Genomic DNA, 47,740 nt, shown 5'->3' with positions numbered 1-47,740 from the left:
GATAATTTCAGTTATTTACTACTTGCTTATCTCGGAAAGTGACAGAAGAGGGATAAGTAGGGGTTACTTCAGCTAATGGGGTGTTACGTTTAGTTACGTTTAGCAAAAAGATCAGGTTTGATCGATACTGAAGGATGGGCTGCTACTAAAGTGATATTTTTAGTGTCAGTTTTTACAGATGTGGTTAAAATCGTTCCTGCACTTAGGTCTTTCCTTAAGGATTTACCAACCCAAAGCGGCAGCAAGTCTAAATCCTCCCATGATTTACAAGTATTTGGAGTTTCCAGCACATACATAATAGGTAGATTGACTTCTCAAAGTAGAACTTGAATAATAAGCATTAATTCTATTTGGGTTTGCGGTTTTTCTATGCTTTGACAAGGTGATAAAAATGATTGCGCTACCTGACGTTGTGGTTGATGCTCAGATATATTCCAGCAATAATTCTGTGGTATATCGTGGCATCAAGTTGTCAGATCGCACGCCTGTTATTCTCAAAGTTCTCAAACAGGACTATCCTACGGCATCGGAACTCACCCGCTACAGGCAGGAATATGAAATTACGCGATCGCTTAACTTAGAAGGTGCAATCAAGGCATATAGTCAGCAGGAATATCAGCGCACACTCATAATTATTTTAGAAGATTTCGGTGGAGAGTCTCTGGAGAGATGGATACAGCAGCGTCCAGATTTCTGCCCTATGCCCTTATCAGCTTTTCTATCTCTAGCCATTAAAATCACAGGTATTCTGGGCAGAATTCATGCTAATGGTGTCATTCATAAAGATATCAACCCTAGCAATATTGTTTTCAATTTAGATACTGGGGTCGTTAAATTTATTGATTTCGGAATTGCTACTCGATTTAACCGCACCAATCCAACCTTCAAAAACCCTCATGTTCTAGAAGGCACTCTTGCATATTTATCTCCAGAGCAAACCGGACGTATGAACCGTTTGCTTGATTATCGTACTGATTTTTACTCCCTTGGCGTAACCTTCTACGAACTGCTGACTGGAAAGTTACCGTTTACCACAACAGACATTCTTGAACTTGTCCATTGTCATCTTGCCAAATCACCTGTTCCGCCTCATGAACTGAAGACAACGATTCCCAAAGCAGTTTCAGATATCGTTTTGAAACTAATGGCAAAGAATGCGGAGGATCGCTATCAGAGTGCTTGGGGTATTAAGGCAGATTTAGAATGGTGCGCTCAACAACTTACAGACATAAAACAAATTGATGAGATTCAATTAGGTACTCAAGACGTTCGAGATCAATTTCAAATTCCGCAAAAACTGTATGGACGCGAAGCGGAGATTGCCACATTATTGGCGGCATTTGAGAGAGTAGCCGGAATGGGCAATGTTAGCGAAGCCTACTGCCAAAGAGAGAAAAACAGAGAAAGTTCTCAATTTAATGTCCAAATGATGTTGATATGTGGCTATGCTGGAGTGGGGAAATCTGCGTTAGTGCAGGAACTCTACAAGCCCATCACAGCAAAGCGTGGCTACTTCGTTTCGGGCAAATTTGATCAATTTGGGAGCAACATTCCCTACAGCGCGATCGCCCATGCCTTGCAAAAATTGGTACAACAACTGCTGGGTGAACCTGATGAGCAGTTGAAACAGTGGCGATCGCGTCTTCTGGCAGCATTAGGTAGCAACGGACAACTCATCATTGATGCGATCCCAGAAATAGAATTGATTATTGGCAAGCAGCCACCCGTAACGGAAGTTGGAGTCACAGAAGCTCAAAATCGCTTTAATCGAGTCTTCGGGAAGTTTATACGGGTGTTTTGTTCAGAGTCACATCCGCTGGTAATATTCCTCGATGATTTGCAGTGGATAGATTCTGCGACTCTCAAGCTGATTGAATTAATGGTACTTGACGAGCAAACCCAACATCTATTTTTAATCGGAGCCTACCGGGATAACGAAGTAAATTCAACGCACCCACTCGCATTAATGCTGGAGCGATTGCGAAAAGGGGAGGTCATGCTTGGGGAGATTGTTTTGGCACCCTTAACGCTCTTGCCGTTGAGTCAGTTGATTGCTGAAACGCTGCATCAAAATATAGACACCGTTCGTGCCTTAGCCGAGTTAATGCTGCGTAAAACTGAGGGCAATCCCTTCTTTGTTGGCGAATTTTTGCGAATGCTGTGTAGCGAAAATCTGCTGACCTTTGATGCTAAACACTTATGCTGGCAGTGGAACATTGTTCAGATTCAAGCCCAGGATATTACCGATAATGTGGTGGAGTTACTACTAAGCAAGTTAAAAAAACTACCAACAAAAACACAGCAAATTCTTCAATTAGCAGCTTGTATCGGTGCTGAATTTAATTTGGATACGTTAGCGATTGTTTGTGAGCAATCCCCTAAAGCAGTTTTTCTAGATTTATTAGCAGCCATCCAAGCTGAATTAATTCAACCTTTATCTGAATTAGACGAAAACCTGTTAGTTAAAGAATATCAGTTTTTACACGATCGCGTGCAGCAAGCCGCCTACGCCTTGATTGATGAGTCGCAAAAACAAATTGTTCATCTCCAAATTGGTCGTAACCTCTTGGAAAACACTTTGAGCGAGCGACTATCAAAGCGACTGTTTGAAGTTGTCGATCATCTTAATCATGGTATTGATTTGGTTACAGATCAAGCCGAACGAACTGAAATTGCCAAATTAAATTTGATGGCAGGTCAGAAAGCAAAAGGTGCGATCGCTTATAGTATGGCTCGAACCTATTTAGCCACAGGTAGAGCATGGCTAGATCCTTCTAGCTGGCAAACCAACTATGACCTGACATTAGAGTTGTATTCAGAAAGTACAGAAGTTGCGTATTTGTGTGGCGATTTTGAGCAGGTAGAATACTGGGCAACGATCGTTCTACAAGAAGTCAAAACGTTTCTCGATACTATAAAAGTTTACGAAATCAAAATTCAAACTTATGTAGCGCAGAGCCAGCTATTAAAAGCAATTAATACTGCGCTACAAGTTTTACATCAACTAGGCATCAGCTTTCCTGAAACACCTAATCAATCTGATAGTTATTTTGAATTAAACACAATCACATCCCTCTTAGGTGAGAGAGCTATCGAGGACTTAATACATTTGCCGCAAATGACCCAGCCAGATAAGTTAGCGGCAATGCAACTTTTATCAAGCATAACAATTGCTGCCTATATTGCTGCTCCCGCTTTGATTCCTCTACTTGCATCTAAACAGGTTAATTTGTCAATCCAATATGGCAATGCTTTTGTATCTCCCTTTGCGTATGCCAATTTTGGGTTAATTCTGGGAGGGATGGTTGGAAACATTGAAACAGGCTATAAATTCGGACAACTTGCTTTAAAACTGTTGTCTCAGTCAAATAGTCATTCACTCAAAGCACGGACATTTCACCTCGTCCATTACTTCATCATTCACTGGAAGCAACACATTAGAGAGTCACTAGAACCATTGTTAGAAGGCTATCAAAGTGGTCTGGAAACTGGGGACTTAGAGTTTGCTGCCTATTGCGCTTACGATTACTGCTACAAATCCTTTGCCGTCGGTAAGGAACTTGTGGAGATCGAACGTGAGATGAAGGCATACATTGAAGGAATCCGTCAAATCAAACAGGGAGTAGTACCCAATTGGACTCAAATATTTCAGCAGTCTGTCTCAAATTTGATGAGATACTCAGCCAACAATCCAACCCTTTTAGTTGGTGAGTTTTACAATGAGATTTATGGATTGCCACAGCACGTAGCAGCAAATGATGGAACCGCAATATTCTTACTAAATTTCAACAAACTTTTCCTATGTTATTTATTTTCTGAATACGCTCAGGCAGTTAAACACTCGGCTTCTGCAAAAAGTTATTTAATCCAAGGAAGAACGACTCCGCTTGAACCTTTGTATTACCTCTATGATTCTTTAGCAAAACTGGTAACATACCCCGAAAGCAGTACCCAAGTGCAAGCAGAAATCCTCAAAAATGTTGCCTTTAACCAAAAGAAAATGAAGCAATGGGCGTACTATGCGCCAATGAATTATTTGCATAAATATCATTTGGTTGAAGCAGAGAAAGCGCGAGTTTTGGGCCAGTTGCTTGAGGCAGAAGAGTTTTACGAACAAGCAATTGCTGGAGCTAGAGAAAATGGATATATCCAAGATGAGGCATTAGCTTATGAATTGGCTGCTAAACATTATTTAGCACGAGGTCGGGAGAAAATCGCCCAAACTTACATCAAAGAAGCTCACTACTGCTATGAGCGTTGGGGAGCCACTGCGAAGGTAATAGATTTAGAAACTCGATATCCACAACTATTTTCTCAGGCGTCAGCTAGGGACGGTACGTCCATCGGCACTACTTCTGGAACCACCTCTAATCGCTCCGATGTCGCTCTAGATTTAGCGACGGTGATGAAAGCTTCCCTTGCGATTTCTCGTGAAATTGAACTCGATCTGTTGCTCACTTCCTTGATGAAAATTTTAATCGAGAACGCTGGCGCACAAACAGGGTTCTTGATTTTGGAAAACTTAGGAGAATACCTGATTGAGGCTTCTTGTGAATTAGCTGATGGTGAGAGTGTTTGTACTACGCGAGTGTTGCAATCGATCCCAACTAAAAATCACCTGCCTGAATCAATTATCCACTATGTGATTCGGACTCATGAATCTATCATTTTAAATGATGCAACTCGTGAAGGTAATTTCACCAACGACCCATATATTCAGGATCATCAAACGAAATCACTATTGTGTTTGCCACTGCTGAATCAAGGTAAGCTTGTTGGCGTGTTGTATCTAGAAAATCAATTAGCAACCGGAGCATTTACGCCGGAGCGATCGCAAGTTTTGCATCTATTATCAACCCAAGCAGCCATTGCCATCGAAAATGCCAGACTCTACTCAAAGCTGCGTGAGAGCGAAAGTCGAATGGCTCAATTTCTAGAAGCAGTTCCCGTAGGAATTGGAGTTTTGGATGCGGCGGGTCGCCTTTACTACATCAACAAAAAAGGAATTGAGCTATTAGGCAAAGAACAAGATCCTTCGGCAGCACCGGAACAGTTTGGAGAGTTTTATCAAGTTTACTTAGCAGGAACGGATTGCATTTATCCCACGGAAAAAATGCCAATAGTCAGGGCGTTGAGCGGCGATCGCACCACAGTTGATGATATAGAAATTCACCTCAACAACGCCACAATTCCCGTTGAGGTGTGGGGAACTCCGGTCTTTGACGAACAGGGCAATGTAACTTATGCGATCGCCACCTTTCAAGATATTACTGAGCGAAAACAAGCCGAGCAACTGTTAGCTGATTACAATCGCACCCTAGAGCAACAGGTCGCCCAACGAACAGCAGCTTTACAGAAAAGCGAAGCCGAATTGCGCGATGTCTACGATGAGCTTCGCTTACGAGAACAGGAATTACGAGTGATTACGGACGCTATACCTGTTTGTATCACATATATAGATGCCAACCAACGTTATCGGTTTGCCAACCGCACATACGAGGAATGGTTTGGTCGTAGTCGAGCTGAGATTCTGGGCAAGGATATTTGCGAAAACTTGGGTGAGGCGGCTTATCAAGTTGTACAACCGTACATTAATCAAGCACTGGCAGGGCAAGTCACAACCTATGAGTCAGAAATTTCCTGTGTGTTTGGCAAGAAATATATCAGTAATTTCCTCATCCCTGATTTCGATGGCAATGGCCAAGTGAAAGGATACTATGGGCTAATCACAGACATCAGCGATCGCAAACGTGCCGAAGAAGCCTCAATTTTAGAAGAACGCAACCGCATGGCACGGGAAATTCATGATACGTTAGCTCAAGCATTTACAGGCATTTTGGTTCAAGTTAGTGCAGCCATCCAAGTGCTAGAGGATGATTTAGAAGCAACACAGGCACATCTCGACATGATCGATGAATTGGCACGAATCGGGCTGAATGAAGCTCGTCGCTCAGTCACAGCACTCCGTCCTCAGTTGTTAGAGCAAGGTGATTTATCTAGCGCCCTCAATCGTCTTGTAACGCAAATGAGGTCTGCTACCGATGATACTGCTTTGATTTACGAAATTCAGGGTACAGCCTATCCTTTACCCGCCGAAGTGGAGAATAACTTACTACGAATTGGGCAGGAAGCATTGACAAATGCAATTAAATATGCAATAGCTCAGGAAATTCGCCTTGAGTTAGTGTATGGGGATGCACAATGTAGTTTGTGTATAAAAGACAATGGACAAGGCTTTGGAGTAGGTAGCGTTCCCTCTGTTGGCGGATTTGGATTATTAGGAATGAGCGAACGGGCAGAGCGAATTGGAGCGCAATTGAGAATTGAAAGCCAGCCTGGGCAGGGAACAGAAATTACTGTCATAGTCAATCAAGGATGAGAACTATGATCAACCAATCCAGTACAATTCGCGTTTTAATTGTTGACGATCACTCCATTTTCAGACAAGGATTGGCAACCATCATTAACCGCGATCCTGAAATGACGGTAATTGCTCAAGCAGAAGATGGACAACAGGCGATCGCCCTGTTTGGCGAACATCAACCGGATGTGACTTTGATGGATTTGCGAATGCCGCAGATGGGAGGAGTGGAAGCCATTAGTGCGATTTGTACCCAATTTAAACCTGCCCGAATTATTGTGCTAACCACTTATGATGGCGATGAAGATATCTATCGCGGATTGCAGGCAGGGGCCAAAGGCTATCTGCTCAAGGATGCAAAAGCCAACGAACTTCTTAATGCCATTCGCATGGTTAATCGCGGTCAGCAGTACATTCCGCCGGAGGTGGGGGCAAAGCTGGTGCAGCGAATGAGTAACCCAGAACTGAGCGAACGAGAGCTAGATGTACTGGGTTTAATGGCGCAAGGAATGAGTAATTCAGATATTGCGACTGCTCTAACTATTGGCGAAAGTACTGTCAAATCTCATGTCAATCGCATTCTTAGTAAATTGGGAGTCAGCGATCGCACTCAAGCTGTGATTATTGCGGTCAAACGCGGGATTGTTAGTTTGTAGGCTGTGCTTTCGGTTAACTTTCGATTCCAACTTTAGTTGGACTTAGTTTTCCATTGTGAGATGGGTTAAGCGATCGTCCATTCGACTCAATAAAAGTGCCAACTATGAGTGGACGACAACTCAGAGTCAATTTCCTATATTAAATTTATGCAAACACACATAGCAATCGGGTTGCAAGATTTAAGTTTGCTGAATACAGATGGCACACAGAGGAATGTAGGTGTAGTCTAACCCAGGTATCACTTGCGGTAAACATACTTCTCCTCTAGAAACACTGTTAATTATTTGTCTCACCTTCAACCCAGGATCGCCAGCAGAGTTGATGGCAGCAATTATCGCTGCAAATAATGAGGTGCTTTGATCCTCAATCCCACAATTATTAAGACGTAAAATGACGAACACCGAATTGAGTAAAAATAAAGTTGCAATTGTCAGCCGGGGCAAAGACCTCAATTGGTTCGATACAATGCCTGGTGAGCAAATGGCTATCCGCGTACCCAGCACAGATGTCGGCGGGGCTTTCACAATCCTCGAAGTGCGTGTCCCAGCGTTCTCAGGCCCGCCACTTCACTATCACAAAGATAGAGAGGAGATATTTGAAATACTTGAAGGCAGATTTCGCTTTCACTGCGCGGGTGAAGAGTTCGAGGTCGGGCCTGGAACAACGGTTGTTGTACCCCGTAAAAGCGTGCATGGATTCGTGAACCTGGGGCCGGGAGCGGCTCGGATGCTTTTCATCTTCGTACCCGGCGATATTGACGAATTCTTCCCCCAAATAGGTCAAACGCCACCTGAAGGTTGGGTTGATCTTTCATCTCAGCATGACACTTGGATCGTCGGAGCGCCCCTGTCCGCCAGCTAAAGAGGCTGCAAACGATTAAAGCTCAAAAAGCTTGAGTGTTCGCCATTGAGTGATCGCTCAATGGCGAAATAAAGCCATAAGAGCTAAAGCCAGCACACCAGATAACACCTAAAACCAACACAGGAGATGAAAACTCGTTCGGAAGGATGCGATCGCTTCTTACTAGAACAATGCCGCAAAAATGGCAAAGCAAATTGAAGTATGGCTGCCAGTATCCACTACTACCGACTACGATTTGGCGTTGTCCAGCTATTCTGCCTAAAAATCCCCCAGCTGATTGAAGATAAAATTGAGGCATTTTGTTAAATTCCAACTTTAGTTGGAGTTAGTCTTCCATTGTGAGATGGGTTAAAAGATCGTCCACTCGACTAAATAAAAGTGCCAACTATGAGTGGACGACAAATCCCAGCCGATTGCATATATTAAATTCATGCAAACACAGATAGCACAGAAAGGGATGTAGGCATAGCCCACCGCAGGTATCACTTGTGGTAAACATACTTCCCCTTGGAGGTACCAGTGAACAATGATTGTAAACACCGTTTATTATTTGTCCCACCTTCAACCCAGGATCGTAAACAGGGGATGTTAAGTGCCACTGTGGTACTGGTGATGTATGGAGATTATCAATGTCAAGAGAGTGCGGATGTTTATCGGTTGTTGAAAGTCATTGGGCGACAACTGAGTATTTCGTTGGGAGAGGATTATTTGTGCTTTATTTTCCGCCATTTTCCGCAGATACAAATTCATTCTCAAGCTTTACGTGCGGCAGAGGCGGCAGAAGCGGCTGCTGTTCAAGGTCAGTTTTGGCAAATACATGACATTTTGTTTATCCATCAACAACAGTTAGCAGATGGTTGTTTAGTAGAGTATGCCAACGATCTAGGACTTGATATCTCCCAATTTCTGCAAGATATGTGTAAGCATGTGCATCTTGAGCGCATCAATCAAGATATCGAAAGTGGCACTCACAGTGGAGTAACGGCTACCCCAGCTTTGTTTATTAATGGGATTCGATATAGCGTAGGCGTAGCCCGCCGCAGGCATCGCTGGAACCTTAAAGAGTTGATCGCAGCTATTGTCACTGCCAGCCATTAATGTTCCTGGGTTTGAAACCCAACTAATATCATGTCCGCTTGATTGCTTATTAAACCCGAAGAACCCCACCCCGCCAAAGCTATGCTTTGTCTCCCCTCCCGAAGAGCGGGGAGGGGCTGGGGGTGGGGTGCAATGACTGTGGAAATCATAACTAATTATACGGACATGATATAACAATCAGAAAGTAAGGAGTTATGCAAAGAAGAACCAGTTTTGAAAGTAAAGGTTTAAAGTGTTCCGTCACCTTTTACACTCCAGATAAAGCAGTATCGGGCGATCGCTATCCGGCGATTGTCATGGCTCATGGAATTGGCTTGACGAAAGAAATGGGACTATCGCAGTTTGCCGAGAAATTCACTCAAGCTGGGTTTGTCGTTTCGCTGTTTGATTATCGCTACCTTGGGGCCAGTGAGGGAGAGCCTCGTGGGCAAATCATTCCTACCGAGCAGCATGAAGACTACCGCAATGCCATCACTTGGACTCAACTACAAAGTGAAGTTGACCCTGAGCGCATAGGTCTGTGGGGCTTCTCCTATAGCGGTGGTCATGTACTGCATCTGGCCGCATTTGATCGGCGCGTGAAAGCGGTTGTGGCACAGATGCCTACAGTGAGTGGGTTTCTCAACTCCCGCCGCCTAACTTCTCCACTTGAACTCGAAGAACTCACGAAGCTGCTTTCACAGGAGCGGATAAAACGGTATGAAACCAAAGAGGTGAGCTACTTCCCGTTAGTTGCTCCACCCGGCCAACCCAGCGTGCTACCGACACCCGACGCTTTCAATTGGGTTGAATCGGCTAAGAGTGCCAGCGAAGGGAGATGGGAGAATCGACTCACCTTTGAATCGATTGAACACTGTCTATATTACGAACCGATTCCTCACATTGAGGCAATCTTTCCCACCCCGCTATGCCTGATTGTGGGCGAGAAGGATTTTCTTGCACCTGCCGACTTGGCCGCCGCTGTCTATACACGTGCGATGGAGCCAAAGTCTCTCACAATCTTGAAAGGCGGACACTTTGATGCCTTCGAGGGAGAGGGCTTCGAGATTGCAAGTACAACTGCCTTGAGATGGTTCGAGAAATATTTGAAATAAACCTGAAGCACCTGTTTTGTAACTAAGTTCTACCTTCGGTTGAATTTAGATTCCAACTTAAGTTGGAATCACCTACCATCTTTAGATTGACTAATTCATCAATCATACTATTGTGTAAAACTGTCAACCCTGGGTGGACTACAAGTTTGAGTCAATTTCCTATATTGAATTCATGCAAACAGCAGTAGCAAATCAGTTACAAAATTCAAGTTTGCTGGATACGAGATATTGCATACCCAAGCTTTGCTACTAACGCTAATAATTTTAAGGAGATAAATCATGACTCAGAGAACATGGCTGATTACTGGTGCTTCGCGGGGCTTGGGTGCTGAGATTGCGAAAGCAGTTCTGGCAGCAGGTGACAGATTAATTGCCACCGCCCGCAATCACAACGATTTGCAACAATTCGCAACCAGTAAAGATGCATTAGTACTGAGCATGGATGTCACCGATGAGGCTCAGGTAAAAGCCGCGATCGCTACAAGTTTAGAAAAATTTGGACAAATCGATGTGTTGGTCAACAATGCGGGATTCGGCTTGCTAGGAGCTGTCGAAGAGTGCAGTGCTGAAGAGGTTGAGAGTGTTTATCGCACCAATGTCTTCGGGCTACTAAATGTCACCCGTGCTGTGCTGCCCAGTATGCGTCAGCACCGCTCTGGACACATCATTAATTTATCGTCGATCGGTGGCTATCGCTCCTCCCCAGGATGGGGCATTTATGGCTCAACCAAGTTTGCCGTCGAAGGCATTACCGAAGCCCTGCATGGGGAGTTAGCCCCGTTGGGGATTCACGTGACGGTGGTTGAGCCAGGATACTTCCGCACTGGTTTTCTCGATAACAGTTCGCTACGTCCGAGTGCAGTGCAAATCCCTGATTATGCCCAGACGGTCGGGAAAATCCGTGACGTAGCGACTGAACTTAACTACCAACAGCCAGGAGATCCCACTAAACTCGCCCCAGCCATTTTTGAGATTGTCAACACAGACGAACCACCTCTGCGGTTACCTCTAGGCACAGATACACTTCAGACAATAGCCGAGAAGAACGCTTACGTCGAGCAAGAGACGGCAAAATGGCGAACTCTAGCTGAGTCTACCGATTTCAGATAAGGAGTGGAAAACTCAGCCATGAAAAGACAGCCTCATCTCTAGTGTTTTTGATTGCATGGGAAATACTGATAGATCAGGCAGCCTGACGTTTCAATTCGATAACAAAGACAAAATAGCGTTTTCTACACAGACTTAATCCAGAAACAGGTTTTATGAAAAAATACACCACCGCCCCCCACCGTAAATTACTAATTAGCTTTGGATTAATTGGCTTTGGTTTGATGATAGCCACCGCAGCACCTGTGGCCAGTGCGAAAGCCGAGCCAAAGCAAGCAGAGATTCGCAAGATTGTGCAATCTAATCAAAGCCAGAATAAAGAAATAGTACGCGAAGGCTTTGCTAAATGGGCAAATAACACTGGTAGTTTCTTCGATCTGCTGGCTGATGATGTGGAATGGACGATTACAGGCAGAAGTCCAATTTCCAAAACCTACACCAGCCGCAAGCAGTTTTTGGAGGAAGCCATAGTACCAATTAACGAGCGATTGAGCGCCAGAATAGTACCCAGTGTCCGAAATATTTATGCCGAGGGCGACACGGTAATTGCCTTATGGGATGGAACAGGAACAGCCAAAGACGGCAAACCCTATACCAACACCTATTCCTGGTATATGACCATGAAAAACGGGCGTATTGTCAAGGTAGTAGCATTCTTCGATACCATTGAGCTTACCGATCTGTGGCAACGCATTTCTGTAAGTAAAAAGAATTGACAAACTATTGAAATTCAAGGCGATCGCTAACATTTTCAAAACAAAGCAATGATGAGGTTGAAATCGCACCGATCGCGACACCTTTTGGACGGCATTCCACCGTTGCTGAGGTAGTAAAAGGAATCGATCTCTCTAGAAAGCGAGCGACCATTACTGGAGCAGCATCAGGTATTGGCGTAGAGACGGCGCGGGCACTGGCTTTGACTGGGGCTGAAAGTTATTCTGGCTGTGAGCGATCGCACCTTCAAATCCGCACCACTGTGAATGCCAAGCGAGTGCATTTTAGCCCCAGTCACCTCTTCAATCCCGTGAAACTTCTCAATCGGCAGTTGCTCTACAAATGCAATTGCTTCCTCTGGTAAAATCACCGTTAGTCCATTGGGTTTATTCTGGCCTAATGCCATTTTTGCTAGGAACTTGTTAATCGACACACCCGCAGTTGCCGTTAACTTCGTTTCTTCAAAAATTGCAGTTTTAATATATCTTGCAATCGTAGAAGCGTAGGTAATGTTTTGCCTATTCTCAGTAACATCCAGGTATGCTTCATCTAGCCATTGGTGTCAACTTAAGCTAAAATGCTTATTCCACAGGCGTTTTACCCCCCTTAATCCCCCCTTATAAAGCAGCAGGGCTGATTCATTCCATTTCAAACAGGATTTGTCAAGATGGTTAGCAAGAAAATTGTAAGTAAGCGTGACGAAGAGATGAATATTTAAGCACTGAAATATCAGTAAAATAGTTGGTTTCATCGGCACGCTAGTAACAAAATAACTAATTTTTAATTGCTAGAACCCTTGATTTTTAAAGCTCTTTGGGGAATGAAACAGCCCTGCCCTTATAAAGGGGGGAAACAAGAAACTCCAGTTCCCTCCCCTTTGCAAGGGGAGGGTTAGGGTGGGGTAACGCAGATCGTGATGGGAAGCCAGAGAACTGAATATCACGTTTTGACAAGGGTTTCACGTTAAGTTGACACCAATGTTCATCTAGCGCAACCCCTTCCACTAAATGAGTGTACCGTTTGAATTTGGCGTGAATTGAAGTGGAAATCTCTCGGTAAACGTCGAATCTGGTATGACAAAGATAAGCCTGCTTAATATTTTTTTACGAATCAGCTCTTAGAGATAACTTGTATACAAGACTCATATTTTAAAAACCAAATTGGCTTTTAAAATATGAAAAGCTCTGTATTTGAAGTTGTTGACTAAGATATGGTAGCAATCCAGTATCGGGATCTAATAGAATTTGGCGAACTATTGGTATTTGTATCATAAATACTCTACAAGTTTTAAATTAAACGTTTCCTTTCCTAACAATTTCACCAGATTCAGCACTTTGAGACATCCATCAAACTGACGAAACTTACCTCAATCACTCTAGCGATTTACTTAAAACATCTTTGGTGCCGCTTTCTTGCCAGATACTTGCTAAGTCCCCAACTAAGGGAGCAAAGGCTGTGGGGGCAATACGGTTCGGTTAAGACATCTCTTTGCCCTTGACAGCAGAGGAGTTCATGGGCATAGCTATGCACCCCTACAAATGCGTTCAAGACTGAATCTTGGGTTGAAAGGTTCTTTCAACTCACAGATCCCAATGGTGTTGTGATTCAACTCGCCCAATGGCTCACCGAAAACAGTTGTTAATAAATTAAGAATTGTTAAGTGGTGAAGGCTTCAAAGCAGGGAGAGCTAAACCCATATTAGCAGTTTACCTACTTGATATTAACTATCTGTTGGTGGATATTAGCATAAGTATATTTATTAATATATCTACCTTAATAATACACATAATGATAGTACCAAATTTACTTTTTAGCAGTGTAAATAAAGATAAGTACTTCAAGAGATAACTAAGTATGGCAACTTTATGTAATCCCACACTATCAATTGATCTTTTTACTAATTCAGAGCTGAACGTAAGTGTAACGGTCGATGTCAGACTCACTTCATTTGAGACTTTTCTTATTGAGAATGAGGTTGGTTTCCAACTCAGAGCTAAACTAGTTGGAGAGGATGGCGGTTTCAACGGAGGAGATAATGATTTGTTCTTGTTTCCAAGTCAAAACATCACTAGTGCAGGGACTTATACTTTTCAATCGACAGTTAGCTATAGCACCCTGAATGAAGATAGTGGCTTATTTAACAAAGGTGATGAGATATTCGCCAATTTTAGCCTCACAAGCACAGAACAAATTTTTCCATTGAATGTATCGATTAGCAGCCCTACCATTGAGGTCAGGGCCGTTTCATTCCCTAAAAAGCCTGAAAAAGCAAGGGTTCTAGCGATTAAGAATTGATTATTTTGTTGCCGGCCTGCCGATAAAATGAACAATCTTACTATTATTTAAGTGCTTAAAAGTTCATTTATTCGTCACCATACTTACAATTTTTTTCGCTGACCATCTTGATAAATCCTGTTTGAGGTGGAATGAAACACTCCTGCCATTGAGGGGTAATTTGGTTAACCGATAAAACTCAAGTAATGTAGTAGTATAATTTGATTATCATCTGTGTTTCGGACTGCTATATTACTTGAGTCTGTTTTAGTGAAACAATAATTAATGCAGCCTCAGTATTTTTTCACTACTCGTTCTAGATTGCTATAGCTTATTAAATATTAAAAAATTACTGATAGAGTTGCTAGCAAGACTTTATCATCAAGGTTGGGAAGTAAAAAATACTATTAAGGAATTTAAAATACATCTTTTAGCGCTTCTATCCAAAGTCTGATAAATGTTATTAGTAATAAATGCATCGGGTTTTGAGGCAGGATAGCGTAGCGGTAGCAAGTCCGCCAGCGTCGGCAGGAGGATGCAGAAAGTAAAACCTCTATCTGATGCGTGAGTCATGTATTTGTACCTCACTGACCTGCAAAGTACCTTATTTCTTTCCAATCTTGTAATTACGCTTTTTTTTTGAGTAATGCTTCAATTAGCAAGCTGACAAAAATTAAAAATAGTACAAGCGGAACTAATAACTAAGGATTTTCATCACAAGTGATGAAGTTGCTGACTTAAAAGACACAATAACATGAGAACATTCCAGCTTACTTTCTTAAAAAAATCAGCTAGAATATTTATTTTAAGTGTTTCTATTTTGCTTCTACTGTGGTTGAGTTCGCCGCTTCTGCCAATATTCGCAAAATCAGAAACTCAAGTTTTTGAGCAAGTTTGGCAAACAATAAATGATAATTTTTACGATCCCAACTTTAATGGAGTAGATTGGAAATCCATTAAAAAACAATATCAACCTCAGCTAATAAAAGCTAACTCAACTAAAGACGTTGCTGTTGTCATTAATCAAATGCTTTCTCAACTCAAATCTTCTCATACTCGGTTTTACACTCAAGATGAACCTGCTTACTATCAGCTTTTAGGGATTTTCTTAACTCCAAATTCTGATTTAAATAAGCAATTAAAAAAGTTTTTTCCTAAAGGTAAGGTTGAATACACTGATATTGGCTTGTTCACCAAAGATATCGATGGCAAAACATTTATTAGCTCTATTCTTGATGAAAGCCCTGCTGCGAAAGCTGGCTTAAAGGTAGGGGATCAAATTTTAAGTGTTGATGGTTATTCATATCATCCAATACACTCTTTTGCTGGAAAAGCAGGCCAAACCGTCAAAATGTTGATACAGCGATCGCTCGAACCGAGCAGCCAGCAAAAAATTGCTGTCGTCCCAAAAGTTTTTGATCCTAGCACGATGTTCTTGCAAGCTCAGACAGCCAGTATTAAGCTAATTGAGCAAGATGGCAAGAAAGTTGGTTATATTCATATATGGTCAAATGCAGCAGACCCCTACCAGCAACAACTTCAAGATGAACTGATTTATGGTCGCTTAAAAAATGCAGACGGTTTAGTTTTAGATTTAAGAGATGGATGGGGTGGAGGAGATGTTAGTTATCTCAACATCTTTACTGCCAAACATAATCTCAGCATCACTAACATTCCACGAAACCAACGCCGTTATACCTATAACTATCAATGGAAAAAACCTGTAGTGATGTTAGTGAACTCAGGAAGTCGTAGTAGTAAAGAAATTCTGGCGTTTGGGTTTCAACAAAGTAAGATTGGCTCAGTGATTGGAACTCAAACGGCAGGAGCTGTACTTGCAGGTCGTCCTTATTTAATGCGAGATGGTAGCTTACTTTATGTTGCAGTTACGAATGTATTTGTTAACGGCAATCAAAGGCTGGAAGGTAAAGGTGTAATACCAGACATTAATATTCCATTTCCTCTAGAATATGCCCAAGGAGTAGATCCTCAAATACAAACAGCTATAAAAACTGTGTTACAAGCAAAATTCTCACCAATAGATAAATAGCTTAAAATGCTTTTAGAGAGCTAAAACTAATTTCTTCTCTTTACCGATGAGTTTGCTTGCTAGGCTACTAATGTCAGGCACTTACTCAGAAGAAAAGTACTTTCGCCTCGATCTTGGGCATTTGATTTTTTAGCTATCCCCAGCTTCAGATCCCTCAAATAAGCGATCGCCATAATGTATTAAGAGCAGCTAGCAGGTAAAGCTACCTTCGCGTGTTTGTTAACGTAGTCCACAAATAATTGCTTCAATCGGGGACTAACGCCAGCGTGTTCAAAGAATCCAAAGCCGAGATTTCTTGCTTTTGCTAAGGTTTCCTCTGGTGTTAATCCTTCCTGGATAGCGATACTCAACAGCGCAATTCCAGTCGAGCGCATCCCGGCGGCACAATGCACAACTGCTGGTTTTGGGATTTGTTCGAGTGTCGTGAGGATTTTGGTAATCACCTCTTCATTCAAATTTTTTAGATCCACCTTGAGTGGAACATTTTGATAATACAGCCCCAATGCTTCTGCTACTTTTTGCTCATCCTTAGAAAATCCTAGTTCATCAGGCGATCGCAGATTGAGAACGGACTTAAAACCTTCCTGAATAGCTTGCTCAAGCTGTTTTGGTATGACTTGTCCTGTTGTTGTCAAGTTTTCGTTAATTTGTATGGCGTTGATCACATTCACTCCTTTTGACTTTCTAATGTCTGCCAGCTTGCTAAATACTCTAAGGGCACAAGCTTTGAAAAGATATTCAAAATAAACACACCAAAATTAGCCAATATCACAAGATATTGCTTGATTACTTCAAAATTTGTCTTTTGAAGTTGGTTATTTTATTGCTTTATCCATAATATACGGTTTATCGATAGAATTAGTGTTGATTAGAGCTTATTATACTTTTCGCCGATAGAATTACCGTAGATTATATTTCAGGAGTTATACTATTGGGCAAGTTGGGAGAGCAATTGGATCAAGATTTCTGTGAACAAGTGTATAAATAGAACAATTCTTTTTTTGAAACTGGGCAAATGACCCAGAACTAAAGTTTTCATTCATACTGCTTTCCTTGTACCCCCTGCCTCCTGCCTTCTCTTGTAATCTGAATGCCAGCCCTGAACCTATGAGCGCTAACGAAATATCTCTTCGACCTGCCCAAGAAACAGATGCGTGGGTGCTGAGTGCAATTCATATTGCTGCTATCAAAGCTCTACCTGCAACTTTCTACACCCAAAAAGAACTTTTAGCTTGGCGCAATTACCGCGACAAACCTGATGGTTCAAATATCTTGAAGAGTATGAAAGCAGAATCTTTCTGGGTTGCGGTCGAGGGAGATATTGTTATAGGTTTTGCTAGTTTCATTGTTGATGAACTCATCGGGTTGTATGTCCACCCTAAATATCAAGGTAAAGGGATTGGCCGTGCTTTAGTTCAACATTTTTGTGACAAAGCAATTGAGCAAGGCATAGATAAGGTAATTACAACTGCTAGCCTTTATGCCGAAGGGTTTTATTTACGACTAGGATTTACTGCCATCCAAAAAGCACCTCATTATTTAAGAAGTGGGATAGTTGTTCCAGTTACTAAAATGAGTAAAACATTAGCTATCGCACCCAAATCAATTTGAGAAGGTAAATATTTTCAATAACTTTAAAAATATTGGTATAAACACTATTGTTCCCAAATTATGACCACTTTTTCTACATAATCTATGATGAAAGTAAGTACTTGCCATCATAAATGCATAAAACCATACGTTCATCAACTCTCACCCGTACACGTTTGATAGAAGCCGCCTTGCAGGTATTTGCCAGTTTAGGTGTTCAAGGAGCAACTACCCGTGAAATAGCTCGTGTTGCTGGTGTAAATGAGGTGACATTATTTCGCCACTTTGCTAGCAAAGAACAACTTTTGGGAGCAGTAATGGAAAATGCTTTGGCACTCCAGACAGAAGCCCTTGCACACTCCGAAGCGTGGACACAGGATCTAAATATTGATTTAAAACAGTATGCCCATCTTTACAATACTATGCTAGAGACACAGGAGGACTTAATTCGTACCTTCATTGGAGAAGCTAAACGTCATCCAGAGGCAGCCAAACAAGTGATTCAAGAAGCTGCCAAGCCCTTAGCGGAAAAACTGGTAGCTTACCTGCAATCGAGTCAGAAACTAGGCACTGTCAGAGCAGACCTCGATCCATTTCCGGCTGTCGATATGTTTACAGGAATGCTGTTAGCTGGAATGCTATGCCGCAGTGCAAAATTCAATCAAGGCAGCTATAGCTGTGAGGACTATATCGAAACCTGTGTAGATATTTTTGTGCGCGGTATCAGTACCACTCCCCTTTAATACAATTTCCCGCATTTCTCACAAGCTTGAAGTCAGAGGTGCAGAGGTGCAGAGGTGCAGAGAGGCAGAGGTGCAGAGAGGCAGAGGTGCAGAGGTGCAGAGGGGAAAGTTTTTGAATACATCCTTTACCCTTTAACCCTTTCCCTTTCCCCTGACCATAAGGAAAGTGAAAAATGCTTATCCAAACCGTATTGAGGCAGGGGTTTTTGGGCTTTCTGCATAGATTCGGGAATTATAACTAATTAGCTGGACATGATATAGCTAATCCCTGAATTAATCTCTGCTGAAAAATTTTTCTGCAATTGCAACTATTTCCCCTAGTTCTCCCCTATTTCTTTCTAAATTCAAATCAGAAAAGCAGAGAATACCGCCCCAAACAAGCGCGCAATCTCTGCCGTATAAATAAGTCAATAAAAATGGAGAACAAACCTATGCTACACCAAATTAAAGAATTGCTGCAAAACGCACAATTACAACAGCAAGTAAAAGCAGCAGCTAACCAAGCAGAAGCTATCAAAGTGATAGCGATCGCTAGTGCAGAGAAAGGTTATAACTTCACAGTTGAAGCCATTTCTCAAATGCTGGCAGAACTAACCTTTGTGGACTCCAATGAACTGAGTGAAGAAGAATTACTTAGTGTTAGTGGTGGGATCATAGCTGATAGTGCGCCTAAACTATGTCATACAGAAGGCTGTGGTGGCGGACACTGCTAAAAAAGGTATATAGCTTCTCTTTCTCTTTGACATTGTAGCCTCCAAGGTCAGGTTGTTTTTCTAAAAGAGCTTTTTAGATCCAACTGTTCCAATATTTTAATTTGGATAATTTCCATACTTGGTACTGAGGTTAAACGCAAAAAGAGATACTGCATAACAGATTTCCTCTTTACTTTTTTAATCAAGAAAAAGAGGAAATTTCATGAACAATTACTATCACCAACTCGGAGCAAATACAATTATGTTGTCACAAATTCAAAGCCTACTCCAAAATAGCCAACTACGCGAGAATATACAAGCAGCAGCTACCCAAACAGAAGCCATTAAACTGTTGCTAATTGCCAGTGCAGAGAAAGGTTATACTTTCACAGCCGAAAGCGTAGCTCAAATGCTGGCAGAACTGACCTTTGTGGACTCAAACGAACTGAGCGAAGAAGAATTACTCAGTGTTAGCGGCGGTGCAATGGCTGATAGTGCGCCCAAACTATGTCACACAGCCGGCTGTGGTGGCGGACACTGCTATCTCTCGTAATTCGTAATTTTTGGTGAAATATAGGACTCCGACTTGATTTTTGAAACCATACTGAGACTGAAAAGATTATAAGGATTTTATCTTAAATCTTGTTCAAAAATCATAATATCTGAGTCCTGTAAGACACCAAGTAGTTAAGTTTTTGGTCTTTATCTGTTGGGGACTGGTACCCCAACTAATTTAATTAATAATTACAAGTTATTTTAATTATGCCTATCTAATTAGTACTTAATTTAAAACTTATTTCAGAAGAACGCTATTGTTCTTAATGCTAACTATTAAAACGTAAACCAGAATTGATACTTACCTTTTAACTTCATCATGAGAAATCCAGCTATGGTTCAACAAGTTGTTCGCTTATCCCAAGAGAAAACATCAAACGATTTAAGAGCGATCGCAGCCAACGCTAGCTTTCTCTGGGAACGCCTTGATGAAAGCAGATTTGCAATTAATGGCGATCAACTAAACGAACAAGAAATTAACCGTCGTAGACATCGCTGGTGCGAAGTTGCAGCAGAAGGTAAATGGGATACGTTGCACAAACGCTTACAGTGGGAAGGGCTAGACCTCGATATTGTTAGTTCCAGATTGGGAACCATCGAGTTACTTGCTGATCAACCTTTGCCTGAGTGGGCAGAAACCTTGCAGCAAATCATCCAAACCGCTACAGGATTTAATTCTGCAACCGAAGAATTTCTACCAATCGATTCACAAAATCCTATTACCTTTGAAGATATCCTTTTGCCTGCTATTTTAGTAGCCAGACAGCAATTACTGACTCGCTGCGGTAGTCAATTTACTCAAGATTGTCTTCCCTTATCGATTCTTTCCCAAACTGCTTACAGTTCTCTAGAACGTGGTCTACTGAAACGATTAGCAGGAATTTGCACAAAGACATTAGATTTTGAATTTTCTCAGGTGCGTCCCTTTGGTCAAAACTTACTCGGCTTACTAGGACTGGAGACAGAAAACAATAATACTCACTACACCAAGTTTGTCAATCAACTCCTAGAAGATGGAATGCTGACGTTCTTCCAGAAGTATCCAGTTCTCGGTCGGTTAGTCGCAACAGCAGTCAATTTTTGGGTTGAGTTTACTGCTGAATTTCTCGAACGTTTAGTTGCAGATAGGACAGATATTCAACGAACTTTTGATGAAGCGATCGCTCCATTTTCTCAAAACAAAGTTGCCGAAATTCAAACATCCATTTCCGATGCACACAAACGCGGACGAACGGTGATTTCGCTCACCTTTGAGTCTGGACTTAAACTTGTTTATAAACCCAAAGATTTAGGATTAGAAGTTGTCTTTAACCAATTTTTGAGTTGGTGCAATCAACACAACGATCTTTTAGATTTTAAAGTCATTCAGGTGTTAGAGCGCAACGGTTATGGTTGGGTAGAACATGTTGAACAGTTGCCTTGTGTGGATGAAGCAGCTGCGAAACGATTCTATCAGCGTTCTGGGATGTTGTTATGTGTGCTTTACGCTTTGCGGGGAACAGATTGCCATTACGAAAACTTAATTGCCAATGGCGAACATTTGGTGCTGATTGACATGGAAACGCTGCTGCACCATGAACCGAATCTTATTGAAGATTCACCGCTTACCCAAGATTTAGAAACAACCGCCACACGACAATTTTGGGATTCCGTACTCCGCACCGGACTTTTACCGCGTTGGGACTTTAGTGGCGATCGCAGTGTCGCTTATGATATTAGCGGACTAGGCAGCACAGATCCTCGACTATCTCCCCGCAAAGTGCCACGTTGGCAGAACATTAATACAGATAATATGCATCTGTTGTCTGAGCCTGTAACCTTGCCGATTGGGAAAAATGTGCCGTTCTTGGGTGAAACTGCTCTGTCTCCAAACGATTATCAACTCCAAATCACCACTGGGTTTGAGCAGATGTATCGCTTTTTGATGGCGCACAAAGATTTTTTACTTTCAAGCCATTTGCTATCTGCTATGCAAAATCAGCAAGTGCGCTTTATTTTCCGCAACACCCGCATCTATGGCATCATCCTCCAAAAAGCTTTAGCACCCGATTACCTCAAACACGGCGTAGATTACAGTATTCAACTTGATGTTCTCAGTCGTGCTTTTCTAGTTGCTCAAAATAGACCGAACGCCTTTCCTGTTTTGAGCGCAGAACTCCGAGCGATGGAACAATTGGATATTCCCTTCTTCACGGCTAGCGCGGTGGTTGATGAACTGAGTTTAAACGGTTCTTCTTCCATTCCCAACTACTTCAAGCAATCCAGTTACCAAGACCTGCTCAACCAGTTACAATCTCTGGATGAAACCGACCTAGCTCGACAAGTAGCGATTATTCAAGGCTCCTTCGATGCCAAGATTGCAACCACCTCCAGCCGCCAAGGTGGGCAATGGCAAGGCGAATCGTTGCCGTTGCTGAATTCGGAAGAATTGATTGCTGAAGCCAAAGAAATCGCCACTCAACTGGAAACTAGAGCCATTTCTGACCCTGATGGCAGCGTTAACTGGATTGGCTTAGACTTTGTGCCTCGCGCCGAACGATATCAACTGCAAGTATTAAACAATTCTCTTTGTGACGGACGCTCTGGAGTTGCCTTGTTTTTAGCTGCACTGAGTCAAGTAACTGGTGATTCCCGTTACCGTGATTTAGCATTGAGGACAGTGCAATCTCTGCGTCGCCAAATCCACACCATCGATCCCGAAACTTGGGAACGCATGGCTCGTTTCATGGGCGTTGGGGGTGCAACAGGTTTAGGATCGATGATCTATAGCCTGGTGAAAATTAGTCAATTCCTCAACGATGCAACGCTGTTGGCAGACGCTCAAGGATTAGCCGATTTGATGACACCAGAACTAATTGCTGCCGACGAACACTTGGATATTATGAGCGGAGCAGCTGGGGCAATTTTAGGGTTATTGTCTCTGCATCAAGCCACAGGAAAAGCAACCGTTTTAGAAAAAGCGATCGCCTGTGGACAACATTTAGTCAACCGTCAAGTTAGCCACAATGGTGCGCCCAAAGCTTGGCATACTTATTGGGACAAGCCCTTAACTGGCTTCTCTCATGGAGCCGCAGGTATCTCCTACGCCTTGCTCAGACTTTATGCCGCCACCTCAGAGGGCAAGTACTTAGAAGCAGGTTTAGCAGGAATCGAGTATGAGCGTAGCGTCTTTTGCCAGTCCACCGCCAACTGGCCCGACTTCCGCAGAATGGGACAACCAGAACAACCTGACTTTGCAAATAAGTGGTGTCATGGTGCAGCCGGGATTGGTTTGGGACGCTTAGGCAGTTTGAGAATCGTGGAAACGTTGGAAATTCAACAAGAAATTGAAATTGCTCTCCAAACTACTCAGAATTTTGGCTTACAAGCGATCGATCACTTGTGCTGTGGCAATTTCGGTCGCGCGGAAGTGCTGTTAGTCGGTGCAAAAATCTGTTCCCGTCCTGATTGGCATCAAATTGCTCACCAGAATGCAACAAATATTGTAGCTAGAGCCAAGCGAACTGGAGCTTATCAACTGTTCCCCAACTTACCCAATTCTGTATTTAATCCTGGCTTTTTACCCGGTATATCTGGAATTGGTTATCAATTGCTGCGTCTGGCTAACAATGACTTGCCTTCAATATTATTGTGGGATTGAGCTTGTTATTCGCTCACAGACGTTAATAGTGTATCTTTACAGGTAAGACTAATTCCAATACGCTTGGGTTAAGGATAATTGTAGGTTAGGTTGAACGAAGTGAAACCCAACAAATGTTCGATAATTTTGGGTTTCGTTCCTCAACCCAACCTACACAAATTTATTTTTCTGGCTTAACCCAAGCGCATTGAGACTAATTCGTAATTAAGCTTTAAGCGAAAAACGTTTTTTGTATAATCCCAGTAATCCAACTACGCCAAGACCAAGTAATGCCGATGGATCGGGTACAGAAGTTTTTTGTGCTGTAAAGCCAGTTTCGTAAGAAATACGAGGGCTGGTAGCTGAAGCAACTGTGTAACTAGCCTCTATTTGTTGTAATCCTTCATCACCAATAGGAACCAAATAAGTACCATTTTGGTCGCCAGTTAACTTTTTGCCCAAATACTCTACTGTCACATCTGGAATTTGTTTTCCTTGATAAAGAACTTGAACTTTCAAGTTTTCTCCTGGTTTGACTTCAAGAGGATTCTGTAATGCGATGATTTCTAAAGGCAAGTTGAATGGTTGAGCCAGAGTGTCAGACCAATCGAAAAGAGCTTTGGTATACTTCAAATAATGACCTACATCTTGATATTGTCCAATTTCTTGTTCGGAAATACTGCGAGATTCATCGCCTATCCTAGCATAATAGCCATTATCAAAAAAGCCAGTTAATGCTGCGATTTCGCTATTAGAAGTTAGAGATAGCCCGTCTTTTTTCTGATTGATATCAAACGGAAGTATTTGTCTATTAGAATCATAAGCTGTAGCTTGCTTAAACTTAGATGTATCGTAAGGTTCTGGCCCATCTTCTGGATGACCAAATAAGAGGTTGTATTCTCCATTATCATAGTCAAACCAGATAATATGTGCTGAAACTGGTTGCATAAACAAAGGTAATATTGCCACTGCTAATAGCAACTCTTTCCATCTTTTAATTAGCATATAAATGTTCCTAAATCAGGTGTTAAATAATTAAAACCATAATATTTAATAACTTACAATCCCCCCGCCAGGGATATTTATGATTAAGGATAGGAGCTTTTTTATTTATTAATAAAAAATAATTTTTTTTGTTAGCTGAAATACAAAATATAGTTCTAGATAAATACTTCATTTAGGGTATTGGCTTTTTAACATAAATAGGGTAAGTGAAAAAGCTATGACAGGATATAGTAATCCTATTTAAAGACTTTGATTAATATAGGCATTTGTTGGATTGAAGAACAAAACCTAACCCCAAAATCGTTTCGTACCTTTCTCTACGAGAGGGTGCGCCAACGAGAACGCCAGGGGCGAACGCAATGACATGCAAAAAAGTGGAATACTCTCTCTCTAATTGAGGCAGTAAAAGCGATCGCCTCCCCTATTTCTCCCCTAGTTCTCCCCGATCGCACTTTAATCTTAAAAGTCTAGAAGTCTTAAGGTTCTGGGTGCTGTCAGCAAGAAGGAGAACAATGCAACTAAAACACAGCCACATCTTTCGCCAAGAAGCCCTAGATCGCTTATCTTCACCAGAACAACTGGATCAAGCGATAAATGTGGTCAAACCTCAAGCTTGGTTGACTCTATCTACTTTGAGTTTTGTGGTTGCTGTAGCTGGCGTTTGGAGTGTGTTTGGTAGAATTCCTCTCACCGTCACAGGTCAAGGTATATTGATTAAACCGCACCATGTTGTGGAATTTCAAGCACCTAGTTCTGGCCCATTACTAACTCTCAAGGTCAAGGCGGGGGATATTATTAAACAAGGTGATGTGCTGGGTATTATCGACCAATCAGCGCTAAAGCAGCAATTACAGCAAGAGCAAGTAAAGTTGCAACAACTGCAAACCCAAAATCAAGAGACTGACAGGTTACAAAAGCTGCTGATTGACCAACAAATCATTACTCTTGGACAGCAGAGAATGGATTTGGAAAATAATCTGCGCCGAGAGCAAGATGCACCAAAGTTACGCGATCAAACATTGAGAGCGATCGCTCAAAAACGCCAAAGCATTAATTCCCGTAAACAACAAATTAATTACTTACTCAAAACTCTCAAAGGACGGGTTGATAACCGTCGTCACCTTTTTGAGCAGCATGTAATCAGCCAAGATATGTTGGTGCAAGCTGAACAAGAATATTTTAATACTCAAAGCGAATTATCAGATATTGACGTGCAACTCAAGGATCTCGAAATCCAAGAAACTACCACCCAACGAGAATATCTAGAAAATCTCAACAGAATTGACGAAATTAAAACCAAAATTAAAGATATTAATACTCAAAATACTAAACTACGCGAACAAGACCTGAAGCAATCAATTGATAAAACCAATCAAATTCGGGAAGTAAAGCGGCGAATTGCCCAGTTAGAACTGCAATTATCTCAAGAAAGTAGAATTATTAGCAAATATAATGGTCACATTCTCGAACTGAGTGCTGTCCCTGGACAAATGATGAATCCGGGTAGTCGCTTGGGGTCAATTGAGGCTGAACAGCCAAATTCAAAACTTATGAGTCTTGTTTACTTTGCTAATAAAGATGGTAAGCAAATCAAGCCTGGGATGCCTGTACAGGTAACTCCCAGCTTTGCCAAACGCGAGCGCGAAGGCGGTATCCTTGGAACCGTTGCAGATATTTCTTCATTTCCGGTAACTACACAAGATATTACAGCGATTGTTGGTAACAAAGAAATTGCCGCCAGTCTTGCAGGTAAAGGTGAAGGCAAGGTGCAAGCTTTTGTCGAACTTCAAGAAAACCCTACATCAATCAGTGGCTACAAATGGTCATCCTCTGATGGCCCAGCCTTAAAAATATCTTCTGGTACAACTACCTTTGTTCAAGTGAAGGTTGGAGAAAAAGCACCGATTTCTTATATTATTCCTATGCTGCGCTCTTGGACGGGGATTTATTAAAATAATTTGTAATTCGTAATTCGTAATTCGTAATTTGTAATTAAATTGGGCATGGGCATGGTTACAACTTGAAGGTTCACCATCATCAGAAGCTGAACTTTCACCCTTAGATGCTCAACCAACGTTCAAGTTCTAATACCAATGCCCAATCCCCAATCCCCAATTCCAAAATTTAAACCAAATCGTGTCCGCACTTCTACACTTTTGCAAATGGAAGCGGTCGAATGTGGTGCGGCTGCTTTGGGAATAATTCTGAGCTATTACGGGCGGATTGTGCCACTGGCTAAACTGCGTGAAGAATGCGGTGTTTCGCGGGATGGCAGCAAAGCTTTTAATATCCTCAAAGCTGCTAAAAACTATGGACTCAATGCTAAAGGTTTAAAACTGTCTCTGGAAAACGTAAAAACTACCCGTCTTCCCTACATTGCCTTTTGGAATTTTAACCATTTTCTCGTAGTAGAAGGATATAGCAAAAAACGCGTCTACCTTAACGATCCTGCCAATGGTCGGAGAACAGTAAGTTGGGAAGAGTTCGATCGCGCATACACGGGTGTTGTGCTGACAATGGAACCAGGAGCGGACTTTCAGAAGGGAGGCAAAAAAAATCACATTGTCTCAGCCTTAAGTAGCCGCTTACAAAACTCACGAGTTACTATCTTATTTTGCTTGCTTGCGGGGTTATTGCTAACACTGCCTCGGTTAGCTGTACCAGCCTTTTCTCAGGTATTTATCGATGAGATTTTAATCCAAGATCGGCAAGATTGGTTACGACCTTTGCTGTTAGGAATGGTGTTAACTACTTTATTACGGGCATTCCTTGCCAGACTGCGGCTTACCTACCTGCGGCGATTAATGGTTAAGTTGTCAGTCAGCACATCAGGACACTTTCTCTGGCATATCCTGCGATTGCCTGTTGGGTTTTACGATCAACGGTTTGCTGGGGAAATCAGTAGCCGTGTACAACTAAATGACCGGGTGGCAGAGGTACTCTCAGGGTCTTTGGCAACTACAGTAATTGACGCGGTGATGATGATATTTTACCTGCTAATTATGATTCAGTATGACCAATTGCTGAGTGCGATCGCAATCGGTTTTGCTTTAATCAACATTCTCGCCCTCTTATTTTTATCGCAAACTCGTGTAGATACAAATATGCGCCTAGCTCAGGAATATGGCAAGGTGGGTGGAGTAACGATTAGCGGCATCCAAACCATAGAAACCATCAAAGCTTCAGGGCTAGAGTCAGATTTATTTGCTCGGTTTGCGGGTTATTACGCTAAAGCACTCAACGCCCAACAACAATTAGGCTTACAAACTCAAATTCTCACCACATTACCGACAATTTTGACAGCCCTAGCCACAGCTTCGATTTTGCTGGTTGGTGGTTTACAGGTAATGAATGGCAATCTCAGTATTGGAATGCTCGTTGCTTACCAAAGTTTAACACTGAGCTTCTTAGAACCAGTTAATAACCTCGTTAATTTCGGCAGTACACTCCAAGATTTAGAAGCTGATTTAAACCGCCTTGATGATGTATTGCAAAATCCCGTTGATTTGGAAGTGGAAGAGAGGCAGGGGGCAGGGGGCAGCACTTCGGCTACGCTCAGTGACCGGGGGCAGGGGGCAGCTATTAGTTCTCCCTCATTTCTATGGCAATTACAGGGTCATGTTGAGTTACGGAATGTCACTTTTGGGTACAGTCGTGTAGAACCTCCGTTGATTGAAAATTTGAGCTTGACTGTCAAGCCAGGGCAAAGAATAGCCCTTGTGGGGGGAAGTGGTTCTGGTAAATCCACAGTTGCTAAATTAATTTGCGGGCTTTATCAACCGTGGGATGGGGAAATCTGCTTTGATGGTGTAGAGCGATCGCAAATTAAACGCTCTGTCCTTGCTAACTGTTTGGCAATGGTTGAACAGGATATCTTTTTATTTGCCGGGACTGTGCGCGAAAATATCACTCTTTGGGATTCAACTATACCAGAAGCCGATTTGGTGCAGGCTTGCCAAGATGCAGCGATTCATGATGCGATCGCATCTATGCCTGGGAAATATGACTTTGAATTAATTGAAGGCGGTATGAATATTAGTGGTGGACAACGCCAGCGTTTAGAAATTGCCCGCGCTTTGGTGAGAAATCCCACAATCTTAGTACTGGATGAAGCAACCAGCGCCCTAGATGCAGAAACCGAGTTGATTATTAACCGTAACTTGCAACAGCGTGGTTGCTCGTGTATTGTAGTAGCCCACCGCCTCAGCACAATTCGTGATTGCCATGAAATTATTGTGCTAGAGCAAGGTAAAATCGTGCAGCGTGGCACTCATGAAGAATTATGGCAGCAAGGCGGAACTTATGTTCGCTTACTTCACGCGGCAGAGGCATAATATCGAGTTTGAAAACATTTATTGGAAGTATTCGTTTTCAAGGATAGACATAATTACTAACGAAGAATACTTATCTTTTTGCCTCAAGGCTTCTCGCAAAACTCCTTCCTCCTGAAAGCCGACTGACTGATAAACATGTCTAGCACGTTGATTGTGTTCAAAGACATCTAACCAACAACGATGAGCATTATACTCTTCAAAAACCTTTTTGAGGATTATTCGTAAGGCACGCTTGCCGTATCCTAGCCCTGGTTCAGCAACGATAATTCGAGTTAATTCAATACTACGGTTCGGTGATTGTAAGCCAGACAAAATAGCGTAGCCTTGGGTTTCTCCTGAAGCATTTTCAATCATTAAATAATGTTTGTCAGCAGAGTGTAAGTTTCTGCTGTGTTCTTCTCGGCTCCAGCAGAGGATAAGGTCTTTGAATTCATCTCTGGTTTCTTGAGTAAAGATGAAGTCTATATCGTTTAGGTTAGCAGTTCGTAATTTTATCATCAAAAAAAATTCTGTTATATTCAGCCGGGATACAATAGTTTTTTATATGTTTTTCCACTCGTCTAACTAATATAGATTTACCTTCAGTGAATCCTCTTCCCAAACCATACTTTCTTCAAGCAAACGAACCATTACTGTTGAATGACTCAGAAACATTCTGGATAGTGCAGTCTGGAACATTGGCGGTGTTTGCAACTAGAGTTAAGAACAGTTTACCAAAGGAGCAGCGCCGCTATTTGTTTCATGTCAACGCTGGTGAAGCATTGTTTAGTGCAGTGTTGTTACCGGAAGTAATAGCACAAAACCAATGGAATTTTGTAGCGATCGCAATTGAACCCACCCAATTATGCCAGATGTCAATGGTTGATTTGGTTAAGGGAATCGCTGCGGCTGACTCTCAAGCCATAGAATTTTTAGAAGGTTGGGTAAATCATTTAGGGCAATCTCTTAGTGCCCAGCAGACAGTTTTGACAACGCCATTAAATCTTGTGCAGACATTAGGGCGGGATTTTTCATTATCGCCCGGTGAAACGCTACAGTGGAGGCAGCAAACACTTCTATGGGTGAAGTTGCAGCAAGGCAATACTCACTGGATGGGAGTTGAGGAATTAACCTTGAATTCTACCTCACCAGCGTTTCCGTTCACGAGTGCTATGTGGCTGGAGGCAGAAAATGCGGTTATTGGAGAGATGTTGCCAACGACAGATTTAAAAAGTTTCGAGGAACTTCTGGCAGGTTTAGCCAGTTTGCATACTTATTTTTTTCACTACTTCAATTTACTGGCAAATAAAGAAGCAGAAGCAGAATTTCGGCAGTTTCAAGAACGCGAGCAATTTAATCAGCAAGTAATAGAGGGGGCACTCTCTGATTTAGCAACAGTATTGCAGCCACAGCAGGAGGCGGTTTTTTCTCAGGAAGGGCCGCCCTTGTTGGTAGCATTTGGTGCAGTTGGGCGAACTCTGGGAATAGAGATTCGTCCACCAGTAGAGGATTTAAATTCTATTAAAGATCCTGTAGCTGCGATCGCACAAGCATCACAAATTCGTATCCGTCGTATAACTTTAGCAGATGGCTGGTGGTGTCAAGACCAAGGAGCAATGTTAGCTTATACTCAGTTAGAAAAGCGCCCAGTGGCGTTGTTACCTACAGATAATCGAGATTATGTCATCTTTGACCCCGTAGCGCGGACTCGGACACCTGTAAATGAATCAATAGCAAAAACACTGTCACCATTAGCCTACGTTCTGTATCGACCATTACCCCAAATTGCGCTCAACGCCATTGATTTACTGCGGTTTGGGGTCAAGGGTTATGAAAAAGACATTGCCAGTATTTTAGTGGTTGGGCTACTAGGCACAATATTGGCCATGGTTGCACCGCAAGCAACAGCAATTTTAATCAATCATGCCATTCCCGATAGCGATCGCGCAATGCTTTGGCAGATCGGATTGGTCATGTTTGCAGTCGCTTTTGGGCAGTTAGCTTTTCAAATTGCCCAAAGCATTATTACTCTACGAGTCGAAAGCGCTACTGATAGCATATTACAGCCAGCCATCTGGGATCGCCTGCTGAGATTAAGCCCTAGCTTTTTTCGCCAGTATACCTCTGGAGATTTGCTTAACCGCGTCATGGCGGTAAGGGAAATCCATCAAAAACTTAGCGGTGCTACTCAACGAACTTTGTTGAGTGGAGTTTTTGCCTTATTCAACTTGGTGCTGATGTTTATTTACAGTTGGCAACTAGCGTTTGTGGGCGTGGGTTTAGCAATATTTGCCACTGTGGTTACGACTGTTGCAAGTTTCCTCTTGGTGAAGAAATCGAAAAAAGAGCAAGAACTCAATGGTGCAATTCAGGGACTCACCGTACAACTAATCAACGGTGTTGCCAAGCTGCGAGTGACAATGGCAGAAGAACGCGCATTTGCAGCTTGGGCAAAAAAGTACAGCCAGCAGATCCGACTGAAGGCAAGTTGGCAAGAGATTAAAGATGGTATTTCTGTATTTAACGAAGCACTCCCTTTAGTGAGTTCTGTATTGCTGTTTGGGTTTGCCATGCTGTTAATGCAGACACGTCTAACACTGGGTACATTCGTTGCTTTTAACTATGCTTTGGCGATTTTTATCAAAGGAGTAATTGACCTGAGCAATACTGTATCGGAAATTTGGAGTATTGTACCAATATGGGAACGAGCAAAACCGATTTGGCGATCGCAGCCTGAATATGACTCAACCAAGGTTAACCCCGGACAATTAAGCGGTCGCATTGCCCTAAATCGTGTCAGCTTTCGCTACTCTGAGAATGGCAGCTTAATTCTCAATGATGTCAGCCTCCATGCCGAACCAGGGGAATTTGTTGCGATCGTTGGGTCTTCTGGAAGTGGAAAATCAACGATATTGCGGTTGTTATTGGGCTTTGAAACTCCATTGACAGGGAGCATTTATTATGACGGCAAAGATTTAGCAGAGATGGAACTCCAGGCTGTGCGAAGACAGTTAGGAGTGGTACTACAAAATGGGAAAATCGGCACAGGATCGGTTTTTGATAATATCACCGCCGGGGCTTTAGTTTCCCTAGAAGAAGCTTGGTCAGCCGCACAAATGGCAGGCTTTGCTGATGATATCAAGCAAATGCCAATGGGGATGCATACGATCGTCGCTGAGGGTGGTAGTAATCTTTCCGGTGGACAACGGCAAAGATTATTGATTGCGCGATCGCTTGTTTCCAAGCCTAAAATTATCTTAATGGATGAGGCGACCAGCGCCTTAGATAACCGCACCCAGGCAATTGTAACTGAAAGTTTAGCTAAGTTAAACGCTACCAGAGTGGTGATTGCTCATCGCCTCAGCACAATTCGTAATGCCGATCGCATCTATGTTATTGACGCTGGTCATGTCGTGCAGGTAGGTAATTTTTCAGAATTGATTGCCCAATCAGGATTATTTGCCAGACTGGTAGCTCAACAGTTATAAGGGGTAGAGGACTTTATCTTCTTTTGTTTTCAAAATGAGAATTGCTGGTGAGAAATCCGGGCTATTAATTCAAGACCTCACTATGCAATTTTTCGAGGTACCCTCTTGAAAATACAAAAAATTGTGAACCTCATAAAAATGACTATAGCGCATCTTTATCTGACATTTAATTTAAAAATATTATATATAAAAAATAATACAAATAATAAAAAACTTTTTCTCTCAAAGAATATTAAAATCTAGTATCTATTAGGACTTACGCACTCTACAAAATAACTATGATGTGTACCAACGAAAATCCGTTGTTTTCGGCTATTGGCTAATAGCTTTAGATTCAATAGCGATCGCTGGCTAATGGTGAAAAAATCAAACTTGAATGGCTGAAAGTCCATATTCACATTTAGTTGCTTCTGTCAATATGTAAGTTTTGTAATAGTAAAATTACATCATACAAATAACTTATTGGCCCACGAGGAAAAGTTGTATAAATTAAACAAAATAACACCAATTATGCTAGTAAAAATATTTATTCTGAAAAATAGTTAACTACAGATTTTTGAGTATTAGGTTAACTTACAGAAAAAGCTTTAGGACTTACGCACTGTACAAAAGAGCTATTTTGTATGTTAACAACGTAAATACGTTCTTTCAGGCTTTTGAAGGTTGCTTTTGATTGTTGGCGATCGCCAAAATATGATTGAAAAACCTAGATGGAAGCCTTGAAAAATTTACCTGTCATTTTTGCTTTTATGTCAATGCATAAGTCCTAAATTTATGAAAGTAGCTCTGTATAAATGCTTACCAATAATCAAATTTTTTTGAACAGACTTATTAATAAAATAACGGTTGTATTTCAGTGAAACTATTGATATTCTCTAAAATGTCAAAGATTGATGGAAATGAATTTTTCATTCCAGGTAATTGACGTTAGTTCAACTTAGTTAAGAGAACAAGAACAATGGCAAATTCACTTTTTACTGAACTCTCAGCTTGTGAAGCAACCAGTCTTGTAGGCGGCCGCTCTGCAAGTGCTTTTGGTACTTTCAGCGCCAGGGCTATAAGTAACCAAGGTTTTGCTGTAACCGATGGTGACGTTACAACCTTTGCTGTTGTGGACGGCGATGATGTAGATGCTGGGTCTCAAGGATTTAGTTCCTCGTTTGCCGGAGAAGATTAGTTCTGCCTCGGATACATTAGGTGACTTCTTAATATAAGAAGTTAACTGTCATTACTAGAACTGAGCTCAAACTAGTTAGTTAAATAGAGAAGTCCTTGAAGGCTAGTTCAGGTAAAAATGAAAGCTTTCAATGATTTCTTTATTAAAGGGGTTGCCACAAATTAGCCAACCCCTGTTTTTTATCTGAAAAAATCTGTTCATAATGGTTAGTTAAATATAGAATTCGCTGAAGGCTAGCTCAGTTAAAAGTTAAAAAGTCTTCAGCTATTTTTCTCTCGAAACAGAGTTAACACTATTTAGATAGACCATGTTTTTAAGCTCAAAATAAATCTGTCAAAATGGCACCATCGCTCCAGTTTTGTCATTGATATTACTTCCGGCCACTGACTAAGGTTGCTTGAAGCAACAAGTGATTTTGAAAGGAAAACAAACAGTTTTAGTTCAAATGAAATATCAGGTTGTGCGACAGCATAGTGAAGAAGATTGCGGAGCTGCTTGTCTGGCTGCCATTGCCAAACATTATGACCGTACTTTTACCATCAACCGCATCCGGGAAGCGGTAGGCACTGGGCAACTAGGAACAACATTGCTAGGTCTGCAACAGGGAGCAGAGGCACTAGGTTTCAATGCTCGCACAGTCAGAGCATCAACTGAAATAGTAGACCGGATTAAGGAAGCGCCACTGCCAGCGATCATTCACTGGAAAGGCAACCACTGGGTTGTTTTGTACGGGCAGCGGGGCAGGAAATATGTAATTGCTGATCCAGCCACGGACATCCGTTATCTCTCCAGAAAGGAGTTGATGGAGGGCTGGAAAAATTGGGTGATGCTTCTACTGGAGCCAGACTCGATCCGCTTTTATACTCAAAGCGACAAGCAAGTTAGCGGTTTTGGGGGATTTCTCAAGCGCGTATGGCCTTATCGAGCTATAGTCTTTCAGGCTATGCTCGGCGCCCAAGTTATTGGTCTGCTATCTTTAGCTTACCCTTTCCTGATCCAAATCCTGACAGATGAAGTGCTAGTTCGAGGTGATACAGGGCTGCTCAACGCTGTAGCAATCACTGTTGTGATCATGAACCTTATCAGCAGTAGTCTCAGACTCGTTAACTCTAACCTGATTGCCAATTTTGCCCAAAAAATTGAGTTAGGGCTAGTTCTGGAATTTGGACGACAAATCCTGCGATTGCCGCTAACATACTATGAAGCCCGTCGCAGTGGCGAAGTCGTGAGCCGACTGCGAGATATTCAACAGATTAATCAGTTAGTCTCACAATTGGTCGTGAGTTTACCTGCTCAGTTTTTTACTGGGGCGGTTTCTTTTGGTTTCATGCTGTTCTACAGTGGGAAACTGACGCTAGTTGCCATCGCGATCGCCGCTGTGATGACAGTATCCACAGTTGTTTTCCAGCCGACACTTCAGCAAAAAGTTCGTAGTATATTGGTCTTAGCAGCAGAAAACCAAGGCGTTCTCGTTGAAAGCTTTAAAGGTGCATTAACACTAAAAACCACGACCGCCGCTCCCCAATTCTGGCAAGAATTCCAGAGCCGATTCGGTCGCCTAGCGAACCAAACGTTCCGCACGATTCAAATTGGCATTATCAACAATACCTTCTCTGGATTAGTTTCTGGTATTGGCAGCGTTGCCTTACTCTGGTTTGGCAGCATGTTGGTTATTAGCAAGGAATTGAGTATCGGTCAACTGCTTGCCTTTAACGCTATGAACACTAATTTTCTAGCCTTCATAGGTACTTTAATCGGACTTGTGGATAGATTTACACGGACTCAAACTGCTATCCAGCGTTTAATAGAAGTTATAGACTCCACACCGGAAAATCAAGGCGATACCCAAAAGCCCTTGGCTACACTTCCTGGCAATGCTGACATCACTTGCACAAATCTAAACTTTCACTACCCTGGCAGAACTGAGTTATTAGAAAATTTCTCTATTACACTCCCTGGCGGTAAAGTGATTGCCCTGATTGGTAAATCAGGCTGTGGTAAAAGTACCCTTGCTAAAGTGATTGCGAGTTTGTATCCAATACAGTCTGGCAATATTCGTATTGGACTATATAACCTGCAAGATTTATCCTTAGATAGCCTCCGGCGACAAATCGTTCTTGTTCCCCAAGAACCCCACTTTTGGAGTCGCTCAATTATTGAAAACTTTCGCTTAGGTTCTCCGCACGTCACCTTTGAGCAAATTGTCAATGCTTGCCAAATTGCCGAGGCTGACGATTTTATCAGTAAACTCCCCGACAAATATCAAACCGTCTTAGGTGAATTTGGCTCAAATATTTCTGGCGGGCAACGCCAACGACTGGCGATCGCCAGAGCGATAGTTACTGATCCGCCAATCCTAATTTTGGATGAATCAACGGCTGGACTCGATCCAGTGAGTGAGGCGCAAGTACTAGGTAGGCTCCTATCTCATCGGCAGGACAAAACCACTATTCTGATTAGCCACCGCCCCAGAGTGATTAATCGTGCTGATTGGATTGTGTTACTGGATCAAGGTAGGTTGCAACTCCAAGGCTCTCCAGAGGATCTACGCTCTAAGGGTGGAGATCACTTAGACTTCTTGACCCCTTGAAAACAGCTTGCTCCTAAAAGCGCCAAACGCAGCACTTGGATAGCCGAGCAATCATAGACTAGTACAGAACGGCGGAAATAAACAGACCATATTAGTTACCGCCGCGACAGATGGGTTTGATTTCCTCGGCTGGCACTTCAAAGTCCAGAAAAACGGAAAGTTCAAAAGTACTCCTTCAATGGACAACTTTAAAACGTTCCGTAAGAAAGTAAAACACATCGTCAACCACTATCTCAAATTTTGGTATGTTCCAGTTCCTTAGTAATTCATACCTTGATTCAGCAACGCCAGAATTGACCTTAATTCATACTGCCATTATGCAACGCCCTTGACCATTGGCAATTTATCTCTGCGGTAGAGGTGGTTTTTTTACGCGCAGACAGCAGAAGAGAGCAAATGTGTTTAATACTTTACTCCCGTTCAAAGACAAAAATAATGGAAATTGGTTTATTTGTCTTGGGATCAGATGGCTCATATAAATTTAGCAATCGGTAATTCAAAGTCTGAAATTCGTTGATCCATGATTCCAGGGTTCGGAAATACCAAGGAGTAGGGTAAAAGGGTTGATCCGCATTTGGTTGCCATGAAGTTTCGCGCCACCCATTGGAGTATGGAGAGTCACCGCAAGCAATTATCGGATGAAGGGTTTGAATGATTATTTTGCCTTTGTCCTCTAACAGGCTATGACCTGCCTTAGCGATCTGATCAAGAGCGCATTCGCCTAGAATTGAAAAGTTGCAGATCAAGCAAGAGAAAGAGTTAATGGTGCTAAATCTTTGTGATGCAAGATCCGAGTACGAACAGACAACAAAGCGAGAATCACCACTATCCTTTGCTGTCTCAATGAGATCGGCGCAAAAATCAACACCCCAACCATTGATTCCTAAAGAAAAAAGCTGTCGAGACAACCATCCCTCACCGCATCCAATATCTAAGAATGTTCTTGGATTAAGCTGGGTTATCGCTTTAACTATAGCGGCATCTGTGGCGATCGCACGGCTTTCAATTTGTTTATTACGAACTGCTTGTGTCCATAATTTAGCATTCATCTGCCATGAGTCAAGGATTCGTTTTTCATTTTCGTCCATAAATACCGCTCAAATAGCACCAACAATCTTCTTCTTTAAAACATAAGCGATAATGCAGCCAGATGCAGGATTTCCACTATTTCCGAGAATCGGAATTTTAACTCATATATACACCGGATTACAGCAATTCTTTAGGTTCTATCGATTAGCGATACTCAGTTCGTGAAGCCCTAAAACTCTCAAGCAAGGTTCTGTCTGACAATGCCACTGCTACCCAAAATTTAGAAGCATTCATTAAACAGGCGATCGCTCTGAGAAAATGAAGCCACTTGATTATATTTTTGACTTTCCCTGAAAAATAAGTAAGTATTAACACTTTTAATCCTGAAACAAAGCGATCAAAAATGAAACGTTCAAATCGGCTTGCTTGGATAAGAGCGATCGCTTGTGTAATTTGAGTGATGTTATGTGTGCTTAAATAGCCATAATATCCCCGTTAAACCCGCGTGCAAAGAAGGCTTAGGTAGCTTTTTATGATCGTTGTAGTTGCCATGTTCAGCATGAGAACTACAACGAGTTTAACCTTTTGTATTACCGAGAATGATAATTTCTTCTGCCCTTGGTAATGTGTCAGCGATCGCGAGGATTTTACTTAGTTCGCTTTCGTTAGGCAATGACAGTAATATTTGCACTAGTAAGCGCTACCTGATTTGAGAACTGGGCTATCTGAACTTGTGCAGCACTACCAACCCCATCTTTATCAAAGAATAGGTTCCCCGTAGTTTGATCATAGATAAAGCGATCGCCTGCAATTGTCGCACTAGTCCCAAGTCGGAATAAGCTCGAATCCAGTACCGTATCCTGAGATTGGCTCAGTCCAAATTCTGTCTTAGAAACGAAGATAGTATCATCTCCAACAGTAAAATCAGTAATAGTGTCATAGCCTCCAGTGCGAGTATCAGCCAGGTTGAAGCTATCTCGACCAATTCCACCAGTCAATATATCTCGACCAACTCCACCAGCGAGTACATCGTCACCTGCACCACCAAGCAAGGTGTCATTGCCTGAGTTACCAAAAAGGCGATCATTACCATCTCCTCCAGTTAACGTGTTAGCGGCATTATTTCCTATGAGAATGTTATTGAGGCTGTTACCAGTACCATTGATTGTCCCGGTTCCAGTCAGAGTCAAATTTTCCAGGTTATTTCCCAATACCCAACTTACCGAAGAATTGACTAAATCTGTGCCTGGATCTAAGCCTTCAATAATAGAATCGTTCAGGTTGTCTACGATGTAAATGTCATTGCCGACTCCACCATCAAGACTATCAATCCCTGCACCTCCATCCAAAGTGTCATCGCCGGAACCGCCCAATAAGGTGTCATTGCCTGCACTACCAATCAGGCTATCGTTACCATCAACTCCATTCAAGATGTTAGCGCTAGTATTTCCAATCAGGATGTTATTAAGGCTGTTACCAGTACCATTGATTGCCGAGCTTCCACTCAGAGTCAAGTTCTCCAGGTTATCTGTCAACATCCAATTCACCGAAGACTTGACTAAATCTGTGCCTGCATTTAAGTCTTCAGTAATCGTATCGTTCAGATTGTCTACAGTGTAAATGTCATTACCGACTCCACCATTGAGACTATCAGCTGCTAAACCTCCATCCAAGGTGTCATCGCCGGAACCCCCCAACAAGGTGTCATTACCTGCACCACCAATTAGGCTATCGTTGCCGTTTTCTCCGTTCAAGATGTTAGCGGCAGTATTTCCATTCAAGATATTATTAAGGCTGTTACCAGTACCATTGATTGCCCCACTTCCAGTCAGGGTTAAGTTCTCCAGGTTATTTCCCAATACCCAACTCACTGAAGACTTGACTAAATCTGTGCCTGCACTGGCAGATTCAATAATCGCATCGTTCAGGTTATCTACGGTGTAAATATCATTGCCGACTCCACCATCAAGACTATCAGATCCCAAACCTCCATCTAAGCTGTCATTGCCAGAACCCCCTAACAAAGTATCATTGCCCGAATCGCCAAAGAGGTTATCGTTGCCATTTTCTCCACTCAAGGTGTTAGCAGCAGTATTTCCATTCAAGATATTATTAAAGCTGTTACCTGTACCATTGATTGCCCCACTTCCAGTCAGGGTTAAGTTCTCCAGATTATTTCCCAACACCCAACTCACTGAAGACTTGACTAAATCTGTGCCTGCACTGGCAGATTCAATAATAGTGTCGCTGATGCTGTCCACAGTATAAGTGTCATTGCCTTTACCACCAATGAGACTGTCATCTCCTGTACCACCATCTAAGAAATCATTTCCATCGCCGCCATCGAGGGTGTCGTTATCACCTAGTCCGTTGAGCGTGTCATTGCCCAGCAATCCTGAGATAATATCCTTGTTCACCGTACCAGTCAGGTTGTCTGCAACTGAAGTACCAGTAATTTCATTAGGGAGTTGACTAATGGTATTAGCCACTGTTAATGCAAAAACATCGCTGACAGTTGCCGTTCCATCATTGGCTATAACTTTGATGTTGAGGCTACCAACGTTATTATTTGTGGGAGTACCAGTAAAGGTAGTGCCGTTGAAAGTTAACCAAACAGGAAGTGGATTACCATTTTCTAAAGTGGCGGTGTAAACGAGGTTATCTCCCGCATCCACATCACTGAAGGTATTTGCTGGCACCACAAAGCTAAAAGCAGTGTTTTCTGTAGCAATTTGGTCAGCGATCGCATTACTCACAACAGGGGTATCATTGGTATTAGCGATCGCTAGACCAAATACACTACTGGCGGTAGCTCCATCCTTATCAGTTGCGGTAACTTTGAGGCTGAGGCTGCCCACATTTTGATTTAATGGCGTGCCGCTAAAAGTGCGCGTGGTTGGATTAAAGTTTAACCAAGCCGACAATGGATTGCCGTTACTGAGGCTAGCAGTATAGGTCAGGGTGTCGCCTGCATCGACATCGCTGAAGGTGGTTGTTGGTAAAGTAAAGTTGAAGATGGCGTCTTCTGTTGCTGTTTGGTCAGCAATAGTACTTAATGCTTTTGGGGCATCGTTAATATTGTTGACTCCGATCGCGATCGCTTTTTCGTAGAATAAACCACCCTGATCTGTGGTGCGTAAACGGATGTTGTAGCTATTCTTGGTTTCGTAATCTGGCGAGCTATTAATCCGTAATTCGTTACCAACAATCGTGAAGGCGCTGTTATCGGTGCTGCCAGTACCCGAAACTAGGGTGTAGGTGTGGGTGTTACCTGCATCAGGATCAACAGTGCTAAAGTTGCCAATTACTGTGTTGGCAGGAACATTTTCGTTAACACTAGTGGTACTCAGGCTCAGGTCAGTGGGAGTAGTAGGAGTACTGTTCAGGTCAAGCTTAAAAAGTTCTTGCCCAGTGTTGCCGTTGTCAGCAACAAAGTAGAGTTTGCCATTAACGTAAGTTAAGTTGTTGGGACTAGAACCAGATAAACCAGAGAAGATATCCTTAACGCGGACAGTACCAGCCTCAGTGCCATCACTCTTCCACAGTTCAGAGCCACCACTGCTGTCGGAGGCACTGAAGTACAGCGTGCCGTTGACATTCGTCAGATTTTGCGGAAAAGAGTTACCCATACCAGAGAAGATATCCTTAACGCGGACAGTACCAGCCTCAGTGCCATCACTCTTCCACAGTTCAGAGCCACCACTGCTGTCGGAGGCACTGAAGTACAGCGTGCCGTTGACATTCGTCAGATTGTATGGGTTAGAGCCACCCGTGCCAGAGAAGATATCCTTGACGCGGACAGTACCAGCCTCAGTGCCATCACTCTTCCACAGTTCATAGCCACCACTGCTGTCGGTGGCATTAAAGTACAGCGTGCCGTTGACATTCGTCAGATTGCGCGGTTCAGAGCTACCCATACCAAAGAAGATATCCTTGACGCGGACAGTACCAGCCTCAGTGCCATCACTCCTCCACAATTCAGAGCCACTGCTGTCGGTGGCAACAAAGTACAGCGTGCCGTTGACATTCGTCAGATTTTGCGGAAAAGAGTTACCCATACCAGAGAAGATATCCTTAACGCGGACAGTACCAGCCTCAGTGCCATCACTCTTCCACAGTTCAGAGCCACCACTGCTGTCGGAGGCACTGAAGTACAGCGTGCCGTTGACATTCGTCAGATTGTATGGGTTAGAGCCACCCGTACCAGAGACGATATCCTTGACGCGGGCAGTACCAGCCTCAGTGCCATCACTCTTCCATAGTTCAGAGCCACCACTACTGTCGTAGGCATTAAAGTATAGCGTGCCGTTGACATTCGTCAGATTTTGCGGACCAGAGCTACCCGTACCAGAGACGATATCCTTGACACGGACAGTACCAGCCTCAGTACCATCACTCTTCCACAGTTCAGTGCCACCACTACTGTCGTAGGCAACGAAGTACAGGATGCCGTTGAGATTCGTCAGATTTTGCGGAAAAGAGCTACCCGTACCAGAGACGATATCCTTGACGCGGACGGTACCAGCCTCAGTACCATCACTCTTCCACAGTTCTCGACCCCCACTGCTGTCGTTGGCAACGAAGTACAGGATGCCGTTGAGATTCGTCAGAAAGGACGGCTCAGAGGAGATTGTAGCAGTATTAATATCCTTGACGCGGACAGTACCAGCCTCAGTGCCATCACTCTTCCACAGTTCAGAGCCACCACTGCTGTCGGAGGCATCAAAGTATAGCGTGCCGTTGATATTCGTCAGATTTTGCGGGTTAGAGCTACCTGTGCCAGAGACGATATCCTTGACGCGGACAGTACCAGCCTCAGTGCCATCACTCTTCCACAGTTCAGAGCCACCACTGCTGTCGGAGGCATCAAAGTATAGCGTGCCGTTGACATTCGTCAGATTTTGCGGAAAAGAGCTACCCGTGCCAGAGAAGATATCCTTGACGCGGACAGTACCAGCCTCGGTGCCATCACTCTTCCACAGTTCATAGCCAATACTGCTGTCGTTGGCACTGAAGTATAGTGTGCCGTTGACATTCGTCAGATTTTGCGGAAAAGAGCTACCCGTGCCAGAGACGATATCCTTGACGCGGACAGTACCAGCCTCAGTGCCATCACTCTTCCACAGTTCATAGCCACCACTGCTGTCGTAGGCAACGAAGTATAGCGTGCCGTTGACATTCGTCAGATTGTAAGGGCCAGAGCCACTGCTACCAGAGACGATATCCTTGATGCGGACAGTACCAGCCTCAGTGCCATCACTCTTCCACAGTTCAGTGCCACCACTACTGTCGTAAGCAACGAAGTATAGCGTGCCGTTGACATTCGTCAGATTTTGCGGATTAGAGCCACTGGTACCAGAGACGATATCCTTGACGCGGACAGTACCAGCCTCAGTACCATCACTCTTCCACAGTTCAGTGCCACCGACAGCAGTGGTGGCACTGAAGTACAGTGTGCCGTTGATATTTGTCAGATTTTGCGGGTTAGAACCACTGCTACCAGAGACGATATCCTTAACGCGGACAGTACCAGCCTCAGTGCCATCACTCTTCCACAATTCCTGATCCCCACTACTGTCGGAGGCATTGAAGTACAGTGTGCCGTTGACATTCGTCAGATTTTGCGGGTTAGAACCACTGCCATAGTAGATATCCTTGACACGGACAGTACCAGCCTCAGTGCCATCACTCTTCCACAATTCTTGATCCTTACTGCTGTCGGAGGCATTGAAGTACAGCGTGCCGTTGACATTCGTCAGATTTAGCAGGATAGAGCTACCTGTACCAGAGACGATATCCTTGACGCGGATAGTACCAGCCTCAGTGCCATCACTTTTCCACAGTTCACCCCCCCCACTGCTGTCATAGGCAGTGAAGTACAGCGTGCCGTTGACATTCGTCAGATTTTTTGGGTAAGAGGAAGCTCCATTGGTATTGATATCTTTGATGAGGCTAATTGATGGTTCTTCTGCTGGCATAACTGTTTTTCCTTAAAGCTTTAGTTGCAATCACAAGGGAAATCAGGCGTTGGTAGACGCCCCAAGGACGATCGCTATTTTTCTTGCTATGTAAATATGCGATGCGATCGCTTAACTCCCAAGCTTCGCTTTTTTTTAAATTAAACAGCCTCGGCAAATATGTCTAATTTTATACTTGATTTAGATAAAGCTCATTTGGTTTAGTTAATATAAGCACTCCACATCAACCAATATCGACACAGATATGAACATAACCTGTTGGAAGGAATGAAACAGAAATCTTGGTGATTGTCTTGATTCAACTTAGCCGATCCGCGTAAATTGGTGTTTGCATAGCGTGTCCTAAAGGACAAGGTATTGATAAAGTTAATTATATTTTTGACTTTGCCTGAAAAATAAGTAAGTATTAACATTGATATTCAAAGGCTATGAAAGTCGAAAATGAAACGTCCAAATCGCCTTGCTTGGATGGGAGCGATCGCACTGGCTGCGATCGTTTTACTTAGTTTGTTCGCGGCTCCCAATAATACTAAAATTAACGCTGGCTCTACCTATAACCGTAACTCTGATGGCTATGGTGCTTGGTACGCTTTTATGCAACAACAGGGAATTTCTATCAAGCGTTGGCAAAAGCCTTTTAGTGATATTCAGCCAGAGAACAACCCAGTTACTTTGCTACAGGTAGGCGGCTATCCCAGAGAAACGACACTAGATAGTCAAGAGCGGGAATGGGTAGAGAAAGGGAATACTTTGGTAATTTTGGGTGCAAAGGCGCGGGTTACAGAAGCGGAGTTTAGCACTATGCAAAAATCTCCTGAAGGTGATATTAAAATTGATACACGTAGACGATATAAAAAAGCTAACTCCCAGCAAGTTAATTTAGGCGATCGCTTTGGTGCTGTTGTCTGGAAAGAAAATTACAAAAAAGGAAAAGTGATTTTTTCTACCACTCCTTATTTAGCTGCCAACGCCTACCAAGATTATTTAAGTAATTTCAAGTATTTAGCTAGTTTGGTTACTGAAAAAAGTAACACAGTCTTTGTCGATGAATACATCCACGGCTATAAAGATGCCGATATCAGGAAGAAAGAAAACGAAGGAGATTTATCTAGCTTTTTTGCCAAAACTCCTTTACTTCCAATCTTGATACAGGTAAGTATCCTGCTATTAGTGCTAGTTTGGGCGCAGAATCGCCGCTTTGGTAAGCCAGTAGCTTTAGATACACCAGTTGTAGATAATAGCGAGGCATACATCCAAGCTTTAGCCGGGGTGTTGCAGAAAGCTGATACCACCGACTTTGTTGTTGAAATGGTAGGTAAACAAGAACAGCTACAACTCCAAAAAGTCTTGGGATTAGGGCAAGTACTTTTAGAACGTCAAGCCTTGATCGATTTCTGGATGGAAAAAACAGGCGCAAGTGCAGCAGAACTCGATGCAGTTTTAAAGCTACAATCTCGCAAACAACCCATCAGTGAACGAGACCTGTTAAGCTGGTTGGGGAAATGGCGAACCATTAGGAAAATTAAAAATTAGAAATTAAAAATTAATTTTTTGGAATTATCAATAGTATTTCTGCGTTGGTTATTTTTCAATAAAAAATATGAGTGAAACACATCCTATCTTAATTCGTCTTGGTCAAGGTCTTAATCAAGTAATTGTCGGACAATCTAGCTTAATACAGCAACTCTTAATAGCACTGCTAGCGGGTGGGCACGTAATTTTAGAAGGAGTACCGGGAACTGGGAAAACCCTACTAGTAAAAGTGTTAGCGCAGTTAATTCAAGGAGATTTTCGGCGGATTCAATTAACACCTGATGTTTTACCTTCAGATATTACTGGGACAAATATTTTTGACTTGAATAGCCGCAATTTCACTTTGAAAAAAGGGCCAATATTTACTGAAGTATTACTAGCAGATGAAATCAACCGGACTCCGCCCAAGACACAAGCGGCGCTGCTAGAAGCGATGGAAGAGATGCAGGTAACATTGGATGGTGAAAGTTTGCCTTTACCAGATTTATTTTGGGTAATTGCGACGCAAAATCCCCTGGAATTTGAGGGTACTTATCCTTTACCAGAGGCACAGTTAGACAGATTTTTATTTAAGCTGGTAGTAGATTACCCCGATCAAGCAGCTGAAAAGCAAATGTTACTCAATCGTCAGGCGGGTTTTGCAGCACGACGTTTAGATATTAGCCGTTTGAAACCAATCGCAACAGTAGCCGACATTTTGCAAGCACGACAGGCAGTCAAAGAAGTTAAAGTATCAGAAGCGATCGTTGATTATTTGTTGGCGTTGGTGAGAACATCGCGTCAATATCCTGATCTAACTTTGGGTGCATCACCTCGCGCTACCGGTGCTTGGTTGCAGACATCTCAAGCCTTGGCGTGGTTAGCAGGAAGGGATTTTGTAACGCCAGATGATGTAAAAGCAGTTGCATCACCGTTGCTACGTCACCGTCTCATCTTGAAACCAGAAGCGATGCTGGATGGTTTACAAATGGATGCAGTAATTGCGTCGGTAATTAATCAAGTACCAGTTCCGAGGTGAAAAACTTAAACCTCTGACGTAAATCCCCAACCCCTTCTCCCAAAATTGGCTACGGTGTACACACATCTTGGTAATGAAGCCCAAACCCTGGATTTACCCCCTTAATCCCCCCGATATATTGGGGGGAAACCGGAAAATCTAGTTCCCTCCCCTTTATAAGGGGAGGGTTAGGGTGGGGTAAAATCTTGGGTTTTTCAGCTATTTCAGACTTATGTGTACACCACAGCCCCAACTTGGGAGAGGGATTTAGAGTGAGGACTTTTGATTCATGTCCGCATAATTAGTTATGATTCCGAATCCAAAATCAGATCGCACCTCTAGATTTGCACTTTTCTGCATAGCTTGAGAATTCATCTCAAATTAAAATAAGCGCATACTTCAATGAGTTAGGGCTAAAAGATACAAGATATGACTCTCAAGCTAAACGTCGGAGGTGAAGAGATTTTTCGTCAAGCTTAAGGAAAATCTGAATTTGGATGAAAATATGGTAGGAATAAATTTAAAAGAACATCAAGTTTTTGGATATTTACCAGTGGAAAAAAAGCTGGGTATTCTTGTTGTAGATGACCACCAATTAATTTTAACTGGTACGCTCGATGTCTTAAGTCGACAGTATCCCGAAGCTGCTATCATTAAGGCTCAGACGGCAAAAGAGACACTTTTTCAACTTCAATATCATCACTTTGACCTGATTGTGATGGATTTATCAATTCCCGATCGCCAAGGGGAGACAGCAGAAATTGATACCGGAATTAAGCTGCTGCAAACTTTGCTCCAAGAATATCCCCATCAGAATTTCATGGTACAAACTAGTTATGTAAAGGCGTTAATTCGGATCAAACACGAGATTGATAATCATCAAGCTGGATTTGCGATCGCAGATAAAGGATTACCCGAAGATGAAATGCTAATGCGGGTTAATTTGTCCCTTCATGGTGCAACTCATACCAAAGATATCAAAACGGGAATCGAACTTAAACCAGAATGGTTGGAGGTGTTGCGGTTAGCTTTTGAAGAGAGTTTGACAGATAAAGCGATCGCCGAACGAATGTATAAATCAGAAAGAGCAGTACGTACTTACTGGACGAAGATTCAGGATGTGTTGGGAGTCTATCCTGAAGACTGCAAGCAGGGTGGTAAGAATATGCGAATTCAAACTGAAATTCGTTCCCGTGATGAAGGTTTAATTGATTAATCCGGGAAAAAACGAGATGATACTATGTTCGTTTGATTACTTATTAAACTCTAAGAACCCCAAAGAATCAAAGCTACACTTTGTCTTATCAAGTGAAGCATCTGGCGCGTGGGGGTGCAATGACTGTGAAAATTATAACTAATTATCTAGACATGATATGAGCAGGAGAATCTGGAATCGCATTCGCCAAGAATTTGGGTTGTGGTTACAGGCTGCACCTCCTGGAATCATGGTACTGTTTATGGTGATATTGATACGTATAACTGGAGGAATGCAATCTTGGGAATGGATGCTTTTCGATAAGATGTTATATCTGCGTCCCGTAGAAAAACTTGATGAACGTGTAGTAATTGTAGGTATTGATGAAAAAGATATTGAATGGGTTAAGCAATATCCGATTCCAGATGAGAAGATTGCAGAGTTACTCACTAAGCTGGAAACTTATAAACCGTTAGCTATTGGGCTAGATATCTTCAAAAATGTTCCTGTTGAACCTGGTGGTAAAGAACTTGCGCAGGTGTTGCAGCAGAATCCTAATATTATCGGGATTCAAAAAATATTACCACCCGAAGAAACTTCTCCACCCCAAAATTTGCCACCCGAACGAGTTGGATTTGTCGATTTACCTAATGATAAGGATAGCAAAAATCGACGCTATTTACTATTTACAACAAACCCGAATAATCCTGACAATATCAACGAAGATAAATATTCTTTAGCGCTGCGGTTAGTTATTAAGTACTTCCAGGCGAAAGGAATTGAATTGGAAACAGGAAAAAATGACCCGAATACGATCAGATTTTGGGGAATTGAATTACCCCGAATCACCCATAATTTTGGCGGATACGTTAATGTTGATGATGGCGGATTGTCAATTTTGATGAACTTCCGCAATACTTCCAAGCCTTTTAATGTTATATCGTTGCGCGAGATTTTAAATGGAAAAGTAAATCCAGAATTGTTGCGCGATCGCATTGTATTAGTTGGCAACCGCAACAT

General features: G+C 42.6%; 34 protein-coding genes and 2 pseudogenes (1 of these 36 cut by a window edge). 24 read left to right on the top strand and 12 right to left on the bottom strand.

What is annotated here, in order from left to right; all coding sequences use genetic code 11:
* Positions 1-89: 89 nt before the first annotated feature.
* Complete coding sequence (locus tag RMY27_RS08705) at positions 90-290, bottom strand: hypothetical protein (RefSeq protein WP_322662257.1); 201 nt, start codon at positions 288-290, stop codon at positions 90-92.
* A 101-nt stretch (positions 291-391) separates the two neighbouring features.
* Between RMY27_RS08705 and RMY27_RS08700 the strand changes: the two genes are divergently transcribed.
* Entirely contained in the window at positions 392-6,379 is a 5,988-nt protein-coding gene (locus tag RMY27_RS08700) for an AAA family ATPase (RefSeq protein WP_322662255.1), read from the top strand.
* Positions 6,380-6,387: 8 nt separating this feature from the next.
* Positions 6,388-7,017 (top strand): response regulator transcription factor, encoded by a 630-nt coding sequence (locus RMY27_RS08695; RefSeq protein ID WP_322662269.1) that lies wholly within the window; start codon positions 6,388-6,390, stop codon positions 7,015-7,017.
* 180 nt (positions 7,018-7,197) lie between these two features.
* Here RMY27_RS08695 and RMY27_RS08690 read toward each other — a convergent pair whose 3' ends face one another.
* Positions 7,198-7,419: a hypothetical protein gene (locus tag RMY27_RS08690; RefSeq protein WP_322662252.1), complete on the bottom strand. Its 222-nt coding sequence runs from the start codon at positions 7,417-7,419 to the stop codon at positions 7,198-7,200.
* Here RMY27_RS08690 and RMY27_RS08685 point away from each other — a divergent pair.
* The gene (locus RMY27_RS08685; RefSeq protein WP_322662250.1) at positions 7,409-7,879 is read left to right on the top strand and encodes a cupin domain-containing protein; all 471 of its coding nucleotides are present in this window, start codon (positions 7,409-7,411) and stop codon (positions 7,877-7,879) included. The genes RMY27_RS08690 and RMY27_RS08685 overlap by 11 nt on opposite strands.
* A gap of 22 nt (positions 7,880-7,901) precedes the next feature.
* Here RMY27_RS08685 and RMY27_RS08680 read toward each other — a convergent pair whose 3' ends face one another.
* Positions 7,902-8,177, bottom strand: a complete 276-nt coding sequence (locus RMY27_RS08680; protein ID WP_322662248.1) for a hypothetical protein — start codon at positions 8,175-8,177, stop codon at positions 7,902-7,904.
* Between the two features lie 221 nt (positions 8,178-8,398).
* Between RMY27_RS08680 and RMY27_RS08675 the strand changes: the two genes are divergently transcribed.
* The 4 genes from RMY27_RS08675 (at position 8,399) to RMY27_RS08660 (ending at position 11,894) form a co-directional block, all read left to right on the top strand.
* Positions 8,399-8,977 carry a DsbA family protein gene (locus tag RMY27_RS08675; RefSeq protein WP_322662246.1) on the top strand — a complete coding sequence of 193 codons (579 nt, stop codon included), beginning with the start codon at positions 8,399-8,401 and terminating at the stop codon, positions 8,975-8,977.
* A gap of 194 nt (positions 8,978-9,171) precedes the next feature.
* Complete coding sequence (locus RMY27_RS08670) at positions 9,172-10,071, top strand: alpha/beta hydrolase (protein WP_322662244.1); 900 nt, start codon at positions 9,172-9,174, stop codon at positions 10,069-10,071.
* A gap of 279 nt (positions 10,072-10,350) precedes the next feature.
* Positions 10,351-11,181, top strand: coding sequence for an oxidoreductase (locus RMY27_RS08665; RefSeq protein WP_322662242.1), 831 nt, complete (start codon positions 10,351-10,353; stop codon positions 11,179-11,181).
* A 152-nt stretch (positions 11,182-11,333) separates the two neighbouring features.
* Positions 11,334-11,894 carry a nuclear transport factor 2 family protein gene (locus RMY27_RS08660; protein ID WP_322662240.1) on the top strand — a complete coding sequence of 187 codons (561 nt, stop codon included), beginning with the start codon at positions 11,334-11,336 and terminating at the stop codon, positions 11,892-11,894.
* Between the two features lie 4 nt (positions 11,895-11,898).
* Here the strand turns inward: RMY27_RS08660 and RMY27_RS08655 are convergent, their stop codons facing one another.
* The 3 genes and pseudogenes from RMY27_RS08655 to RMY27_RS08645 form a co-directional block, all read right to left on the bottom strand.
* Positions 11,899-12,045: a hypothetical protein gene (locus tag RMY27_RS08655; RefSeq protein ID WP_322662238.1), complete on the bottom strand. Its 147-nt coding sequence runs from the start codon at positions 12,043-12,045 to the stop codon at positions 11,899-11,901.
* A 13-nt stretch (positions 12,046-12,058) separates the two neighbouring features.
* Positions 12,059-12,298, bottom strand: a complete 240-nt coding sequence (locus RMY27_RS08650; RefSeq protein WP_322662237.1) for a hypothetical protein — start codon at positions 12,296-12,298, stop codon at positions 12,059-12,061.
* 6 nt (positions 12,299-12,304) lie between these two features.
* Positions 12,305-12,436, bottom strand: a pseudogene (locus RMY27_RS08645) (DNA polymerase IV); the annotation flags it as partial.
* A 1,310-nt stretch (positions 12,437-13,746) separates the two neighbouring features.
* Between RMY27_RS08645 and RMY27_RS08640 the strand changes: the two are divergent.
* Both RMY27_RS08640 and RMY27_RS08635 read left to right on the top strand, forming a co-directional pair.
* Positions 13,747-14,187, top strand: a complete 441-nt coding sequence (locus RMY27_RS08640; RefSeq protein WP_322662235.1) for a hypothetical protein — start codon at positions 13,747-13,749, stop codon at positions 14,185-14,187.
* 733 nt (positions 14,188-14,920) lie between these two features.
* Complete coding sequence (locus tag RMY27_RS08635) at positions 14,921-16,216, top strand: S41 family peptidase (protein ID WP_322662234.1); 1,296 nt, start codon at positions 14,921-14,923, stop codon at positions 16,214-16,216.
* A gap of 179 nt (positions 16,217-16,395) precedes the next feature.
* On the opposite strand, the gene RMY27_RS08630 is transcribed toward RMY27_RS08635, so the two are convergent.
* On the bottom strand, positions 16,396-16,881 hold the full coding sequence (locus RMY27_RS08630; RefSeq protein ID WP_194040625.1) for a beta-lactamase hydrolase domain-containing protein: 486 nt from the start codon (positions 16,879-16,881) through the stop codon (positions 16,396-16,398).
* A gap of 442 nt (positions 16,882-17,323) precedes the next feature.
* On the opposite strand from RMY27_RS08630, the gene RMY27_RS08625 reads away from it, so the two are divergent.
* From RMY27_RS08625 to RMY27_RS08605, 5 genes are all read left to right on the top strand, one after another.
* Entirely contained in the window at positions 17,324-17,827 is a 504-nt protein-coding gene (locus RMY27_RS08625) for a GNAT family N-acetyltransferase (protein WP_322662232.1), read from the top strand.
* Between the two features lie 113 nt (positions 17,828-17,940).
* Positions 17,941-18,549 carry a TetR/AcrR family transcriptional regulator gene (locus RMY27_RS08620; protein ID WP_322662230.1) on the top strand — a complete coding sequence of 203 codons (609 nt, stop codon included), beginning with the start codon at positions 17,941-17,943 and terminating at the stop codon, positions 18,547-18,549.
* Between the two features lie 416 nt (positions 18,550-18,965).
* Entirely contained in the window at positions 18,966-19,262 is a 297-nt protein-coding gene (locus tag RMY27_RS08615) for a Nif11-like leader peptide family RiPP precursor (RefSeq protein WP_322662228.1), read from the top strand.
* A 202-nt stretch (positions 19,263-19,464) separates the two neighbouring features.
* Positions 19,465-19,794: a Nif11-like leader peptide family natural product precursor gene (locus RMY27_RS08610; protein WP_322662226.1), complete on the top strand. Its 330-nt coding sequence runs from the start codon at positions 19,465-19,467 to the stop codon at positions 19,792-19,794.
* 336 nt (positions 19,795-20,130) lie between these two features.
* Positions 20,131-23,436 carry a type 2 lanthipeptide synthetase LanM family protein gene (locus tag RMY27_RS08605; protein WP_322662225.1) on the top strand — a complete coding sequence of 1,102 codons (3,306 nt, stop codon included), beginning with the start codon at positions 20,131-20,133 and terminating at the stop codon, positions 23,434-23,436.
* 204 nt (positions 23,437-23,640) lie between these two features.
* Here the strand turns inward: RMY27_RS08605 and RMY27_RS08600 are convergent, their stop codons facing one another.
* The gene (locus tag RMY27_RS08600; protein ID WP_322662223.1) at positions 23,641-24,420 is read right to left on the bottom strand and encodes a DUF4198 domain-containing protein; all 780 of its coding nucleotides are present in this window, start codon (positions 24,418-24,420) and stop codon (positions 23,641-23,643) included.
* A gap of 512 nt (positions 24,421-24,932) precedes the next feature.
* On the opposite strand from RMY27_RS08600, the gene RMY27_RS08595 reads away from it, so the two are divergent.
* Complete coding sequence (locus RMY27_RS08595; RefSeq protein WP_322662221.1) at positions 24,933-26,372, top strand: NHLP bacteriocin system secretion protein; 1,440 nt, start codon at positions 24,933-24,935, stop codon at positions 26,370-26,372.
* A 141-nt stretch (positions 26,373-26,513) separates the two neighbouring features.
* Positions 26,514-28,754, top strand: coding sequence for an NHLP family bacteriocin export ABC transporter peptidase/permease/ATPase subunit (locus tag RMY27_RS08590; RefSeq protein WP_322662219.1), 2,241 nt, complete (start codon positions 26,514-26,516; stop codon positions 28,752-28,754).
* An 18-nt stretch (positions 28,755-28,772) separates the two neighbouring features.
* Here the strand turns inward: RMY27_RS08590 and RMY27_RS08585 are convergent, their stop codons facing one another.
* Positions 28,773-29,252 carry a GNAT family protein gene (locus RMY27_RS08585; protein WP_322662267.1) on the bottom strand — a complete coding sequence of 160 codons (480 nt, stop codon included), beginning with the start codon at positions 29,250-29,252 and terminating at the stop codon, positions 28,773-28,775.
* Positions 29,253-29,338: 86 nt separating this feature from the next.
* Between RMY27_RS08585 and RMY27_RS08580 the strand changes: the two genes are divergently transcribed.
* The 4 genes and pseudogenes from RMY27_RS08580 to RMY27_RS35480 all read left to right on the top strand — a co-directional run.
* Positions 29,339-32,221, top strand: a complete 2,883-nt coding sequence (locus RMY27_RS08580) for an NHLP bacteriocin export ABC transporter permease/ATPase subunit (protein ID WP_322662217.1) — start codon at positions 29,339-29,341, stop codon at positions 32,219-32,221.
* Positions 32,222-33,179: 958 nt separating this feature from the next.
* Positions 33,180-33,398 carry a hypothetical protein gene (locus tag RMY27_RS08575; protein ID WP_322662215.1) on the top strand — a complete coding sequence of 73 codons (219 nt, stop codon included), beginning with the start codon at positions 33,180-33,182 and terminating at the stop codon, positions 33,396-33,398.
* Between the two features lie 445 nt (positions 33,399-33,843).
* On the top strand, positions 33,844-35,988 hold the full coding sequence (locus RMY27_RS08570) for a peptidase domain-containing ABC transporter (protein WP_322662213.1): 2,145 nt from the start codon (positions 33,844-33,846) through the stop codon (positions 35,986-35,988).
* 94 nt (positions 35,989-36,082) lie between these two features.
* A pseudogene (locus RMY27_RS35480) lies at positions 36,083-36,217 on the top strand (HNH endonuclease); the annotation flags it as partial.
* A gap of 181 nt (positions 36,218-36,398) precedes the next feature.
* Here the strand turns inward: RMY27_RS35480 and RMY27_RS08565 are convergent.
* The 3 genes from RMY27_RS08565 to RMY27_RS08555 all read right to left on the bottom strand — a co-directional run bounded on the left by RMY27_RS08565 (position 36,399) and on the right by RMY27_RS08555 (position 43,152).
* Complete coding sequence (locus tag RMY27_RS08565) at positions 36,399-37,076, bottom strand: class I SAM-dependent methyltransferase (protein ID WP_322662211.1); 678 nt, start codon at positions 37,074-37,076, stop codon at positions 36,399-36,401.
* A 606-nt stretch (positions 37,077-37,682) separates the two neighbouring features.
* Positions 37,683-42,995, bottom strand: coding sequence for an ELWxxDGT repeat protein (locus tag RMY27_RS08560; protein ID WP_322662208.1), 5,313 nt, complete (start codon positions 42,993-42,995; stop codon positions 37,683-37,685).
* Positions 42,970-43,152, bottom strand: a complete 183-nt coding sequence (locus RMY27_RS08555; RefSeq protein ID WP_322662207.1) for a hypothetical protein — start codon at positions 43,150-43,152, stop codon at positions 42,970-42,972. The genes RMY27_RS08560 and RMY27_RS08555 overlap by 26 nt, the downstream gene beginning before the upstream one ends.
* A 284-nt stretch (positions 43,153-43,436) precedes the next feature.
* Here RMY27_RS08555 and RMY27_RS08550 point away from each other — a divergent pair, with 284 nt between their 5' ends.
* The 4 genes from RMY27_RS08550 to RMY27_RS08535 form a co-directional block, all read left to right on the top strand.
* Positions 43,437-44,528 carry a DUF4350 domain-containing protein gene (locus RMY27_RS08550; protein WP_322662205.1) on the top strand — a complete coding sequence of 364 codons (1,092 nt, stop codon included), beginning with the start codon at positions 43,437-43,439 and terminating at the stop codon, positions 44,526-44,528.
* 67 nt (positions 44,529-44,595) lie between these two features.
* A complete protein-coding gene (locus RMY27_RS08545; protein ID WP_322662203.1) occupies positions 44,596-45,546 on the top strand; it encodes a MoxR family ATPase in 951 nt (316 codons plus the stop codon).
* 484 nt (positions 45,547-46,030) lie between these two features.
* Positions 46,031-46,741 carry a response regulator transcription factor gene (locus RMY27_RS08540; protein WP_322662201.1) on the top strand — a complete coding sequence of 237 codons (711 nt, stop codon included), beginning with the start codon at positions 46,031-46,033 and terminating at the stop codon, positions 46,739-46,741.
* A gap of 157 nt (positions 46,742-46,898) precedes the next feature.
* A protein-coding gene (locus RMY27_RS08535) for a CHASE2 domain-containing protein (protein ID WP_322662199.1) crosses the window boundary here: on the top strand, positions 46,899-47,740 show its 5' portion. The gene runs 1,054 nt beyond the window's last position; only the first 842 of its 1,896 coding nucleotides appear in the window; the start codon lies at positions 46,899-46,901; its stop codon lies off the right edge, out of view.

This window comes from Nostoc sp. DedQUE09 (assembly GCF_034530915.1).
In the GTDB taxonomy this organism is placed as follows: Bacteria; Cyanobacteriota; Cyanobacteriia; order Cyanobacteriales; family Nostocaceae; genus Nostoc.
This window is presented reverse-complemented; position numbering and strand designations above follow the sequence as displayed.

What these genes read in the sequence shown, in the direction of transcription:
- RMY27_RS08605 (WP_322662225.1), top strand. Translation starts at nt 20,131, where the DNA reads ATGGTTCAACAAGTTGTTCGCTTATCCCAAGAGAAAACATCAAACGAT.
- RMY27_RS08625 (WP_322662232.1), top strand. Translation starts at nt 17,324, where the DNA reads ATGAGCGCTAACGAAATATCTCTTCGACCTGCCCAAGAAACAGATGCG.
- RMY27_RS08665 (WP_322662242.1), top strand. Translation starts at nt 10,351, where the DNA reads ATGACTCAGAGAACATGGCTGATTACTGGTGCTTCGCGGGGCTTGGGT.
- RMY27_RS08680 (WP_322662248.1), bottom strand. Translation starts at nt 8,177, where the DNA reads ATGCCTCAATTTTATCTTCAATCAGCTGGGGGATTTTTAGGCAGAATA.
- RMY27_RS08640 (WP_322662235.1), top strand. Translation starts at nt 13,747, where the DNA reads ATGGCAACTTTATGTAATCCCACACTATCAATTGATCTTTTTACTAAT.
- RMY27_RS08565 (WP_322662211.1), bottom strand. Translation starts at nt 37,076, where the DNA reads ATGGACGAAAATGAAAAACGAATCCTTGACTCATGGCAGATGAATGCT.
- RMY27_RS08600 (WP_322662223.1), bottom strand. Translation starts at nt 24,420, where the DNA reads ATGCTAATTAAAAGATGGAAAGAGTTGCTATTAGCAGTGGCAATATTA.
- RMY27_RS08585 (WP_322662267.1), bottom strand. Translation starts at nt 29,252, where the DNA reads ATGATAAAATTACGAACTGCTAACCTAAACGATATAGACTTCATCTTT.
- RMY27_RS08550 (WP_322662205.1), top strand. Translation starts at nt 43,437, where the DNA reads ATGAAACGTCCAAATCGCCTTGCTTGGATGGGAGCGATCGCACTGGCT.
- RMY27_RS08660 (WP_322662240.1), top strand. Translation starts at nt 11,334, where the DNA reads ATGAAAAAATACACCACCGCCCCCCACCGTAAATTACTAATTAGCTTT.
- RMY27_RS08615 (WP_322662228.1), top strand. Translation starts at nt 18,966, where the DNA reads ATGGAGAACAAACCTATGCTACACCAAATTAAAGAATTGCTGCAAAAC.
- RMY27_RS08595 (WP_322662221.1), top strand. Translation starts at nt 24,933, where the DNA reads ATGCAACTAAAACACAGCCACATCTTTCGCCAAGAAGCCCTAGATCGC.
- RMY27_RS08635 (WP_322662234.1), top strand. Translation starts at nt 14,921, where the DNA reads ATGAGAACATTCCAGCTTACTTTCTTAAAAAAATCAGCTAGAATATTT.
- RMY27_RS08570 (WP_322662213.1), top strand. Translation starts at nt 33,844, where the DNA reads ATGAAATATCAGGTTGTGCGACAGCATAGTGAAGAAGATTGCGGAGCT.
- RMY27_RS08575 (WP_322662215.1), top strand. Translation starts at nt 33,180, where the DNA reads ATGGCAAATTCACTTTTTACTGAACTCTCAGCTTGTGAAGCAACCAGT.
- RMY27_RS08620 (WP_322662230.1), top strand. Translation starts at nt 17,941, where the DNA reads ATGCATAAAACCATACGTTCATCAACTCTCACCCGTACACGTTTGATA.
- RMY27_RS08685 (WP_322662250.1), top strand. Translation starts at nt 7,409, where the DNA reads ATGACGAACACCGAATTGAGTAAAAATAAAGTTGCAATTGTCAGCCGG.
- RMY27_RS08545 (WP_322662203.1), top strand. Translation starts at nt 44,596, where the DNA reads ATGAGTGAAACACATCCTATCTTAATTCGTCTTGGTCAAGGTCTTAAT.
- RMY27_RS08655 (WP_322662238.1), bottom strand. Translation starts at nt 12,045, where the DNA reads ATGGTCGCTCGCTTTCTAGAGAGATCGATTCCTTTTACTACCTCAGCA.
- RMY27_RS08590 (WP_322662219.1), top strand. Translation starts at nt 26,514, where the DNA reads ATGCCCAATCCCCAATCCCCAATTCCAAAATTTAAACCAAATCGTGTC.
- RMY27_RS08700 (WP_322662255.1), top strand. Translation starts at nt 392, where the DNA reads ATGATTGCGCTACCTGACGTTGTGGTTGATGCTCAGATATATTCCAGC.
- RMY27_RS08650 (WP_322662237.1), bottom strand. Translation starts at nt 12,298, where the DNA reads ATGGCATTAGGCCAGAATAAACCCAATGGACTAACGGTGATTTTACCA.
- RMY27_RS08540 (WP_322662201.1), top strand. Translation starts at nt 46,031, where the DNA reads ATGGTAGGAATAAATTTAAAAGAACATCAAGTTTTTGGATATTTACCA.
- RMY27_RS08560 (WP_322662208.1), bottom strand. Translation starts at nt 42,995, where the DNA reads ATGCCAGCAGAAGAACCATCAATTAGCCTCATCAAAGATATCAATACC.
- RMY27_RS08610 (WP_322662226.1), top strand. Translation starts at nt 19,465, where the DNA reads ATGAACAATTACTATCACCAACTCGGAGCAAATACAATTATGTTGTCA.
- RMY27_RS08670 (WP_322662244.1), top strand. Translation starts at nt 9,172, where the DNA reads ATGCAAAGAAGAACCAGTTTTGAAAGTAAAGGTTTAAAGTGTTCCGTC.